This window comes from Streptomyces sp. enrichment culture, assembly GCF_964273145.1.
GTDB lineage: Bacteria > Actinomycetota > Actinomycetes > Streptomycetales > Streptomycetaceae > Streptomyces.
This window is the reverse complement of sequence record NZ_OZ186875.1, coordinates 57037-113330: the sequence shown is the minus strand read 5'-3', so window position 1 is coordinate 113330 and position 56294 is coordinate 57037. Positions and strand designations below refer to the sequence as shown.

Sequence of the window (56294 nt, the reverse complement as noted above, 5' to 3'; positions counted from 1 at the left end):
GCGGATGGACGACCGGAACTCGCTGACTTCGGTGAAGGCGCGCAGCACGTCCTCGATCATCACCGGGGTGACGGAGACTCCCCGGATCTTGCGCATGTCGTCGACGCGCCTGAGGATGCCGCCGTCGAGGAAGTCCCAGGTCCGGCCGCAGCCGCAGTCGGTGTAGGGCCGCTTGACCACGATGTCCTCGGTCCAGTGGCGGAAGAGGTGCATGCCCTCGCGGTACAGGCCGGTGGTGACGCGCACGCCCTCCTCGCCGTAGCCCACGGGTTCCTTCGTCCGCGGGTGCAGCACCTCCTCGATGACCGTCGGCTCGTTGATGTGGCAGGCGCCGCGCCGCGCGGGGCACTCGAACATGAAGACCGCGCCGAACTCGGTGGTCCCCGCGGCGTTGAACACGCGGGCGCCGAAGGCCTGCTCGATGGTGCGGGTGGTGAAGTCGGAGCGCGGCTCGGCACCGGCCAGGATGATCCGCACGCCCGCGTCACGGGCGAGGTCCACGCCCATCTCGCGCGCGGTCTCGATCAGCCGCATGGCATAGCTGGGGGTGAGGCCGAGGACCTCGATCCGGTGGTCGACGAGCAGCCGGATCACCGCCTGCGAGTCCAGGCCGCCGGCGGGGAAGACGGTGCAGCCGATGCGTTCCAGGGCGTAGTGCATGCCCCAGAAACCGGCGAACAGGCCGTACCCGAAGGCCACCAGGCCCTTGTGGTGGGCGCGCACCCCGTTGGCGTACAGGGCCGTGCAGAACGTGTCCGTGATCCACTTCCAGTCGCGTTCGGTGTCGAACGTGCGCACCGGCGGGTTGCCGCTGGTGCCGCTGGTCTGGTGGTGGCGCACGCCGCGCACCGGGTCGAGCGAGGGCCAGGTGCCGTAGGGCGGTACCGCCCGCTGGGAGGCGAGCAGGTCCGCCTTGTACAGCAAGGGCATGCGTTCGGTGTACTCGGTCATCGAGGTGATGCCCTCGGGGATCCGTTCGGCCCAGAAGGGCGAAGTGCGCCGGGCGTGGTCCAGGGCGCGCCGCAGCCGGCGCCACCGCCACTGCTCCAGCTCCTCGCGGGGCATGGTCTCCGCTGTGCCGTTCCAGTACTCCACGTCGCCTCCGGGAAATGCGTGACGCCAACGCCGAAAGCCCATCACGGGCGCGGCCGGCCGCACATCTCGTTGCGTGCCCTCTTCGCGGCCGCCCGCTACGCCGCCGTGGCGTGGCCGTGCGCGGCGGAGAACCGCCGTACCGCGTCGAGGAAGCCGGAGACGATCCGCAAGCCGTGGTCGGTGCGGAAGCTCTCCGGGTGGAACTGGACGGACTCGATGGGCAGGGTGCGGTGCCGCAGCCCCATCACATAACCGTCGTCGGCGGAGCGGGCGGTGACCTCCAGGCACGCCGGCACGGTCGTCTCGGGCACGATCAGCGAGTGGTACCGGATCGCCGAGAACGGGTCCGGCAGCCCGGTGAACAGGCCCCGTCCGTCGTGCCGGACGGGGCTGGCCTTGCCGTGCACCAGCCGCCGGGCCGGGACCACTTCAGCCCCGTAGGCCCGGCCGATGGCCTGGTGGCCGAGGCAGACGCCGAACAACGGCAGCCTCCCGGCGAAGGCCCGCACGATCTCGACGTGCCCGGAGTCGTCCGGATGCCCGGGACCGGGGCCGAGCAGGATCGCGTCGGGCAGGCACCGTTCGACGTCCGCCAGGCGCAGCGCGTTGGAGCGCACCATGACCGGTTCGGCTCCGGCGGACATCAGGTACTGGCGCAGGATGTCGACGAAGCTGTCGAAGGCGTCGACCACCAGGACGCGCGGCCGCGGGGCGCGGCGCGCTCCCGTCGCGGCGGGCGGGGGCGTCACAGCAGCTCCTTCCCGGTGACCGCCCAGTGGGCGGCACTCATCTTGGCCAGCGTCTCGCGCCACTCGCTCGCCGGTTCCGAGTCGGCGACGACGCCCGCCGAGGCGCGCGTGCGGTAGACGCCGTCGTGGTGGAAGAGGGTGCGGATGCACAGGGCGAGGTTGGTGTACCCCCCGACGTCGATCACGCCGAGCGCGCCCGCGTACAGGCCGCGGCGGCTCTTCTCCAGGGTCTCGATGATCTCCATGGCGCGGATCTTGGGCGTACCGGTCATGGTGCCGGCCGGGAACAGGGCGGCGACGGCGTCGAAGACATCCGTGCCGGTCTCCGCCCGGCCGGTCACGGTCGACACCAGGTGCAGCACGTGGGAGTAGCGCTCGACGGCGAACTCGTCGGGGACCTCCAGGGAGTCCGCCCGGGCGATCCGGCCGATGTCGTTGCGGCACAGGTCCACCAGCATGGTGTGCTCGGCGATCTCCTTGGGGTCCGAGCGCAGCCGCCGCGCGCCCGCCTCGTCGTCGCCGAGGCGCGGCACCGTCCCGGCGATCGGCCGCATGGTGACGGTGCCCCGCTCGATCCGTACGAACAGCTCCGGGCTCGCGCCGATGACGCGCTGTCCGCCGACGCTCGCCAGGTACATGTACGGGGAGGGGTTGCGGCGGCGCAGCCGCCGGTAGACGCCGACGGGGTCGGCGCCGGAGCGGAGGGCCAGTTCGTGGCCGATCTGCACCTGGTAGATGTCGCCGACCGCGATGTGCTCCAGGCACCTCTCCACGTCGCGGCGGAACGTCTCCGGGTCGGTGTCGTCGCTCACCCGCGCCTCGGGGACGACGTCCGCGACGGGCTCGGGCCAGCTGTGTTCGGCGTCCTCCAGCAGCGCGGTGAGCTCCCGGGCGTCCGGCGCCGGCCAGGCGTCGGACTCGTGCAGCAGCAGCTCGGTCCGGTCCTCGGCGGCGTCCCGGACCACCAGGCCCCGGTGGAGGACGAGCTGGACGTCGGGCAGCCCGGGGCGCTGTTCGATGAGGCGGGGCAGGTCCTCCACGTAGCGGGCGGTGTCGTAGCCGAAGTAGCCGAGGAAGCCGAACCGGAACCGGGCGTCCGATCCCGGCGCGTCGAACAGCGCGCGGGCACCGCGCAGCAGCGGCCACAGGCCGGCGGGGGCGCGCAGCCGCAGGGTGCCGTCGGTGTCCTCGGTCACCAGCGGGCGGATGCGCTCCAGCAGCGGCTCGCGCAGCGCGGGGACGCCCTCGACGCGGACGGCCCCGTCGGTGACCGCCACGGACAGCAGCGCCCCGAAGCCCAGGAACTGGTAGCGGCACTCGCGGATCGGGCCCGCCGCGGATTCGAGCAGGTACACGTCGTCGGCGCCGAAGCGCCCGGCCAGGGCCCGGTAGGCGGGCAGCATCGGCACCCGGGGCAGCGGGTGCGTCCGGGTGGTCACACGGACCGCGGCCGGTGCCGGGCGCGGATCGGTCATCAGGGGGTCCTTCGGTTCAGGTGGTGATCGCGTAGCGGTGGGCGACCTGCCGGGCGGTGACGGTCGCGTGGTCGGGGACCGCGCGCAGGTCGAGCACCCGGGCCGCCTTCCAGCTCACGAAGGAACCGGTGTGGGTCACCGGGTCCAGGGCGGTGTCGACGACGACCCGGGCCGAGGCACCGGTCAGCGCGCGCAGCCGCCGTACCACGGCGTCGGCGGTGGCGTCCGGGTCGGCGACCGCGGGCAGCAGGTCCATGCGGACGGTGATCTCGTCGCCGCCGCCGCTCGCGCGCTCGACGACCACCTGGTAGCCCAGGCATCCGCGCACTCCGTCGAGGACCGCGCTCTCCAGCTGGCCCGGGTACAGGCGGGTGCGGCCCAGCGCGATGCGGTCGGCGATCCGGCCCACGACCTCGATCTCGGGTCCCGGAAGCGGTGCGCCGGGTGGCGCGGGGGTGATGCGGACCAGGTCCCCGGTGCGGTAGCGGATCAGGGGCTTGATGCCGTCGACGAGCATGGTCAGGACGAGTTCGCCCTCGCCGGTGTCGCCGAGTGCCCTGCCGCTGTCCGGATCGATCACCTCGGCCAGGTAGTTGGGCACCGACAGGTGGAGCCGGCCGGTGTCGGCTCCCGTGGCGATGCACAGCGCCTCCTGGGAGCCGTACAGCGCGGGGCGCACGACGGCCCGGGGCCACACGGTGGAGACGTTGGCGGCGAACTGCGGCGTGCAGATCTCGCCGAGCACCAGGAACAGCTTCACCGGCAGCCGCGCGAGGTCGTAGCCGTAGTGCAGCGCGGCCTTGGCCAGGCTCAGGCACAGGGCGGGTGCGCAGACGACGACCTCGACGCCGAGCTCCTCGATCAGGCGCAGCGCCTTGCGGAAGCCCACCCGCGGGGACTCGGGCCAGATCTTGACGTGGCAGGCTCCCAGCGAAGCGGTGACGGCGGTGAACACGTCACCGAAGGCGTAGAGTTCGGACGGCCCCATCAGGCCGACGACGGGCATGCGGTCGCCGAAGTGCGCGCGGAACAGCCGCCGCCAGGACTCCTCGACGGCCGCGTTGGACGTGGCGATGTCCTTGGGGCCGCGCGGGCAGGGCGTGGCGGTGCCGGTGGTCCCGTTGGTCTCGTAGTAGACGCTCGCCTCGCTGACCGGGCCCGACAGCACGTCGTGCATCTCGCGGCGCAGGTCGTCCTTGGTGGTGAAGGGCAGCGCCGTCAGGTCCTCGGGGGTGACGCCGTCGATGTCCACACCGGCCAGGTGGCACCGGTAGAACGGGGAGCGGTCGGTCACGTGGCGCAGCACGGTGGTCAGCTGCCGCGCGCGCCAGCGGGCCAGTTCGGACTCGGTGAGTACGCCGTCGTAGAAGGAGCGGCTGACCTTGTGGTACTCGGCGAGGAAGTCGGTGAGGCTCCGGCCGGGAGCGGGGGCGCGCAGCGCGGGGGTCATGCCGGCACCTTCATCTCGTTCAGGGCGAGGCCGACGCGTTCGTTGACGTCACCGGCGGCCAGCAGGTCGTCGCGTCCGGTCAGCCGGCGGTGCTCGTCGAGGAGCTGGATCATGTCGACCATGCGGCGGATCAGACGCTCGACGTTCTTCAGTCCCTCGTCGTCCCGCAGGGCGTCCCCGCGGTGCAGCGCGTGCACCGTCGCGGGGAACCCGCTGCCCACCAGGATCATCCGGTTGAGCAGCGCGTTGGCGGTGAGCTGCGCCCACACCTCGCCGGCGCTGTAGCGGCGGGCGACGGAGATGACGCCGGCGACCTTGTTGCTCAGCGGCCGGTCGAAGCGCAGGTAGCCGACGCCGGCCCGCTCGATGAACGTCTGCATCAGGCTCGCGGTGCCGAAGCCGTGCACCGGGGCGGCGAAGACGATGCCGTCCGCCTCGATCATCTTGCGCACCACGGCGGGCACTCCGTCGGCCACCGCGCAGGGCACGGGGCGGTCGTTGCAGTCGCCGCACGGTCCGCAGCGCTCCATCCGGATGTCACGCAGGTCGACGGTCTCGAACGCGACGCCGCGCTGCTCGGCGATCGCGGCCGCGTACCGGAGGACGTCGGCCGTGTTGCCGTCGCGCTCCGATCCGTTGACGGCGAGGATCTTCAGAGGATGCGTCATGGGATGTCTCCTTCGCGCGGCCGTGGGATCCCCGAAATCGTCATGTCGCCGCCTGCGCCGACGCATCTTCGTAAGTGCTCGGCGCCACCGGCGCCCCGGAAGCGGTGGCGAGGGCCGTCCGGCGCGGGTCCCTGCGCCGCGAACTCAGCACGCAGGAAGATGCGGGCAGTGGTCCCGCCTGCGAGCCTGGGCCAAAATCACTCGCCGACGAATCAGGGAGTTCACGTGGCGAAGCCCACGACCACCGACCAGTATGCGGGGCTCGGCGAGCTCACTTTGTCCCGAGTGTTCGACGCGCCGCGCGAGTTGGTGTTCAGGGCCTTCATCGAACCGGAGCAGTTCGTGAAGTTCTGGGGCCCTGCGGGTACGACGATCGAGCCGTCCAGCGTCACCATCGAGCCCTGGGCCGGCGGACGTTTCGAAAGCACCGCCGTGGCGGACGCGGACGCCACCGAGTACCCGATGAAGTGCACCTTCCTCGCGGTGGTGGAACCGGAGTTGCTGTCCTACACCGACGCCGCGTCGGGGATCTCCTCCAGCATGGTGTTCACCGATCTCGGCGACGGCAGAACCCGGACCTCGGTCTTCCAGGCCCGGGGACGGGTGCCGTCACATCCCTGACGCCCCTCCCCCGGCGCCCTCCTGCCCGGCCCTTCGGGACCGGAGACCCGAAATCGAATGCGCAAGCGAAGAGATGCGGCCTTAGTGGCCGAAAAACGATGCTGGAGCGGCCGATCGAACACAGGAGGTAGCCGCTATGACGGCACTCGGGACCAGGTCCCCCGTGGAAGCGCGCGAGAAAAGACGGATCGCGAACCTGGACGGGGTGCGCGGGATCTGCGCGATGATCGTCGTCTTCACCCATGTCGCATTCAGCACCGGAGTGGTCCTCGGCTCCGAGTCCGGGCCGCCGCAGAAGGGCATCTGGTCCATTCTGGCGGTCGGCCTGGAGGTGGGGCTGGGGCCCTTCTTCATCCTGTCCGGCATGCTGCTGTACAAGCCTTTCGCGCGCGCCACCCTGCGCGGCACGCCCAAGCCCTCCCTGGGCCCGTTCTTCCTGCGGCGCGGTCTGCGGCTCATGCCCGGCTACTGGCTGCTGACCGCCTTCTGCCTGCTGTTCCTCAACTACACCAGCATCGACTCGGTGTGGTACGTGCTGCGTCCGCTGCTGCTGATGCAGGACTACGACTACGTGTGGTACGCGGGCATGGACCCGACTTGGACCATTCCGACCGAGGCGCAGTTCTACCTCGCCCTGCCGCTGCTCGCGCTGCTGATGAACCGGCTGGCCAAGGGTGTCGACGACCCGGCGCGCAAGGTGCGCCGGATGATGATCCCGCTGGGCGTCATGGTGGTCATCGGCTGGGTCTTCGCCGGGTACATGCACATGGAGCACCTCGGTCCCTGGCCGCCCCAGTACTGGTGGCCGTTCAGCCGCCTCGGCCTGTTCGCGGTCGGCATGGGGCTGGCGATCCTGTCGGTCAGGGCGGAGCAGTCGCCGCAGTCGCCGCCGGGCCTGTACCGCGCCGCCGCCAAGCGGCCCGGCCTGTTCTGGCTCGGCGCGCTCGCCTCCTACCTCGTGGTGTGCGCGGCCCCGCTGGGCAACCCCGGAACGTGGGACTACGGAAGCCCCCAGTTCGCGCTCGTCCAGCACCTGGCCTTCCTCGCCTTCGCCTTCCTGCTGATGGTCCCGCTGGTCGCCCCGAAGGCCAGCACGCCGCTGATGGACGCGGTGCTGTCCAACCGCCCCACCCGCTTCCTCGGACGTATCTCCTACGGCCTGTACCTGTGGCACTTCGTCGTGATGTACCTCTGGTTCCGCAGTGGCAGCATCTTCGGCGCTCCGCCCGTGCCGGCCTCCATGCTGATCGGAAGAGTCGGCTTCTGGGAGATGTTCGGCGTGGTCGTCGTCGGCACCATCGCGATCGCGACGGCGAGTTACTACTTCCTCGAGCGTCCGCTGATGCGCGCCGGCGAGAGGTGGATAGCCAAGCGGGAGGCCGCGCGCACCGCGCGCGCCGACGGCCCGGGCGGGCTGCGGCCGCAGCAGCAGGAGCGGCCCGCCTCCGTGGTCTGACCGCCCGCCGGGGCGGCGCGGCCGGTCCGCCCCCGGCCCGCGCCGCCCCCGTCGGCGCCGGGTCCGCCTGCAGGTCCCGCCGCCCCGGCCCCCTCCGCCCTACGACGCCGTGAGGCGCGCTCACCCACTGCCCCGACGGCGTGACAGGCGCCCCCGCCCGCCGCACCGGGTCCCGCCCCGGGCACCTCCAAGGACGGGGGCCGGGACCCGGCCCGCGGGGAGCCACGCACCCGACGCCGCGGGCCCGCACCACCGGCGGGGCTTCCTTCCACCGGCGTCCCCCGGCCTTGGGGACCAACGGAACAGCCGGTATCGCCCGGCCGTCCGGGTACGAGGCGCGTACGGCGTCGGCCTTGACGGCCGGGCGCCGACCTCCGCACGTCCAGCCGGGCCGACCCGGACGCCATCGCCCACGAGCTCGACCGCCGTCCACGTGGAACCCACGGCTACCGCACTCCGGCGGAGGTCTACGCCGGCCTTCCGAACAGCGGTGATGCGCTGACCGCTTGAGCTCGCCGTCGTTTGCCGGCGGGCAGTCGGTGGTCCGCCCCGATTGCGGTGGGCGGGCTCGGCGCGCGGACCAGGGTGTGTTCCGCCCACGGCGTCAGGCGCGGCCCTCCAGGCGGTGGGCGCGGGCGATGAGATGGCGGCGCTCGGGGGTGCTGGTGGTGCGGCGGGCTGCCTCGCGGTAGGCGTCCGCCGCGGTCTTGTGTTCTCCGAGCAGTTCCAGCAGGTGGGCACGGGTCGCGAGCAGCCGGTGGTGACGCGTCAGGTGCTTGTCGCCCTCCAGCTCCCTCAGCAGGCCGAGGCCGGCGGCCGGGCCGTGGACCATGGCCACAGCGACGGCGCGGTTGAGGTCGACCATCGGGTTTGGCCCGAACTGCCGCAAGAGGTCGTACAGCGCGAGGATCTGCGGCCAGTCGGTCGCGTCGGTGTCCTCGGCCTCGTCGTGCACGGCCGCGATGGCCGCCTGCAGCTGGTACGGGCCGACCTGGCCGCACGGCAGGGTCCGGCTGATCAGAGCGACTCCCTCGGCGATGAGCCGGCGGTCCCACCGGCCGCGGTCCTGTTCCGCCAGCGGCACCAGTTCCCCGGACGGGCCGGTGCGGGCGGGGCGGCGGGCGTCCGTCAGCAGCATCAGCGCGAGGAGTCCGGCGGTTTCGGTGTCGTCGGGCACCAGGCGGTGCAGCATCCGGGTGAGCCGGATCGCCTCCGCGGACAGTTCCGGCGCGGTCAGGTCAGCGCTGCTGGTGGTGGTGTAGCCCTCGTTGAAGACGAGGTAGAGCACGTGCCGCACCGCGGCCAGCCGTTCGGCGAAGTCGGCCCCTTCCGGCATGGCCAGGGAGGTGCCGGAGGCCTTGATGGTCTGCTTGGCGCGGCTGATGCGCTGGGCCATGGTCGCCTCGGGGACCAGGAAGGCCGAGGCGATCTGTGGGGTGCTCAGGCCGCCGACCGCGCGCAGGGTCAACGCGATCCGGCTGGCCGGGGACAGCGCGGGGTGGCAGCACAGGAACAACAGGGCCGGCGAGTCGTCCCGGTCCGTGGAGGGTACGGCGTCGGCGGCGTGACTGAGCAGCTCCGCCTGGGGGGTGGCCAGCGCGAGGGTTTCCTCGCGGCGCCGCCGGGCGCTGTCGCTGCGGATCTGGTCGACCAGCTTGCGGGAGGCGACGGTGACCAGCCAGCCCCGGGGACTGTCCGGCACCCCCTCGTCGGGCCACTGCAGGGCGGCGGCCAGCAGCGCCTCCTGGACCGCGTCCTCGCACGCGTCGAAGACGCCGTAGCGGCGTACGAGCGCGCCGAGGACCTGCGGAGCCAGCTCGCGCAGCAGGTCCTCGACGGCGTGGCGCACGGCGGTCACACGTCCGCCGCGGACTCGTGCAGCACCGGCCACAGCTCCACCGGCTCCACATCGGCGAACGGCATGTCCGCGGCGATCTCCTGCGCCCGCTGCAGGCTGTCGCAGTCCAGCACGTAGAAGCTGGCGATGTACTCCTTGGTCTCCAGGTACGGGCCGTCGGTGACCGCCGGGGCGCCGTCCTTGCGGCGTACGAGCTGAGCGTTGGCAGCGTCCGCCAGGCCGTAGGCACCCAGCAGTTCACCGCTTTCGCGGTACTTCTTGTTGAACGCCTCCTGCTTGGCGATCGCCTCCGGCCACTCCTCGGCCGGGAAGGAGTCCCACTTGGCCTGGTTGCCGTAGATCATCGCGACGTACTTCATCTCGGGTGTCCCCTCCATACCGCGCGCCCCGTCGGCGCGCTGTCACCCCTTGGTCGGAGCGGGAAGCGGGTCCTCGACATCCGACGACGACATTCTTCGAGATTTTTCCACGCCACCGTTGACCAGCCCGAACACTGGAGCGACACAAGCGGTCGATCCGCAATCTGGCTCCACGCCGGCGCTGACCCGGTGCCCTGGTGAAGTGCCGGGCCCAGTCGTCGCGGCCGTCGTCGTCCTCGTCCGGTTCGGGCGTGTCCGGGTCGCGCGGCGGGCGCGGCTGCTCCAGGTACGAGTACCGCTTGCCCTCCGGCGTCCTCGGCAGCGCCACCAGGTCCCCCGGCAGCGCCGGGCCCGCCCGCCGGGCCGCCTTGGCGACCGTGGTGTGCAGCCGCTCCTCCGCGATGCGGCGGACGCAACCACCTGGCCCCGGGGGCCGTGGATCTTTCACGGAGCGCCTGCCCGGTGCTGATCACTCGTGCTGCCGGATCACGACAGCCCGGCCATGACCGACCTCACCGGTACCGGCTGTTGCGTTGGTCCCCAAGGCCGTCCCCGGCGGCCGGCGGCCGTCCGACCGTGACCGGGAGCTCGTCGTGGCCCGGGACGACGAGCCGGTCGCGGAGCGTGGGAGTCCCGGCAGGAGCGAGGCCGGGGAACCGGGCGAGCAGCCTGGGCAGCGCGAGCCGTGCCTCCAGCCGGGCGAGCGGCGCCCCCAGGCAGAAGTGCGCCCCGGCACCGAAGCTGAGGGGCTGCACGTCCGGGCGGGCCGGATCGAACCTGTGCGGCTCGGGAAAGCGCCGCGGATCCCGGTTCCCGGCGGCGAGCAGGACGAGCACCTTGGTGCCCGCCGGCACGCGCGTGCCCAGCAGGTCCACCTCCGTGCCGGCGATGCGGCTGGTGGCGTGGACCGGCGGAGCGATCCGCAGCGTCTCCTCCACGTATCCGGCGGCGAGGTGCGGGTCGTGGGGCAGCCGGGCGGCCCACTCGGGGTGCGCGAACGCCAGTTGCAGGCCCTGGCCGAGGAGGTGGGTGGTCGTGTCGAAGCCGGCCGCGAGCAGCAGCACGAGGTTGCCGACGAGTTCGTCCTCGGTGAACCGCTCGCCGTCGTTGTCATGGGCCTGGACCAGCGCGCTGATCAGGTCGTCCGCGGGCCGACGGCGCCGTCGGCCGACCAGCGCGGTGAAGTAGGCGGCGAGTTCGTCCATCGCGCGGTCCGCGGGGGCCAGGTCCGAGGCCCGGCTGACCCCCTCCAGCGCGACGGTGACGTGCTCGACCGCGGTGCGGAACCAGATCCGGTCGTCGTCGGGCACTCCCAGCATCGCGCCGATCACCGCGACCGGCAGCCGGTAGGCGAACTCCGCCATGAAGTCGACCGGGGCGCCGTCACCGCCGAGGCGGGCCATGCGGTCGAGCAGCCGGTCGGTCATCCGGACGATCGCCGGTTCGAGGCCGGCCACTCTGCGGGGCGTGAACGCCGCGCTCATCAGGCGGCGCATGCGGGAGTGGTCCGGCGGGTTGGTGTAGAGGACGGAGTTGGTGAAACCACGCAGCGAGGAATGGGAACGCCAGTTCGGGTACAGCGCGTCGTGGCTCGCGGCGTCCTGGACCAGGAGCCGCGGCTCGCGCAGGGCGCGGGAGCACTCGGCGTAGCCGACGGCGGCCATCAGCCCCGGTTTGACCGGGACCAGACCTCCGTGCGCCCTGAGGGCGTCGTAGAGCGGGTAGGGGTCCCGGCGGCCCTCGGGGGACACGAGTGCCGTCATCACCTCGCGGGGTCGCGGCGGCACGGACACGGTCATCGGCATCTCCTGGCGAGCGCGTGAGCGGGCCCCCACGGCCGGTGCAGCGGCCCGCGGTTCATCGGGGTGGGAAGGTGTCGCCCTGCCGCACGGCCAGTTCGAGGATGGACAGGGCGCCGGCGGGGTGCACCGCGACGACGGCGAGCCCGCATTCCCCGGCGAGCGCGGACAGTTCGGTGACCCCGCGTTCCTTGCCGCCGTAGTAGGCGAGCATCCGCAGGTCCATCGCAGTGCCCGGCGACTCGCCGTCGGCGCCGATCCGTTCCACGACGAACACCCGGCCGCCGGGGCGCGCGGCCTGCGCGCAACGGCGCAGGATGGCCCGCGCCTCGGCGTCGGCCCAGTCGTGGACCACCGAGGAGAGCAGGTAGCCCGAGGCCCCCGCGGGCAGCGGTTCGAAGAAGCTGCCCGGTACGGCCTCCCCGCGGTCGGCGAGCCCCGCCCCGGCGAGGGCCGTGTGCGCCTGCCGGGCCGCGTGCGGGAGGTCGACGACGGTGCCACGCAGCCGCGGGTGGGCCTGGAGCAGCGCGATCAGCAGCGATCCGTCGCCGCCGCCGACGTCGACCACGTGGTCCAGCGTCCCCCAGTCGTAACCGGAGACGATGTCCGCCCTGCGGGCGGCGGCCAGGTCCGCGCTCATCCGCGTGTCGAAGGAGGCGGCGCGCTCGACGTCCTCGCCCAGGTCCTCCCAGAACGTGCGGCCGAACTGCAGCGGGAAGGCGGCCTCGCCGGTGCGGACACTGTGCAGCAGATGGACGAAGGAGAGTTCCGCGCGGCCGACGGCGCCCTCGGTGTCGAGCATGGCGCACAGACCGGCGGGGTGGTCGGATCGCAGCGGTTCGCCCAGTTCGGTCAGGGTGTAGCGGCCCGAGTCGTCCCGCTCCAGCACTCCCTTGCGAGCGAGGTGCCTGAGGACCCGGTCGAGCGCGTCCTCGTCGGCGCCGACCGCCTCGGCCAGCCGCGGCGCGGTGTGCGGTGTCCTGGCGAGGTGGTCGGCGACGCGCAGGGTGGCGGCCACGCGTATCGTCATCGGGGTCGCCAGATGGGCCATGGCCCACAGTCTCGCCCCGGCGTCGTCCCTGCCGGCCACCACGTCTCCCTCCGCATGCCACGGTGTGCGCGACCGGCCCGGCGGGCCGGTCGTGGCCTCATCGTCACGAGGCGGCGGAGGAGCCCGCATCTCCCAGCGTGCGCACTTCCACGGCGGTTCACCGACTTCGCGCGTAGCGGCCGAAGTCGCGCTTGACGCGTCCTGACCACCCTCCAATAATCAACTGACTCGTTAATCAAACAGCCAGTTAACTACCGACTGGAGGGCGGCAATCGTGACAACCGGCGGGGTAACCAAGGCCGGACGCCGGGAGTGGCTGGGGCTTGCTGTGCTCGCCCTGCCCACCTTCCTGGTCTCCTTCGACATCTTCGTGCTCCTGCTCGCCCTTCCGCAGCTGAGCGCGGACCTGGGCGCGGACGGCAACGAGCAGCTGTGGATCATGGACATCTACGGCTTCACGCTGGCGGGCTTCCTGCTCACCATGGGCACCCTCGGCGACCGGATCGGCCGCCGCAAGCTGCTGCTCATCGGCGCGACCGTGTTCGGCATCGCCTCGGTCACGGCGGCGTTCGCCACCAGCCCCGGGCTGCTGATCGCGGCCCGGGCCGTCCTCGGCATCGCCGGCGCCACCCTGGCCCCCTCGACCCTGGCGCTCATCAGCACCATGTTCCGCGACGACAAGCAGCGGGCCTCGGCCATCGGCATCTGGGGCGGCATGTTCACGCTCGGTGCCATCATCGGCCCGGTCCTGGGCGGCGTCATGCTGGAGGCCTTCTGGTGGGGCTCGGTGTTCCTGCTGGGCGTACCGGCCATGGTCCTCCTCCTCGCGGTCGGTCCGGCCGTCCTTCCCGAGTTCCGTGACACCAAGGCCGGCCGGGCCGACGCGCTCAGCGTCGTGCTGTCACTCGCCGGCATCCTGCCGCTGATCTACGGCATCAAGGAACTGGCCCGTACCGGCTGGGAGCCGCTGCCGCTCGCCTCGCTGGTGGCCGGCCTCGTCTTCGGCACGCTCTTCCTGCGCCGTCAGCGCCGGCTGAGCGACCCGCTCGTGGACCTGAAGCTGTTCTCCAACGGGGCCTTCAGCGTGACGCTGGGCAGCCTGCTGACCTACAGCCTGGTGGGCGGCGCGACCATGCTGTTCGCCTCCCAGTTCTTCCAGCTGGTCGGCGGTCTGTCCACTCTCCGGTCGGGGCTGGCGATGCTGCCCGGCATGGCCGCCGCCACGGTGGCGTTCGCCATCACCCCGGCCATCGCGGCCAAGGTCCGCCCCGCCTACCTGATCTCCGGCGGCATGGTGGGCACCGCGATCTGCATGGTCGTCTTCACCCAGGCCACCAGTGTCACGACCCTGGTCGTCGGGTTCGCCGTGTTCTCCTTCTGCGGTGCGCCGCTGGTGGCGCTCGGCACCAACCTGGTGATCGCCAACGCCCCGATGGAGAAGGCGGGTTCGGCGGGCTCGCTGGCGCAGATGTGCAACGAGTTCGGCTCCGCCCTGGGCATCGCGGTCGTGGGTACCGTCGGCAGCGCCGTCTACCGCCACCAGATCCACGACGCGATCCCGGCCGGCGTCCCGGCCGCGATCACCGAAGCGGCCCGCGACAGCCTCGCCGGCGCGGGCGCCGCCGTGGCCGGTGCGCCGGAGCGCCTGCGCACGGCGGTCCTGTCCCCGGCGCAGGAGGCGTTCACCGCTTCGCTGCACGCCGTCACCGGCATCGGTGCCGTGCTGCTGGCCGGCGTCGCCGTCCTGATCGCGGCGAAGCTGCGGCACGTGCCGCCGGTCGGCCAGGAGGAGCCCGGCCCCGCGAAGGCCCCCGTCGCGCAGGAGCCCTCCGACGCGCCCGTGCCGGAGACGGCACGCGTCTGATCCCGCCCTGCGGACACGCGGCGAGGCGGCCCCGGCATTGCCGGGACCGCCTCGCCGTCGGGTGTTCCCAGGTCCGCGCCGCACCGCGCGGGGCGCCCGCGGGGGCGGGCCCCGGCCCGCCCCCGCCGCCGGTCACCGGCTGCCGGCAAGCACCTTGCGCAGCGTCTCGGCGAACGGGGCGCTGTGCGTCAGGAAGCCCTGGTGGTCGCCGGGGAAGTCCACGACCTCCGCGCCCGCGCTCTGCGCGAGCGCGAGGCTCGCCCGGTGGATCGCCGTGTCCCGGGACGCCTCGCCCGCCGCGCAGACGACGCGGGTCGGTGCGCCCTTCAGCGCCTCGGCGTCCGGGACGTAGCGGCTGAACGGCAGCATCACGTGGCCGACGAAGAACTCGGCGTTCGCCGCCATCCGCCCCATCATCTCCATCATCTCCGGGCTCATGCCGCCCATGTCCGGACCCGGGGCGCCCTGCGGGCCGGGACCGGCCTCCGGGGCACCCTGCGGGCCGGGACCGGCCTCCGGGGCACCCTGCGGGCCGGGACCGGCCTCCGGGGCGCCCTGCGGGCCGCCGTCCCCGGCCTCCGCCCCCGCGATGAACTTCTGCATCGCGGGGCCGACGCCTGCGGCACGGTAGGTGTCGTGCACGTCCTGGAAGTGCTCGCGCCAGCGCGCGCGGTCCTCCAGCAGCTCCATCACCGGCGGCTCGTGCGCCACCAGGGTGCGCACCTGCTCGGGGTGACGGACGACCAGGTCCAGTCCGACCAGGGCTCCACCGCTGCTGGCGAACACGTGGGCCGGCTCCTGCCCGAGGGCCGCCAGCAGGCGGTGCGCGTCATCGCTGTACACCTCGACCCGCTGCTCCTCGGGGGCGCCCTCCAGGGAGCTGCGGGAGTTTCCGCGGGGGTCGAAGCGCACGACGGTGTACTCGTCGGCGAGCGCCTCGGCGATCCCGGAGTAGATGGCGGCGTCCGTGGGACCGCCGCAGATCATCAGCAGAACGGGACCCTGGCCGCTGACCTCGTAGTGCAGCGTCGCGCCCGGAACCCGCAGGCTTTCCACCTTCGTTACAGACATCGAGTCATCCTCTCGGTTTCGACCTGGTCGGCCCGGCGGCGCCGGACCGGGAGTGCCGTGTGTTGCTGAAGAGCGTGTCGTGGGAACCGGTCCGGCCGACCGGGGACCAGCCTTCCCGGACGCGCGCCGCCGCACCTGCCCGACGAGCCGTCGGGCACGTGGCCGCACGGGGCCTTCGCCACCCCGCGACGTCCCTTGACGCACGTGCGCCCGGGAAGACACAATCAACCATACAGTTAATCAATCGGTAGGTTGAATGAGAGATGGCAAATGACGAACTCAGCAACACGTTCTCAGCCCTAGCGGACCCCACCCGCCGGGCGATCCTGACGCGTCTGGCAGCCGGCGAGGCGACGGTGAACGAACTGGCCGAGCCCTTCGACATCAGCCTCCAGGCCGTCTCACGGCACCTGAAGGTGCTCGAGCGGGCGGGACTGATCACCCGGGGCCGCGACGCCCAGTGGCGTCCCTGCCGCCTCGAGGTGGCGCCGCTGGGCACCGCCGCGGAATGGATCGAACGTCAGGCGCAGGTGTGGCAGTCGCGGCTGGACCGCCTCGACCAGCACCTGCAGAGCACCCAGGACCGACGACGAAAGGCACAGCAATGACCCTGCAGGACACCGCCGACAGCGACCTCGGAGAACTCACCCTCACCCGCGTGTTCGACGCTCCCCGTGAACGGGTCTTCCGGGCGTTCGTCGAGCCTGAGCAACTGGCCCGGTTCTGGAGCCCGGCCGGGACGTCGCTCCCGGTGGAGAAGATCAGGATCGACCCGCGTCCGGGTGGTGTCTTCGAGACGGTCATGGTGTCCGACGCCGACGGTACGGAGTACCCGATGAGCGCCACCTTCATCGACGTGGTCGAGCCCGAGAAGATCGCTTTCACCGTGGCCGCCACGGGCCTGGTGTCGACCATGACCTTCACCGAGACCGACGGCAGGACCGAACTGGTCGTGCACCAGACCCGTGTCCCGGCGATGTTCCGCAGCCCCGAGGCGGTCGCCGGCCTGCACAGCAGCTTCGACCGGCTCGTCCAGCACCTGGCACAGGCCGCCTGAGCCGCGGGCCCCGCACGGGCGCACGCCCCGGCGTCCGGTGATGCCGGGGCGTGGCCCGGGAACGCGCCGCAGGGGCGGTGGGCTGGTCCCGCGGCCCACGAGGGCCGGTCCCTCACCCGCTCGATCCGGTGCCGCCGGCGGGGCTGCCGTCGTCCCGGGCCGGGGCGGGCGGCCGGGGGCCGGCGGATCCGGACCCGGCGAGGCGCTACCGGTCCGCCGTGATCACGACCTTGCCGAAGTGGCCGCCGGAGGCCAGGTGCTCATAGGCGCTCCGGGCCTCGGAGAACGGGAACACGCGGTCGATGACGGGACGGAGCCGGTGAACGGCGATGGCGCGGGCCATCTCCTCGAACGTCTCCCTGGCGCCCACCTGCATGCCCTGCACGGTCACGGCCTTGCGCAGCAGCGCGACCGGGCCGAGGCCCTCCCCCTGGCTCAGCACGCCGATCACGCTGATCCGCCCGCCCGTGCGCACGGCTCGGACCGACTGCGGCAGCGTGCCCGCGCCGCCGACCTCGACGACGTGGTCGACACCGCCGCCCGCCAGCTCGTGGACGCGGCGGCCCCACCGGGGAACACGCGCGTGGTTGACGCCGGCCACCGCCCCCATGGACAGCAGCCGCTCCAGCTTGGCGTCGCTGCCGGAGGTGACGACGGCCCGCGCACCCGCGGCCACGGCGAACTGCAACGCGAAGACGGACACGCCTCCGCTGCCCAGGGTCAGCACCGACTGACCGGCGGCCAGCCCGCCCTGCGTCACCAGGGCGTGCCAGGCGGTGACCGCGGCGCAGGGCAGCGTCGCGGCCTCCGCGTGGGACAGGTGCGCGGGCGTGGCCACCACGGCGTCCTGGTCGAACGTCACGTACTCGGCGAGCACGCCGTCGACGGTGCCCCCGAGCGCGACGGCCACCTTGGCGTCGGTCGCCGGCCCGCGGACCCACCGCGGCATGAAGACGCTCATGACACGGTCGCCCGGCTTCCAGCGCGTCACCTGGGAGCCGACCGCGACCACCTCGCCCGCCCCGTCGGACAACGGCACCACGTCCGCCTTCATGCCGCGCCCGTACCTGCCGCCGGCGATGAGCAGATCGCGGTAGTTGAGCGACCAGGCCCGCATCCGTACGAGCACCTCCCGCGCGGCCGGGCGGGGAGTCTCGCGACGGTCCAGCACCAGCGCCTCGGGGCCGGCGAAGACGGGCAGGTGGTAGTACCTCACGGCACCCTCGCGGGCGCCGCTGGGCAGCCGGGGAAGTCAGTGCTCACGTGTGGCTCCCGATCTCGATGCGGGCACTGCGGGGACGGGCCGCCGTCCGGCGCGGACGGAGCCGGTCCGCGCCATCGTCGCACCGGCCGCCGGCGCGGCACATCTCGTCGCGTGCTCTGACGCCGCACCCGCGGGACCGCACACGGCAATCCAAGAGATGCAGCGCGCGACGGCCCCGTGTGACCGTTCCCGCTGACCCGTCAGGCCGTCTGCGTACGGGCCGCGACCGGCAGGGACGAGCGATTGGACAACACGATGGTCCCCACCTCGATTCACGAACGCTTCGCCGCGCAGGTCCGCCGGACCCCCGACGCGGTGGCGGTCTCCTCGTCCGGCGGAGAGCTGACCTACCGCCGGCTCGACGAGCGGGCCAACCGCCTCGCCCACCACCTGCTGCGCTCGGGCGTGCGGCCGGAGGACCCGGTCGCCGTGCTGATGGAGCGCTCGGTGGACGTGGTGGTGGCGATCCTGGCCGTGCTCAAGGCCGGTGCCTGCTACCTGCCGCTGCACAGCGCCCACCCGCTGCCGCGCATGCAGCGGATCACGGACCTGGCCGGCTCCCCCGTGCTGCTGACCGACCGGGTGATGCGGGAGCGCGGCCTGCCGCGCACCCGCCTGGTGGTGCTCCCGGCCGAGGACGAGGCCGTGGCCGCCGCGCCGGCGACGGACCCCGCCGTGGCGGTGGACGCGGACCGGCTCGCCTACGTCATCCACACCTCCGGCTCCACCGGCGAGCCCAAGGGCGTCGCGGTCACCCACCGCGGCGTGCTCGGCCTGGTCGACGACTCGTGCTGGGACGGGGAGGCGCACCGGCGGGTCCTCGCCCTCGCGCCGTACGCCTTCGGCGTGTCCACCTACGAACTGTGGGTGCCGCTGCTACGCGGCGGGCGGCTCGTGCTGCCGCCGCCCGGCGACCTGGACGTGCGCACCGTGCGCCGGCTCATCACCCGGCACGGCATCACCGCGCTGCACGTGACCGCGGGCCTGTTCCGGCTGTTCGCCGAGGAGGCCCCGGACAGTTTCGCCACCGTGCGCGAGGTCCTCACCGGTGGTGACGTGGTCTCCCCCACGGCTGTGCGCCGGGTCCTGGACGCCTGCCCGCGTCTGGTGGTACGGGCCATGTACGGCGCGACCGAGGTGTCCTCGTTCGCCGCGTACGCCACGCTCACCGCGCCCTGCGACCTGACGGGGCCCGTCCCCGTCGGCCGCCCGATGGACACCGTGGAGGCGCGGCTGCTCGACGAGGACCTGCGGCCGGTCGCCGACGGCGAGGTCGGTGAGCTGTGCATCGCGGGTGAGCGCCTGGCCCGCGGCTACTTCGGGCGGCCGGACCTGACGGCCCAGCGGTTCGTGGAGGATCCGCTGCGGCCCGGGACCCTGCTGTACCGCACCGGCGACCTGATGCGCCGCGGCCCGCACGGGCTCGAGTTCGCCGGCCGCGTCGGCGACCAGGTCAAGATCCGCGGCTTCCGGGTGGAACCCGCCGAGGTGGAGCACGTGCTGGCCGGTCAGTCGGGCGTGGCGCACGCCGCCGTCGTCGCGCAGGAACAGGAGGGCGGCGAGCGGCGCCTGGTCGCCTACGTGGTGCCCAAGGACGCGCACACGGACCTGACGGAGCTGCGGACCGCGCTCGCCGCCGTGCTGCCCGACTACATGGTGCCCGCCGTGTTCGTGGAGCTGGCCGGGCTGCCCCTGACGGCGAACGGGAAACTGGACCGCGCGGCGCTGCCCGCCCCCGCCCCCCGGCAAACGGACCGGTCCGGCCCGGTACGGGACGAACGGCACGACGCCCTGTGCGCGCTGTTCTCCCAGGTGCTCGGCGTCCCCTCCGTGGGGCCCGACGACGACTTCTTCGCACTCGGCGGCGAGTCGCTGCAGGCGGTGCGCCTGACGTCCCGCATCGAGGCCGAACTGGGCCTGAGGATCTCCGTCGGCGACGTGCTCAACCACCCGACGGTCGCCGAACTGGACCGCAGGCTGCGGGAACTGAGCGGTGCCGAACCGGCCGGAGCGGCACGATGAGCCGCCCGGACCCCGCCCGCACCGGCACCCCGCGCAGGTACGTCGTCCTCATCAACCCCCTGGGCCGGTACTCACTGTGGCCCGCGGACCTCGACGCCCCCGTCGGCTGGCCGGCCGCCTACGGCCCGGCCCCCCGCGCCGCCTGCCTGAACTTCCTCCATCGCGCCCCGAGCCCCGGCCGTCCCGCCGCCGCGGCGTCCGCCGCCTGAACCCCCACGGCCCACCGTACGACGCACCCCGCTCCACCCGCCCCGGAGAGGATCCAGATCACCGTGAGCATCACCACCGCGCCGCCCGAGGCGCAGGCCACCGCCGCGCGCGTCCCCCTGTCGTACAACCAGGAGTTCCTGCGCGCCTTCGACAAGGGCGAGACGGACGGCGCGTTCGGCCACCGTCACACCCTGGTGTGCGGCTGGCGGGTCACCGGCGCGATCGACCTGGCCGCCCTGCAGCGGGCCCTCGACGACGTCGTGGTGCGCCACGAGGTGCTGCGCACCTCGGTGCGCGGCGACGCCGAGGGCGGTCACCAGGTGATCGAGCCGCCCTCGCCGGTCCTGCTGGAGGTGCACGAGCTGGGGTCCGGCGCGGACCGGACGCGTGACGTGCGGGCCGAGGAGTTCCTGAACGAGCAGGACGCCCGCCCCTTCGACGTGCGCGAGCTGCCGCACCTGCGGGCCGCCGTGGGCCGTTTCGACGCCGAGGACGCGGTGCTGGTGCTGGCCACCCACCACACCTCCACCGACGCCTGGTCGCTCCAGGTGATCATGCGGGACCTCGCCGACGCCTACGCCGCCCGGGTGGCGGGCGGGCCCGCCGGGACGGCCCCGCCCGTGCAGTACCGGGAGTTCGCCCGCTGGCAGCAGGAGACCGCCGGCCACCCCCGCACGGACGACGCGCGGGCCTACTGGCGCGAGCGGCTGGCGGGGGCGCGGATCACCGGGATCGCCTCCGACCGTCCGCGCGAGGAGAACCTGCCGAGCGCCTACGGCGTGCACCGGTTCGTGTTCGACGCGCCGCTGTCCTCGGCCGTCCTCGCGGCGGCCCGAAAGCGGCGCTGCACCCCGTTCATGGTGATGGCCGCCGCCTACAGCGTGCTGCTGCGCGAGCGCACCGGCACCGCCGACGTGGTCTTCCCGACCTTCTCCTCCGGCCGCTACGAGGAGCGGTTCATGGACGCGGTCGGCCCCTTCTTCAACTTCGTGCCCCTGCGGATCGACACCACCGGCTGCGCCACCCTGGGCGATGTCCTTGAGCGGGCTCGCGCCGCCTGCGTGGGCGCCTACCAGCACGAGATCCCCTTCGCCCGGATCGCCGAGGACAGCCCCGCGCTGCTCGCCCCCTTCGCCGACGGGTTCCTCGCCGTGGTCGCCTTCGAGGTGCTGCAGACGGCCTTCGCCGTGGAGGACAGCCGGCCGGGCGGGCTGCGGTTCACCGCGATCCGGGCCAGGACCCTGTCGCAGGAGGTGAGTTCGGCCATCCCGGACGGCGGGCTGTGGGCGATGGACGTGCTGCCGGACGGGCGGCTCGCGGGCAGCCTGAAGTTCGACCGCCACCGCTTCGACGAGTCCACGGCCGTGGAGCTGGTGGCCCGCTTCCGTGACCTGCTGCGCACGCTGGCCGACGCGCCCGGCACCCCACTGACCTGACCCGCCGGCAGCCGAGCCCTCCGACGAGCCGTCCGACGAGCCCTTCGACGCAAGAGGATGCGACCGATGATGACGACACCGGCCCCTTCCGCCCCCGCGGCTCCGCCGGAGCCCGGCCTCACCCCCGACGAGATCGTCGCCCGCGCCGAGGCCCTGGCCGCCACCCTGGTCGAGCGGCAGGCCGAGACCGAGCGGCGCGGCTACTACGCCGAGGACACCCACCAGGCGTTCTCCCGTGCCGGCTTCTACCGCATCCTCGTGCCGCGCCGCTACGGCGGCTACGAGTTCGGGCCCGAGACGTTCGTCAAGGTCTCCATGGCGCTGGCCCGGGGCTGCCCGTCGACCGGCTGGATGTACCTGTTCGGCGCGGCGCACGCGCTGGTGGTGGGCACGCTGTTCGACGAGGCCGCCCAGGCCGAGCTGTTCGCCGGCGGCGACTTCATCTGCCCGGCGACGGTCGCCCCGGCCGGTTCGGCCCGCCCCGACGGCGAGGGCGGCTGGGTGGTCGACGGCACGTGGGGCTACTGCTCCGGCGCCCCGTACGCGACCCACTTCATCGGGCACACCCTGGTCCCGCAGGGCGCGGACCGGCCACCGGCGCCGATGCTGTTCATCGCCCCCCGCGACCGGTTCGAGCGCCTGGACGACTGGGGTGCCCAGCTCGGCCTCAAGGGCAGCGGTTCGCACAGCATCCGCATCGACGGCGGCCGCGTCCCCGGGCACTTCACCCTGCCCGGGCACCTGAGCCAGATGCCGGTCACCGAGCGGACCCCGGGCCGCAGTCTGCACGGCCCCGAGTACGGCGGCGGTCCGCTCAGCTTCATGCTGCTGGAACTGGGCGTCCTCGCCGTCGGCATGGCCAAGGGCGCCCTGGACGCGTACGAGGAGCTGATGCGCAGCCGTACGACGACGTTCTTCCCCATCGTCCCGCGCACCGAGGATCCCGATTTCCAGTTCCGCTACGGCGAGGCGACCGGGATGATCGCCGCCGCCGAGGCGGCGGTGCTGCACGCCACGCAGCAGTGGCAGGACCTGTGCCGCAAGGAGGCGGCGGCCTTCACCCGCGAGGAGGAGCTGCGGCTGGCCACCATCGGCAGGGAGGCCGTGCGGCTGGCCTGGCGCGCGGTGGAGGGGCAGCTCTTCCCGACGGCCGGTTCCAGCTCGGTGCGGGCGGGCGAGCGCGTCGAACGGGTCTGGCGCGACCTGTCCACCCTGCACAGCCACGCCGGGTACGGCGTCTTCCTCTCCTCGCTGGCCAACCGCGAGCTCGCCCGGGCGCACTTCGGTGCGGCCGCCCGGTGAGCGCCGCCGCGCCGCCCCCGCGTACGACCTCACTTCCGACGGATCGGGATGGACCCATGGAACAAGGCTGCCCCTTCGCCCTCGACACCACCGGCCGTGACATCCACGCCGAGGCCGCCGCCCTGCGGGAGCGGGGCCCGGCGACCCGGGTGGAACTGCCGGGCGGTGTGCTCGCCTGGTCGCTGAACAGCCACGCGGCGATCAAGCAGGTGCTCGCCGACCCGCGCGTCACCAAGAGCGCCCGCACCCACTGGCCGGCCTTCGTCAACGGTGAGGTGCCGCCGGACTGGGAGCTGATCAGCTGGGTCGCGATGGACAACATGGTGACCGCCTACGGCAAGGACCACGTGCGGCTGCGCAAGCTGGTCGGCAAGGCGTTCACGCCGCGGCGCACCGAGGCGTTCCGGCCCCGCGTGGAGGAGCTCACCGACCAGCTGCTGGACGCGCTGGAGCAGGTGGAGCCGGGCGAGACGGTGGATCTGCGCGAGCGGTTCGCCTACCCGCTGCCGGCCCGTCTGGTGGCCGACCTGATCGGCATGCCGGAGGAGGCCCGCGTCAAGACCGCGAAGGTCATCGACGCGATGGTGGACACCACCCTCACCCCCGAGCAGGCCCAGGCCGTGCTGGCGGGCTGGCGGGGCGCGATGGCCGACCTGATCGCCGACAAGCGGCGCGAGCCGGGAGAGGACATCACCAGCGACCTGGTGGCCGCCCGGGACGAGGACGGCTCGCGGCTGTCGGAGGACGAGCTCACCGACACGATCTTCGCGATCCTCGGCGCCGGCTCGGAGACCACGATCAACTTCTTCGACAACGCCATCACCGCGCTGCTGAGCGACCGCGGCCAGCTGGAGCTGGTCCTCTCCGGGCGCGCCACCTGGGACGACGTGATCGACGAGACGCTGCGCGTGGAGTCGCCGCTGGCGCAGCTGCCGCTGCGGTACGCGGCGGAGGAGATCGAACTGGAGGGGGTGACGATCCCGAAGGGCGATCCGATCCTGGTCAACTACGCCGCCGTGGGCCGTGACCCCGGGCTCCACGCCGACGCCCCCGGCACCTTCGACCTCACGCGGAGCGACAAGACGCACCTGTCGTTCGGGTTCGGCCCGCACTACTGCCTGGGCGCGGGCATCGCACGTCTGGTGGCGACCACCGGCCTGTCCCGGCTCTTCGCGCGCTTCCCCGACATCGAACTGGCCGTGGAGCGGCAGGAGTTGCAGCCGCTGCCGACGTTCATCATGAACGGCCACCGCAGCCTGCCGGTGCGGCTGACCGCCCGGGTGCCGGCGGGGGCGGGCACCCGCTGATCCGCGCCTCGCCCAAGGGCCGCCGGGGACGCCGCCGTCCCCGGCGGCCCTTCGGTCCGCCCCGGCCCGCGGACGGCGATCGGCCCCGCCCCGCCGGCGCGTTGCCGGCGGGGCGGGGCCGATGGGGGCGAGCGCGCCGGTGCCGTCAGGCGGCGAGGGGCTCGCGGGCGCGGCGGGAGCCGTTCTCGACCCGCCGCACCATCTCCGGGGTCATGAGCGCGTCCGGGGTGTCGACCAGGCCCGCGACCCGCATGAACGCGGCCGTGACCTCGCCGTCGACCACCGCCGCGGCCTGGAGCGCGGCCATGTAGGCGCCGGACGCCTCCCACTCGACGGTGCGTTCGCCCTCGACCTCCGGATAGCCGAGGTCGGAACCGGCCGAGAACTGCCAGGGCACCTCGATGACCCGGGCGATGTCCGCGAGGAACGCCTTCGGGTCCACCTCGCCCCGGCTCAGGTGCTCGCGCAGCACCAGTGCCTCCAGCGCGGCGACGGTCATGCCCTGCCCGTAGACCGGGTTGAAGCTGCACGCCGCGTCGCCGAGGACCAGCAGGCGGCCCGGGAAGCGGGACAACCGCTCGTAGCGCCGGCGCCGGCTGGCCGGGTAGCGGAAGACCGCGCCGTCGTCGACCGGTTCGGCGTCGTGGACGGCGTCGTGGATGTCGGGCACCGGGAGCGTGCGGGCCCACCGCAGAAAGCCGTCCAGGTCCGCGGGGGCGCTGTCGCCCAGCACGCCGGTGAGGGACACCACGACCAGGCCGTCCTCGATCCGGGACAGGAACGCGCCGCGCCGGTGGCTCGGCGAGGAGACGGGGTTGATCGACAGGTCGCCGTTCAGCACCGCCTCGTCGCGCAGCCGGAACCTGCGCGTGGTGTAGCTGAGGTCGATGCGGATGCGCTCCTCCTCGGGGCGCTCGTAGCCCAGTTCCTCCAGCCACAGCGGGGTGCGCGACGCGCGCCCGGTGGCGTCGACCACCAGGTCGGCCGGGATCGCGCGTTCCCCGGCCCCCGGTTCCAGGGACTGCACGCGGACCCCGGTGACCGCCTCCCGGGCGTCGTCGGCGACCAGGCCGACGATGTCGTGCCGCTCCAGCAGGCGCACCCCCGCCAGCGCGGCGACCCGCTCGCGCACCCGGCTCTCCAGCACCGGCCGCGTGGCGGAGACGCAGGTCAGCCCAGTCGTACCGGGGCTGAGCCGGCGGCCGTTGAAGAACCAGCGCAGCTCTCCGAGGTCTCCCGTCGGGATGCCGGCCGCGACGGCCTCCCGGGTGAAACCGGGGAAGAGCTCGTCGAGGATCTGCTGCCCGCGCGCGAGCAGTCCGTGCACGTGGCGCCCCTGCCCCACGCCCTTGCGGGCGGTTGTCCTGCCGCTGATCGCGTCGCGCTCGACGACGAGCACCTCGCGGTAGGCGCCGGCGAGCACGCGCGCGGCCAGGAGCCCCGCCATGCTGCCGCCGAGCACCACCGCGCGCTCGCCCACCCTGCCGGTCATGCGCCTCACCTCTCTCGCGGATGCGCGGGCCGTCAGGCGGCGTGACGGGGGCTGTTCTGGTACGCGGCCAGGAACCACCGCCCGTCGCGCTTGACGACGACCCAGGAGGCGTGGACGGCGCGTTCGGCGCTCGGCTCGCTCTCGCCGGGGGCGAGGATGCCGCCCCGGGTGATCAGGATCCCCGACTCGCCGTTGGCGAAGCGCAGGTCGACGGGGGTGCCGATGACGCGGGTGCCCTTGAAGGGGCCCTGGAACGCCTCGGCCATGAAGGCCCGGATGCTGTCGCGGCCCCGCTGGAGGACCCCCGGGATGATCATGGATCCGTCGGGGGTGAAGACCTCGGCGAAGGCGTCCGCGTCGTGCGCGGCCCAGGCCTCGACGATGCGCTGCGGCAGCGCGGCGACGGCGGCCTTGTCCTCGTCGGTCACGGCGGCGGTGGTCTGGACGGTCTGCGCGCTCATGTGCTGCTCCTGGAGTGGTCGGTCGGCAAGGGGACTCAGATGTAGAGGGTGTTGGGCTCGAGACCGCACAGGACCCGGCCGTACAGCTCGTTGTTGGTGTCCGGGTTCATCAGCGCGTGCAGGCTGACGGCCTGGATGTCGCGGCTGATGCGCTGCATGGGGACGTCGCGGTAGATCGAGGAGCCGCCGGAGGCCGCGGCGAGGATGCCGACGGCCTCCTTGGCGAGGCGGACCACGGCGCCCATGTCGGCGCGGGCGCGCGCCCGCTCCTCGAGGGTGAACTCCTCGCCGGCCAGGCCCTTGGCGTCGACGAGGCCGGCCAGGCGGTGGGCGTGGAACTCGGCCTGGTCGGTCTTCAAGGTGGCCTCGGCCACCTGGTGGTGGGTCAGCGGGGCCTCGGCCTGGCTCCGGTAGGCGGTGTAGGTCAGGGTGCGGCCGGGCAGCCGCTCGAAGAAGACGTCGCGCGCGGCACGGGCGAGACCGAGGGCGGTGCCGACCGAGGAGACGGCGGCGACCGGCAGCAGCGGGACCCGGTAGACCGGGCTCTGGGCGTTCCGTTCGGAGGCGTACCGGCCCTGCAGGATCGCCGGGAGCGGGATCACCCGCTCCTGCGGGACGAAGACGTCCCGGGCGACGGTGCTGACGCTGCCCGTGCCGCACAGGCCGGAGGTGTCCCAGTCGTCGACGATCTCCAGGTCGGACATCGGGACGAGCGCCATCACCGGCAGGTGCTGCCCGTCGGGCAGCTCCCGGACGGCGATGATCTCCTGCCAGTGGGCGTGCCGGGCCCCGCTGACGAAGCCCCACGTGCCGTTGACGACGATGCCCCCCTCGGCCGCGACGGCCCGCGCCGACGGGCTGAGGGTGCCGCAGATGCGCACGTCGGGGGTGGCGAACACCTCGTCCTGGACGCTGTCGGGGAACAGGCACGCCATGAAGGTGGGGATCCAGTAGACCGACGTCGTCCAGGCGGCTGCCCCGTCGGCGCGGCCGAGTTCGGCGCCGACCTCGACCAGGGTGCGGGTGTCCGCCTCGTAGCCGCCGTAGCGCTTGGGCACGCGCAGCCGGAACAGGCCCGCCCCGGCCAGCGCCTCGACCGTCTCGTCCTGCAGCCGCCGGTCCTGCTCCGCCTGCGCGGCGTTCTTCTTCAGGAGCGGGGCCAGTGCGGCGGCGCGCTGCACCAGGTCCGCTCGCGTGGGGACGTCGGCGGTGAGCATCGTGGGTCCTCCCAAAGGGTCACGCGGGTGTCGGTCGTCGAAGCGGACCGTTTCGCATCCCCGACGCTCACACCGCGGCGGTGCGCGGGGCACCTTCCTTCTTGCGCAGTCGCGGTGGTCGCCGCGACTTCGGCACGTCGGGGCCTTGGGCCGGCCGCTCGCGCACGCAGCAAGAAGCCCCGGGCACCCGGCGGCTGCCACGATGAGGCGCATGACCGATCAGCAGCACGGCCGAACGGGCGACCCCCAGGCGCGGGGGACGCGTCCGTTGACGGGCGAGGAGTACGTGGAGAGCCTGCGCGACGACCGCGAGGTCTACCTGTACGGGGAACGCGTCGAGGACGTCACCGCGCACCCCGCCTTCCGCAACCCGGTGCGGATGACCGCCCGGCTGTACGACGCGCTGCACGACCCGGCCCACCGCGGCGTGCTCACCACCGCGACCGACACCGGCAGCGGCGGCTACACCCACCGCTTCTTCACCACCCCCCGCAGCGCCGAGGACCTGGTCGCCGACCAGGGGGCCATCGCGGCCTGGTCCCGGATGAGCTACGGCTGGATGGGGCGCAGCCCCGACTACAAGGCCGCCTTCCTCGGCACGCTCGGCGCCAACGCCGACTTCTACGCCCCCTTCTCCGACAACGCGCGCCGCTGGTACCGCGAGTCGCAGGAGAAGGTCCTGTACTGGAACCACGCGATCGTGCACCCGCCGGTCGACCGCGGCCGTCCGGCCGACGAGGTGGCGGACGTCTTCGTCCACGTGGAGAAGGAGACCGACGCGGGCCTGGTGGTCAGCGGCGCGAAGGTGGTCGCCACCGGTTCGGCGCTCACCCACCACAACTTCATCGCGCACTACGGCCTTCCGGTCAGGAGGAAGGAGTTCGCGCTGGTCGCCACGGTGCCCACCGGCGCGCCCGGGGTGAAGCTGATCTGCCGTCCGTCGTACACGGCGATGTCCGCCGTGATGGGCAGTCCCTTCGACTATCCGCTCTCCTCGCGGCTGGACGAGAACGACACGATCCTCGTCCTGGACAAGGTGCTGATCCCGTGGGAGGACGTCTTCGTCTACGGCGACACGGCGAAGATACAGATGTTCTCGGGGCAGTCGGGTTTCCTGGAGCGCTTCACCTTCCACGGCTGCGTGCGCCTGGCCGTGAAGCTGGAGTTCCTCGCCGGCGCGCTGGCCAAGGCGCTGGAGATCACCGGGGCACAGGACTTCCGGGGCGTGCAGACGCGCCTGGGTGAGGTGCTCGCCTGGCGGAACCTGTTCTGGGGGCTGTCGGACGCCGCGGCGCGCAACCCGGTCCGGTGGCGGGGCGGGGCGGTGCTGCCCAACCCGCAGTACGGCATGGCCTACCGCTGGTTCATGCAGATCGGGTACCCCCGCATCAGGGAGATCGTCCAGCAGGACGTCGCCAGCGGTCTGATCTACCTCAACTCCAGCGCCGAGGACTTCAGGAACCCGCGGATCCGCCCGTACCTCGACAAGTACGTGCGCGGTTCGAACGGCGTCGACGCCGTCGAACGCGTCAAGGTCCTGAAACTGCTGTGGGACGCGGTGGGCACCGAGTTCGGCGGGCGGCACGAGCTGTACGAGCGCAACTACTCGGGCAATCACGAGAACGTCCGCACCGAGCTGCTGTTCGCCCAGACGGCGAGCGGGCAGATCGACGACTACAAGGCGTTCGTCGAGCAGTGCCTGTCCGAGTACGACCTGGACGGCTGGACGGTTCCCGACCTCGACTCCTTCCCCGGGCTGCGCGACGCCCGGACCGGCCTGCTGGGCGGCTGAGCCGCGGCGCCGGAACGGGGGCGCGGCCCAGCCGCTCAGGAGCGGCCCAGCATGTCGGCCAGGAACGGCGCGACCACGCCGGGCACCACCTTGCAGTCCAGGACCAGGGTGCCCGGGCAGCCGCGCTCCCGCCACGCGCGCACCGCGCCGAGGTCGCCGGTGCCCCGCACGGTGACTGCCGTGGCGCCCAGGGCGCGGGCCACCGCGGCGAAGTCGGTGTCGGCGAAGGACATCGTCGCCGGGTCGGCGCCGCGCGGCGCGTACATGTGCGCCTCGAAGCCGTACGCCGCGTCGTCGTAGACCACCACGAGCGCCGGCCGGCCCGACCGCACCAGCGTGTCCAGCTCGGGCAGCCCCATCAGCGCGCCGCCGTCGCCCACCGCCGCCACGGTCAGGCGGTCGGGCCGCCCCACCGCCGCGCCGACCGCGCCGGCCAGGCCCAGGCCGATGCTCTGGAAGGCGGCGCCCGTGAAGACCAGGCCCGCCGGGTCGGGCACCGGCCAGTACATCGCGGGCCAGGCGATGAAGTGCCCGCCGTCCAGTACCACGGTGCGCTCCTTCGGCAGCAGCGCGGCCAGTTCCCGCGTCAGGGTGCGCGGGTCGATCCGGTCGGCGGTGGACGCGTCCCGGTGAGCGGTGTCCGCCCATCCGGCCCGCGCCCGCTCCACGGCCGCGGCGCGCCGCGTTCGCCAGTCCGATGCGGGAAGTGCCCGCCGCCCGGCCTCGTCGAGCAGCCGTACGGCGACGGCGTGGGCGTCGCCGCGCACGACGAGGTCGGCCCGCCGGGCCCCGGCCCGTCCGTCCAGGTCGACCTGGACGACGGTGGCCGCCGGGTCGAGGATCCGCCCGCCGTGCAGGGTGAAGGTGTCCAGGCTCGCGCCGAAGGCGACGACCACGTCGGCCTCGCCCATCAGCGCGGCCGCGGCCGGCGCGGCGAAGCCGCCGCAGACCCCCAGCGACCAGGGGCTGTCGTGGAACATCCCGCTCGCCATGACGGTCGTCGCGAACAGGGCGCCGAGGCGGTCGCCGAGCTCCCGGAGGATCTTGCCGGCGCCGCAGTGCCAGGCTCCGAGCCCGGCGAGCAGCAGGGGGCGGCGGGCCCCGGCCAGGGCGGCGAGGGCCTCGTGCAGCGCCCGGCCGTCCACGGCCGGTGGCGTGCCCGTCCCGGCCCGGGCCGGGGCGCTCGGGGCGTTCCCGCCGAGCGAACGGTCGATCAGGTCGCCCGGCAGGAAGAGGGCGACGGGGCGGCGTCCGGACCGGGCCAGGCGCACGGCCTCGGCGGTGTCCGCGCGGGCCGTCGCCGTCTCGGTGAGCCGGACGACCCGGACGCCGAGCGCGGCCATGAGCGCGCTCTGGTCGATGTCGTGCGGCCTCGGCCCGCTCACCGGCGCGTCGCCGCACAGCAGGACCACCCCGCTGCGGTTCTTGGCCGCGTCCGCCAGCGCGGTGACGGTGTTGGCGATGCCGGGCCCGTGCGTCGTGGTGCAGAGCGCGACCTCGCCGGTCGCCCGGAAGTAGGCGTCGGCCATGGCCATGGCCCCGCCCTCGTGCCGGGCCGCCGTGTAGTGCACGCCTGCCGCCGTGAGGGCGGCGGTGGCCAGGATGTTCCCGCCGCCCACCACCCCGAACGCGTGGCGGATGCCACCGGCGGCAAGGGTCTGCCCGACGGCCTGCGCGAGTGTGGTCATGCGTGGCTCCATGGGTTGCGTGGAACAACTTGCCGAGGGGGGAGGGGGCGCCGCGCGAGGGCGGCGCCCGGCCGCCCGCCGGTCAGGCGAGTTCGAAGACGACCTCGCCGACGGTCATCTCGATGCGGTTGGTGCGCACCAGTTCCCAGCCGCCCTCGGCGAAGACCGACTCCCAGTCCTCCACGGTGGGCAGGAAGGTGCCCATCAGGTCGTGGCCGAGCTCGAAGCCGAGTGTGAAGACGGGCAGTTCGGTGTCGGGCAGCGCGGTACGGGTGGCGTCGCCAATCAGCAGGCGCCGGGCCGCGGGGAAGACCTCCCGCAGCCGGCGCAGCGTGGCCACGCAGTTCTCCCGGGGCCAGAAGTCGTGGCCCATCATGAAACAGGTGAGCAGCTCGACGTCGGCGTACTCGGGGCGGGGATCGAGACGGAGCACGTCGCCCCGGACGAACTCGGCGCGGTCGGCGAACCCGGCCTCGGCCGCCTCCTTCCTGGCCACCTCCAGGGAGGGCTGCGCGATGTCGATGCCGACGCCCGTCGTACCCGGGTGGCGGTCGAGGATCTGCATCAGGCGCGCGCCGCTGCCGCACCCGAGATCCGCGACGCGGGAGAGGGGAAAGTCCACCCGGTCCATGGCGGCCCAGAAGGTGGGCGCGTAGGTGACCTGGTCGATCTCCCGGCAGGCGTAGGCGATGGCGGCGGCGTCCCGCTGGTAGTAGTCGCCCGTGCGGTTCTCGGTGCGCAGCACGGAGGGCATCTGCCGGAACAGCTCGGCGCTGCCCCGGGTGAGCCAGTGGAAGAACGCCTTGCTGCGGTACATCTCGTCGAAGCCGTCGAGGGTGCGGACCTCGGTGCCCTCGCGCCGTACCAGTCCGACCGCCGCGAGGGCGCGGAAGAGACCGGTGGTCGACTGGGGGTCGAGGCCGGTGCGCGCGGCGAAGTCCGCCGTGTCCAGGGTCCTGGTGCGGTGCAGCTCCTCCAGCGCGCCGATCTCCCAGGCCGCGGCGATCGCCCAGGCCGCCACCGCGGAGTTGTAGAGGGAGGCGATGCCGCGCGCTTCGCCCTGTGCGATGTCAACAGTCACTGCTCTGCACCTCGTCATCCGGACGGTCCAGGGGTCGGTCACCTGCGCTCCATGCTTCAAGCGGGGCGAGCGGGGGGCATCTTTGACGTTGCTCTGCCCGCCCGCGCCCCGCGCGGGCAACCGGCAGCGGTCAACGCGTCAGCTGCCGTTCCGGGGCGCGCTCCAGCGGGCTCAGGGGCAGGCCGCTCAGGGGCAGGCCGCTCAGGTGCTCCGGACGGCCGGGCGAAGGCTCGTCCGCCACCGCGGTGCCGAGCGCGTGCGGCGACGCGCCGATCCACAGCCAGCCGAAGCCGGACAGGCACTCGTAGGCGGACCGTGCCAGCCGCCTGGCCAGGTACGGCGCGGGGACGGCTGGCCGGCTGCCGGCGGCGGGCGGCGGGTTCGCGGGGGTCACGGACCGACCGTCACATCCGGCCGCCGGCCGGCGCATCTCGCAGCGTGCGCCGTTCACCGGACCGCTGCAGCGCGCGCTGTCCGCGCCGGCCCTGCTGGAGGGTCGGTGCGAGTTCCAGGGGCGCGCAGGCGTCGCCCTCGCGCAGGATGGCGGCAGCCCGGGCGAGCTGGCCGGCGACCCGGTCCAGGACGTCGGCCACCGGGCCCGCGTTGTGGGCCAGGACGTCGCTCCACAGCCACGGGTCGCCGCCGGCGCCGCGCAGCGCGTCGCGCAGTCCGTCGTCGGCCAGGTCCAGGAACGCCTCGGAGCTGTCGGCGAACCGGGTGGCGAGGGCGGCGGCGACCAGGTGCGGGGCGTGGGACAGTTCGGCGACGACGCGGTCGTGGGCGGGGGGTGTCAGGTCCACCCGGTGCGCCCCGCACGCCGCGATCAGCGCGTCCACCGTCTCCAGCGCCCAGCCGGGCGTGGTCTCGTACGGGCACACCGCCCAGGGCCGGCCCGTGAAGCGGCCGGCGTCCGCGGCGCCCCGGCCCGGGGCGTCGGGGCCGGCCAGGGGGTGTCCGGGCACGTACCCCTTGAGATCGCAGCCGCGCAGCTCCGCCTCCGCGCACACGGTGTCCTTCGCGGCGGCCGTGTCGGTGTAGACGTGCCCCAGTCCCCTGCTCTGCGCGCTGTGCAGGGTGTCGACGACGGCCGACGGCGCGGTGGCGACGACGACGAGGTCGGCGGGCGCCAGCGCGGGGTTCCAGGCGGTCCCGGCGCCCAGGGCCACGGCTTCGGCCAGCGGCTGCGGATCGTCGTCGCTCAGGGCGACCCGCACGCCGGCGGTGGTCAGGGCGAGGGCGACCGAGGTGCCGGTGGTGCCGCAGCCGATGACGACGGCGGTGCGCAGGGTGGTGGTCATGGAGGGCTCCTCGCGGCGAACGGCCGGGCGGCCTCGGTGGGTGGGTCGCGGTCCGCGGGCGGGCGGCGGGTCCGGGTCCGGCCGCCCGTGCGGTGGGGGGGGCCGCCCGCGCGGTGGGGGCGGCCGGCTGCTCAGTGGTCGCGGCCCCGGTGGGCGAACTGGCCGGGCCGGCGGCCCTCGCCGGCGGGGCCGCGGTAGGCCTGGGCGATGTCCAGCCAGCGGTCGGCCTCGGTGCCGGTGGCGACGAGGGCGAGGTCGTCGCGGTGGCGGCGGCGGGTGACCAGGAGGCAGAAGTCCTCGGCAGGCCCGGTGATCTTGTTCCCGGCGTCTTCGGGGCCGTACGCCCACACCTCGCCGTTCGGTGCCGTCACCTCGATGCGGAACGGGTCGGCCGGCGGGGTCAGGCCCCGGGAGAGGTAGCCGAAGTCCCGGGTGAGGGAGGCGAAGAAGACCAGGTGGCGCAGGCGCCCGGTGGGCTCGCGGCGGACACCGAGCGCGTCGGCGATGTCCTGTCCGTGGCCGAAGACCTCCATGATCCCGGCGGAGGCGAGGACGGCCGGCGGCAGCGGGTTGACCAGCCACGGCACGACCTGGTCCGCGGGGACGGCGGCGAGCGCGCCGACGGACCTCTCGCCCAGGGCGCGGAAGCGGGCGAGGAGTTCGGCGGGCGGGAAGGCGTTGAACTGCTTGAGGGCGGCGTCGACGGCGGCGTCGAAGTCGCCGGCGGCGCCGGCGGCGAGTCCGGCGAAGGCCTCGGGGTCGGAGGCGGCGGTGCCGGCCAGGTGGAAGATGAAGGTCAGGTGGGCGATCTGGTCGGCGATGCTCCAGCCCGGGGCGGGGGTGGGGGTGTGCCAGGCCCGCTCGTCCAGGTTCTCGACCAGGCGGGCGGTCTCCTCGATGTCGGTGGCGAGGTCCTTCACGACGTCGTTCAGCGTGCTCATGGTCTCTCCTTCGGCGGGATGCGCGGTCGGGGCCGCCGGTCAGCGGGCGGCGGGTGTCGTGGGGCGGGCGGGTTTGCCGAGGCGGGTGCCGATGCGGACGGCGGCGGTGAGCGCCGCCCAGGAGGCGAGCTCCACCAGTTCCCGGTCGCCGGGGTGCAGGGCGCGGAACGCCGCGATGTCCGCGTCGGTGGTCTGGGAGGGGTTGAGGGCGACGAGGAGGGCCAGCCGGGCGGTGGGCAGGTGGCCGGCGGCGAGGGGGGCGGTGGCGGTGTCCAGCCAGGCGCGGCTCGGGCCGGGTACGGTGCCCTCGCGCAGGGCGAGTTCGGCGTGCAGCAGCGCGCGGACGGCCTCGGGGACCCAGCGCCCGGCGGCGGCGTCGACGGAGGCGACGGCGCGGGCGAGGGCACCGGCGACGGCCGGGCTGTCCTTCGCCCAGCCGAGTCCGGCCGGCAGCGGCGCGGCCGGCAGCAGGCCCAGCGAGGCGCCGGGTGTCACGGTCGTGGCGGTGTCGGGGCGCATGGCGCGGGCGACCATCCGCATCACCGGGGCGCGGCCCGCGGACGGTGCCGCGCCGGGGACGGGCGAGTCGGGCAGGAAGAGCCGCACCATCCGGTTGAGGTAGTGGAAGGTGACGGCGGTGCCGAGGATCTCGGGGGCCTGGGCCGCGTCGAAGGGCGGCTCCCCGCCGCTCGCGCCGGGGAGCCCGCCGCCGCGGTACGCCCACCGGGCGAGCGGGGCGTGGCCGCCGGCGCCGGGCAGGGTGGTGAGCTTGGCTTCGTGGACCTCGACGCAGTACGGGCAGTCGTTGGCCCGGGAGACCGCGGTGGCGACCGCCTCCTTGGCGGCCCGGCTCACCCGGCCCTCGGCGAGGAGGGTCTCGCGCAGCAGCAGCCATGAGGCGGCGAGCGCCTCGGGCGCCGGCGAGTGCAGGGCCAGGGGCGGGGCGACGACGCCGAACTCGCGCCGGGCCTGGGCGTAGACCTCGGCCACCAGGCCGCGGGCCTCGGTCTGGTGGACGGCCGCGATGTGCCGGATCTGCTTCAGGGAGCCCTTCAGCAGGGTTCTTACGAGCGGTCGCACCGCCGCCTCCTGGTTCGGATACGAGTTGTGTGAAGCAACTCAGAGGTCACGTGCAAGGTTTCGTGAAGCAACTCAACAGCGCCCAAAACCGTGCCGGGGCGTCAGACGCCGGCGAGCTGGTCGCGCCTGAGCAGGGGCAGCACCCCCTTGCGTCCGCCGGTGTGGCCGGCGGGGGCCGGGGCGCCGTAGGTGACCTCCACTCCCCTGGCCCGGGCGGCGGCCACGATGTGCGGCACGGCCCGCTCGGCGACGGCGGCGATGGTCATGGCCGGGTTGACGGTCAGGGCGCAGGGGACGGCGGAGCCGTCGGTGACGAAGATGCCGGCGTGGCCGCGCAGTTCGTTGGTGTCGTCCAGCGCCGAGGTGCGCGGGTCGTCGCCCATGCGGCAGGAGGCCAGCGGGTGGACGGTGTAGGCGCCGACCAGGTCGTTGGTCCACGGCATCACCTTCGCCAGGCCGTCCTTCTCCAGGATCTCCTTCACGTCGGCGTCGGCCTGGTTCCAGCCGTGCCAGGTGTTCTCCGTCGGCTTGTACGACAGGTTGCCGCGGCCGAGCATCTGCTGGGAGATCCGGTGGGAGTTGCCGGTGGCCGGCGGCGGCCCGAAGACGCCCTCGTTGTCGTCCTCGGTCATGCAGAAGATCGTCAGCCAGGACTTCCAGTTCCTCAGGATCTCCTTCTTCTCCCTGCCGAACCAGGTGGGCCCCGTGGCGTCGGGCGCCTGCGCGAGGATGGTGCCCAGGCCCGGCGGGAAGTAGAGCTGTTCCAGGGAGTAGCGGGAGTACTCCGGCAGGGAGCCGTCGAGCTTGTCCCAGCTGGCCACGGTCGGGCCCCTGCCGATGGCGTTGGCGCCGTAGGGCGGGTTGCCGTCGCCGCGGCTCAGGCCGAGGACCTCGGCGACCTTGTCCTCGTCGAGGACGGCCGTGTTGAGGCGCTCGCCGTTGCCGGAGAAGTAGCGGCCGACGGCGTGCGGCATCGTGCCGAGGTGGGCCTCGCTGCGCTGCAGGATGACGGGGGTGGCGCCGGCGCCCGCCGCCAGTACGACGATCTTGGCCTCGATGACGCCGGAGCCGGTGTGCAGGCGGTAGTCCTCGTCGTCGACGACGTCGTAGTGGACCCGGTAGCCGCCGTCGGCGGTCCGCGTCAGGTACTGCACCTCGTGCAGCGGGCGGATCTCGGCGCCGTGGGCGACGGCGGCCGGGAGGTAGTTGGTGGTGAGCGACCGCTTCGCCTCGAACCGGCAGCCGGCCATCATGAAGTTGCAGTTGACGCACCTGGAGTTGTCGACCGCGGCGGCGAGCGGGTTGGCGGTGCGCCCGGCGTGGTCGCAGGCCGCGGCCCACAGGCCGCCCGCGTAGGAGGCCTCGCCCCAGTCGGGCCTGCCGACCGACAGGGACTCCTCGATGCGGTCGTACCAGGGGTCGAGGGTGTCGCGGCTGATCGCCCCGGGCCACATCCGGCGGCCGATGCTGCCGCGCCGTTCGAAGACGAACCGGGGGGCGCGCGGCATGGCCGCGAAGTAGACGACGCTGCCGCCGCCGACGCAGTTGCCGCCCAGCACGCTCATGCCGTCGCCGACGACGAAGTCGAAGATGCGCGTGTAGGAGGAGCCGAGCTTGTAGTCGTGCTCGAACTCGTCGTTCTCCAGCCAGGGCCCGCGCTCCAGGACGGTGACCTTGGCGCCGCCGGCGGCCAGGTGGTAGGCGGCGATCGCACCGCCGAAGCCGCTGCCGACGACCAGGACGTCGGTCTTTTCCGTGGCGTTGCTCATGCGGGACTCCCGGTGGGGGTCGTGTCGGGGTGGGGTCGGGCGAGCCGGCGTCCGTAGCCGGAGTTCTCGAAGCGCCACAGTCCGTCGGCGTCCGGCCGGGTGATGCCCATGTCCGTCAGGCCCGGGTGGCCGGCCGCGAGCGCGTCGGCGGTGTGCAGGTGGGCGGCGGAGTCGTAGGCCATGTTGCAGAACAGGGAGAGCAGGACCCAGAAGTCCTTCTCCGGGTGGCCGGGCGTGGTCAGTTCCTGGATGAGGCGGGCGCGCTCGTCGTAGGACAGGGAGACGAACGGCGGCACCGTCGGGTCGAGGGCGAGGCCGGCCTTCTCGGCGTGGGCCCTGGCGTGGCCGTTGACCCGGTCCGCCAGGTCCTCCAGGCCGTCGTGGATCCCGGTGGCGTCCCAGCGGAGCAGGTCCAGGGCCCCGGAGGCGACCGCGCCGCCGCCGGTGCTGACCCCGGCGATCGCCCGGTCCCCGGGCCAGCGCTTCTCCCCCGGGACGATGGTGTCGGCGTAGGCCTCGAGCGTGAGGGTGGCCTCGGGCCCGATGTCGACCTTCCGCTCGGGAATTCTTCTCACTGCGGGCAACGGAGCCTCCGGTCTGGTTCTCGGCTGTTCCTGATGGCGTGAGAAGAAGCTAGGAGCGGTAAGTCTTTTCAAACAACCAACTTCCGGGCGTTTGCCCGAACATGTGCGCGCCCATCGATTCGCCAAAGTCGCCGCAACGGATCCCGCCCGCCCCAGAAAAAAACAGGACGTTCACTATTCTCTCGGCGGAGGCATTCCCCCGTAACCGCCGGACCCCTTCCGCGACGGCGACGGGGGCATTCCGGCACGCCTCCGTCTCGACCGTGGGGGGAAGGGGAGAGGTGAACAGCGACGACAGATCTCTGGCACTGCCGGCCCACTTCACGCACCGGGTGCGCATCGAGGCACTGCGGCCCGCCGACTCACCGCGCCTGAACGGCGTCGACGAGGCCCACGTACGACGCCTCGCCGACATCTACGCCACACTGCCGCCGGTCCTCGTCCACCGCGCGACCATGCGCGTGATCGACGGGATGCACCGCGTCGCCGCGGCCGCCGCCAAGGGCCTCACCTCCGTGGAGGTGCAGTACTTCGACGGCGCGGAGGAGGACGCGTTCCTCCGGTCGGTGACGGCCAACGTCGCCCACGGCCTGCCGCTGTCCACGGCCGACCGCAAGGCGGCCGCCGAACGCATCCTGCGCTTCAGCCCCGACCTCTCCGACCGGGCCGTCGCCGCCTACACCGGACTGGACGCCAAGACGGTGGCCTCGGTCCGCCCCGGTTCAACCGCGGAATCCCCGCGGCCGAACATCCGGATCGGGGCCGACGGCCGCGCCCACCCCCTCGACCGCACGGCCGAGCGGATCCGGGCCGCCGAGCTGATGACCCGCCGCCCCGACCTGCCCCTGCGGGCCATCGTGAAGGAGACCGGCCTGTCCCTGGGGACGGCCCACGACGTGCGCCGGCGGCTGCTGCGCGGTGAAGCCCCCGTCCCCGCCGGCCGCCGGCGCACACCGGCACCCGGGCCCGCCCGCCAGGAGCAGGCCGGCCCACCGGAGCCGCCCGGTGCGGCCGGTGCCCCCCCGGGCGCCGGCCGCACCCGCGGCCCGCTGGAGACCCTGCGGCGCCTGGCCGGCGACCCGTCGCTGCGGCACTCCGAGTCCGGACGGCGCTTCCTGCGCTGGCTGCACACCCACTTCGTGCTCGACGAGGCATGGCGGCAGCAGGCCGGCGCGGTGCCCCCGCACTGCACCGACACCGTCGCGGAACTGGCACTGCAGTGCGCGGGCGCCTGGAAGCGGTTCGCCGAGGAGCTCGCCAGACGGCGGCTGTCCGACGCCGCCCCCACCCGGACCCGTCCGCCGGGCCCCGGCGGGGCGCATCTCAACGACAGGGAGAAACGGTGACCACCGCCATCGAAGCCGCCGTTCTGCGGGTGATCGATGAAATGCGCGCGAACCTCGGACAGGAACTGACCATCGACGACATGGCCCGCACGGCCATGTTCAGCAAATTCCATTTCACCCGGGTGTTCCGCGAGGTGACAGGCACCTCCCCCGGGCGTTTCCTCTCCGCGCTCAGGCTCCAGGAGGCCAAACGCCTCCTCCTCGAAACGGATTACAGCGTCGCCGACATCAGCAGCCAGGTCGGGTACAGCAGCGTGGGCACGTTCAGCTCGCGCTTCAAGTTCTGCGTCGGCGTCTCCCCGAGCATGTTCCGGGAACTGGAGGGATTCACCCGCGCCATCGGACAGGGCGAGCAGGAGCCGGCCGGCGGCACCTCCGGCGCGACGCTGCGCGGACGGGCGCAACTGCTCGACGGACGGGCGCCCGGCCGCTGCTTCGTCGGGCTGTTCCCCGCGCCCGTCCCCCAGGGACAGCCGGTGTGCTGCGCGGTCCTGGACGGGCCCGGCCCGTTCGAGCTGTGCGACGTCCCGGCCGGCACCTGGCACATCCTGGCGCACTCCGTCCCGTACGGCCACGAGCACCTGCCCTCCGGCGCCGGCGCCGAGGACGTGGTCTCCGTCGGCAGTTACGGGCCGGTGACCGTGCGGGAGGACACGCTGCTGATGCCCGCGGAGATCGTGCTGCGCCCCCTGGACGCCCTGGACCCGCCGGTGCTGATGGCACTGCTCGACCTGCGCGGCAGCACGCTGGAGCGCATCGCCGGCTGACCGGGCACCGGCGGGGCGGGCACGGTGACCGTGCCCGCCCCGCCGGGGCCCGCGGGCCGCGCCGCCGGCCGCGGCTCAGTCCACCGGGCGGACCGTCATCGGCAGTCCGCCCCGCATCCGCAGCGACATCATCGGCTCGGCGACGCCCCGGTGCCCGGGCACCACGGACAGGTCCAGGTCCCGGCTGACGAGCGCGGTGACGAACACCGCCTCCATCATCCCCAGGTTGCTTCCGATGCAGAACCGCGGCCCCGCGCCGAAGGGGATGTACGCGTAGCGGTGCCGGTGCGCCACGCGCGAGGCGTCGAAGCGGTCCGGGTCGAACCGCTCCGGTTCGTCCCACAGGTCCGGGTGGCGGTGCAGGGTGTACGGGCACACCAGCACGTCGGCGCCGGCCGGCACGTCGAAACCGCCGACCTCGTCGGGCCCCCGGGCGATGCGCGGCAGGATCCACACCGGCGGGTACAGCCGCATCGCCTCCTGCACGGCCTGCGTGGTGTACGTCAGCTTGTGCAGGTCCCCGGCCTCCGGCAGGCGGCCGCCGGCCAGCACCGCACGCGCCTCCTCGCGCACCAGGTCCCGCACGTGCGGGTGGCGGGCGAGCAGCAGCAGGGTCCAGCCGAGCGTGCTGGCCGTCGTCTCGTGACCGGCCAGCAGCAGGGTGACCAGTTCCTCCCGCAGGAGCCGGCGGGCCGACGCCGGGTCCCCGCGCCCGCGGGCGGCGAGGATCATCCGGGCGAACGCGTCCTCGGCGCCGTCCCCGTCCGCAAGGCGCGCGCTGCGGTCGGCGACCAGCTCGTCCACGGTGCGGGCCAGCTCCCGGCGGGCCCGGCGGAAGCGCCGCTGCGTGGCGAACGGCACCCACGTCGGCACCAGGCCCTGGGTGACCATGTCGAACATGGCCTGGTCCTGGACGGCCTCGAAGGCGTGGGCGATGCCGCCGCGCCCGTCCAGACGGGTGTCCATGAGGGTGCGCCCGAGCACTCCGAGGGTGAGCCCGGTGACCTCCCGCAGGACGTCGACGGGGGTGTCCCCGGCACGCCGGCGCAGCAGCTCCACCAGCCGGGCGGCCTCCTCGGCCACGGCCCCGGCCTGGGCGGTGATCCGGCCCGGTCGGAACGCGGGCTGCACCGTGCGGCGCTGGGCGCGCCACAGCTCGCCCTCGCTGGTGAGCAGGCCGTCGCCGAGCGCCTTGCGGGACTCCACCAGGCCGATGCCCTTGTGGTAGTTGGCGGCGTTGTCGGCCAGGACGTGCTTGGCGTAGTCCGGGCGGTTGAAGACGTACAGCTTCTTCGGCCCCATGCGGACGCGGACGGCGTCGGACAGCGCGGCCGCCTCCCGCATCATGCCGAGCCGGTCGGCCGCCAGCTTGCGCAGCAGGCCGGGCAGCGCCCGCACGGGCGGCCCGGGCGGATGGACGCTCATGCGCGCTCCCCTTCCCCGGGTGCGGCGAGCCGCCGGAAGCGGCCGCCGTGGAAGACCAGTGGTTCGCGGCCCGGCAGGTCGTCCAGGGCGAGCACCCGGCCGACGTGGACGGTGTGGTCGCCGCCGTCGTACGCCCGCCACCTGGCGCATTCGAAGTGGGCGGCGGCCCCCGCGATCAGCGGGGCGCCGGCCATCTCGCCGGGCAGCCAGTCCACGGCGTCGAACTGCGCGGATCCCGGGGGGCGGGAGCGGTCGGCGAAGTGCCGGGCCACGTCCTCCTGCCCGGCGCCGAGGACCGACACCGCGAAGGTGTCGGCCTCGGCGAGGACCCGGTTCATCTGGGCGTCGTTGCCGACGCACAGCAGCACCAGGGCGGGGTCCAGCGACACCGAGGTGAAGGAGTTGGCGGTCATCCCCCGCGGGTGTGCCCCGCCGACCGTCACGACGGTCACACCGGTGGCGAAGGACCCGAGGGCCCGCCGCAGCCGCGCGGGATCGCCGGCGGCGGCGTCCCGCGGCGGCGCGGCGGCCAGGGTTCTCATGCCGCCCGCCCCGTCAGCACGCGGCCGTGGACGGTGTACGGCTCCAGGGCGCGGGCCAGGGCCTCGGGGATGCGCGCGGGCACGGTGTCGGTGTTCGGCCCGCGCATGCACGCGATCCGCTGGCGCCCGCGGGCCACGAGCACCTCCGCCCCGCCGGTCACCTTGACGTAGTCGAAGGTGAACTCCAGTTGCGTCTGCCCCAGTTCGGACAGCCGCATCCGGATGGACAGCTCGTCGAAGGCGGTGATCTCGGCGAAGAACTCGCAGTCCACCTTCAGCGTGAACAGCTTCAGGTCGGCCTGCACCTCGGCCAGCACCTCCGGTGCCCTCCGGTGCAGGAACAGCTCCCGGCACCGGCCCTGCCAGCGCAGGTAGTTCACGTAGTAGACGTTGCCGACCAGGTTGGTCTCCTCGAAACCGACCGTGTGCCGGTACTCGAAGTAGTCCTCCGCCATGTCCTAGCCCCTCCCCTGTGCGGTGTGCGGTGCGTGCGTGAGGAACGCGAAGACGGCGGGCTCCAGGGCGTCGCGCAGCGCGGTGACGAAGGTCGCGATCCGCAGGTCGCCCGCGGCGAAGACCACCCAGGCGTCCTTGCGGCGCGGCAGCACCGTCAGGGGCGCGCCGGCCATGACGCCGGCCTTGCGCAGGCACTCCACCGCCCCCCACACCCGCGTGGCGGCGGTGTCCGGCGCCTCGCCCGTCTCTTGGGCGACCAGCTCGGCGACGGCCGCGTGGTCCCCGAGCAGCCCGCGCCACTCGTGGGCCGAGCGCATGCTGACCGCCTCGACGTCGCAGGCCACCTCGGTGTCGCAGACGGCGCTGAGGGTGATCCCCAGGCCGTGCGCCGCCGACACCGACAGGTGCCGGTCCGGTTCCAGCTCGGGCCGCCCGTCCGGGCGGTGCCGGACCGTCACCGGGCCGCCCAGCGCCCGCGCCGCCGCGTCCGCGGTGAAACCGCGGCGCTGGGCGACGGAACCGGCCGGGGCGTCCCCGTGCGGCTCGACGGCGACGGCGATGCGGCTGCCGACGACGTCCTCCAGCGCGCGCTCCAGGTACGGGCCGAGCAGCGGGGCGACCCACGGGCCGGAGCCGTCGGTCTTGCGCACGGCGTGCAGGGTCAGGCCGTCCCAGCGTTCGACGACGGTGCCGCTGTCGTCGCGCACCGCGATGTCGTACACGTAGGTGTCGCCGTCGCGGCTGCGCTCGACGGCGGTGTACCGCAGCCGGCCGGGGACGTGGTCGCCCGAGCCGAGCGCGTGGATGCGCTCCACGCCGGACGGCAGCAGGGTCGCGTCGGGGACGCACACCTGGTTGCCGTGCATGAGCGCGTCGCGCATGCCCGGGTCGGCGAGCAGCAGCCGGCCGGGCAGGAAGCCGGCGAACCAGCCCTCGGGCCTCTGCTCGACGGCGACCTCGGCGTCCACGTGCCGGGCGGCGGCCCGGTGGAAGCGGCGCAGCCGCTGGAAGCGGGCGCCCTGGAACAGGACGCCGCCGTACAGGTCGGTGGCCGGGTCCAGCGGCACGGCCGGGGTGCCGTCGGGCACCTGCAGCGGCGGGCCGTCGGGCGCGGCGGCCCCGGTGAACACCAGACGGGCCCGGAAGTGCTCGGCGGCGAACCCGGTGTCCTCGGCGTGGATGGCGGCGTCGACGGTGTCGGCGCCGGTGACGGTCGCCGCGATCCTGATGCGGGTGCTGCCGTTGGGCGGCACCACGATGGGCCGCAGGAACCTGGCGTCCTCGATGACCGGGACGCCGGTGCGGCCGGTGACCGCGGTGGCGACCTGGGTCATGGCCTCCATGCCGATGACGGCGGGCAGCAGCAGGTTGCCGTCGAGCAGGTGGTCGGACAGGTACGGGTCGGTCCCGGCGTTCAGCTCCGCCTCGGTGACCAGCTCGACGCCGTGGTAGCGCACCAGCGGGTTGCCGGTGAAGCGCAGCATCGGCAGGTCCGGCAGGTCGCGGCGGACGGTGTCGATGCCCTCGGTGCGGCCGCTGACGACCGTCACCACGGGCGCGTCCGGGTCCTCGATCAGGCGCAGCAGGATCTCCACGCCCTGGTCCGGGGAGACCGGTGTGATGCCCTCGCGGGACAGGGACTCCACGACGGAGAGCTTCTCGCCCATGCCGACACCGGACCACACCGACCACTCCACACAGCGGGCCCGCAGGCCGGGATGGGCGCGGGCGGTCTCCTCGGTGAGGTCGGCCAGCCACTCGTTGGCGGTGGCGTAGTGGGCCTCGCCGCGCAGGCCGGCCCGGCCGATGATGCTGCCGAAGGTCACCAGCAGTTTGAGGTTGCCGGCACCCACCGCGTCCAGGACCGTGCGCAGCCCGTCGACCTTCGGGGCGAAGGTCCGCTCGAAGTCGCCCGGGGCCAGCCGCGCCAGCGCGTTCGGCTCGTTGCGGCCGGCACCGTGCAGCAGGCCGGTGACCGTCCCGAGCTCCCCGGTCAGTTCGGCGACGGCCGCGGCGACCTGCCCGGGGACGGTGACGTCGGCCCGCGCGTAGTGCACGCGCACGCCACCGGCGCGCATCCGCTCGAGGTTGTCGGCGAGTTCCCGGTCCCCGGCCGGGTCCGAGCGGCCCAGGACGGCCAGCGCGGCACCGGTCCTGCGGGCCACGGCCAGCGCGCACTCCGCGGAAATGCCCTTGCCGCCGCCCGTCACCAGCAGGACGTCCGAGGCGTCCAGCGGTGACCCGGTGCGCTCGGGCGCCACCGGCAGGGCCCGCAGGGTCGGCACGCGGCGCACGCCGGCGTCGTCGTAGTGGACCTCGGTGAAGCGGGTGGTGGCCGCCACCTCGGCCACCACCCGTTCCACCGCGTCCGGTGCGGCCGGGGTGTGGACGACGGTGGTGCGCAGGTGCGGGGCCTCCAGGTACAGGGTCTTGGCCAGGCCCGCGGCGCCGCGCCCGTCCTGGACGAGGACGAAGCGGCGTTCGCGGTCGCCGGCGAGCGCGCTGTGCGCGGCGGCCAGCACCCGGTCCACCTCCTGCCGCGCGCAGCCCTCGGACAGCACGGCCAGCACGCCCGCGCCGACACCGGCACCCGCCAGTTCCCGGCGCAGCCGTTCGGCGTACGGATGTCCCTGGGGGGCGAACAGCTCCCAGTCCCCGTCGGTGCCGCCGGGGGCGGCGGGCGGCCGGGCGACCTCGTCGAGGTCGACGGCGAAGGGGCGGGCCCAGGGGGCCGCGCCCGCGACGACGGGGGCGGCGGGCGCCTCGGCGCCGCCGGTGCCGGCGAGGGTCTCCAGGGCCTCGGCCAGTTCGGCCAGGGTGGCGGTGGCGAAGTTGGTCGGCACCTGCGCCGCGGCGATCCCCAGGCGGGACGCCGCCTGGTTGACGATCTGGCCGACGGTGATCGAGCTCATGTGGAGGTCGTCCAGGAGCCGGCTGGCGGGGTCGACGAGTTCGGCGGGCAGCTCGGCGCGCTCGGCGACCAGGCCGCGCAGCACCTCCAGCGCGCCGGCGCCGTCCCCGGCCGTCTCCCCGGCGGCCGGTCCGTCACCGGCCACCGGTGTCCCGCCGGCGGCCCGGGTGTCCGCGGGAGCCGGTGCCGGGCGCTCGTCGTGCGCCGCCCCGGCCGCCGGGGCGGCGGGCCGCCGGCGGCGCTCGGACAGCGCCTCCTGGCGCGGTACCTGCTCACAGGGGCTGGTGAGGAAGGAGAACTCCTGGCCGATGACGAGCGGCCGGATGAGCCGGTCCTCGAAGAGCCGCTCCAGGGCGACGGGCGCTCCGGCGACGAACGCGGCGCCGGCGACCGCGAGGGCGCTGCGCAGCGACTCGTCGTCGGTGTTCAGGGCGACGGCCGGGACACCGGTGGTGGCCCGGGCGAGAGCGCTGAGCACGCGTCCGGGGCCGACCTCGACGAACAGGTCGACGTGGCGGGCCGCCTCGCTCACCGCCCGCGTGAAGCGGACGGGCCCGGTGATCTGCTCGGTGAGCAGCGCGGCCAGGTCCGTCCCGGCCGCCAGTTCCTCGCCGGTGACGGTGGAGACGACGCGGCCGGAGGGGGAGCCGAGGCGGGCCGTGGCCAGCCAGGCGCCGAAGGCCGCGGCGCAGTCGGCGACGAGCGGCGAGTGGAAGGCGTGCGAGACGTTCAGGCGGGTGCAGGCGACCCCGGCCCGCTGGGCGCGGCGCTGGAGTTCGTCGATGTCCGCCGGCGAACCGGCGATCACCGTCTGCTCCGGGCCGTTGTACCCGGCGATGACGGCGTCGAGGCCGGCGAGGAGCTCCCCGGCCCGCTCGGGCGTGGTGCCCAGGGAGGCCATCGTGCCCGCGGCGCCGTGCTCGGCCATGGCCCGGCCGCGTACCCGCGCCGCCCGCAGGAGCGTTTCCTCGTCGAGGGCCCCGGCCCAGTGCAGGGCGGACAGCTCGCCGAGGCTGTGCCCGACGGCGACCGACGCCTCCAGGCGCAGCGCGTCGAGGACGCGCAGGCCCGCGGCGGAGCCGGTGACGATGCGCGGCTGCGCCACGTCCGTGGCGACCATGTCGCCGGTGGCGGGCAGCGCGGCCCGGTCGAAGACCTCGGCGGCCTCGGGGAAGCGGCGGGCCAGCGCGCCTCCGCCGGTGCCGTGGCCGGAGCCCTGGCCCGGGAAGAGGAAGCCGATCCGTGCGCGCCGGGTGGCCCGGCCCAGGAAGCCGCGGCCGTCGGCGGCGGTGTACGAGGTCTGCCCCGACTCCAGCAGGCCGGCCAGGTGGGTCAGGCGGCGCTCGGCGTCCTGCGGGGAGGCGGCGACGACGGCCGCGCGGTGGGGCAGGCCGCGCAGTTCGCGCTGGAGTGTGGCGGCGAGGTCGGCGACCTGGCCGTAGGAGACCCGGGCGGCGAAGGCGGCGACCTCGGTGAGCCGGGCGCGCAGCGCCTGGGGGGACTCGCCGTCCAGGACGAGCAGTTCGCAGTCCTGCGGCGCGTGGGCGAGGGCGGCGGTGCGCCGGCTGGGGGCCGTGCGGCGCCGGCCGGCGGGCTCGTCGAGGACGACGTGGGTGTTGATGCCGCCGAAGCCCATGGCGGTGACGCCGGCCCGGCGCGGTGCTCCCTCGGGCCAGGGCTCGGCCTTGCGCAGGGCCTTGAGGGCGGCCTCGTCGCCGGTGAGCAGTTCGTGCGGGTCGACGGTGCCGATGGCCGGCGGGAGGGTCCGGTGCTCGACGGCCATGGCCGCCTTGATCAGGCCGGCGACGCCGGCGGCCGCCTTGGTGTGGCCGATCATGCCCTTGATGGAGGTGATGGCCGCGGCCGGCGCGCCGGGGTCGGCCCGGCGGCGCGCGTCGGACAGGGCGGTGAGCTCGGTGGTGTCGCCCACGGCGGTGCCGGTGCCGTGCCCCTCGAAGAGCCGGACGGTCTCGATGCCGAACCCGGCCCGCCGGTAGGCCCGTTCGAGTGCCAGCTGGTATCCGCTCACCTCGGGGCGGGTGATGCCGCCCTGGCCGTCGGAGGACACGCCCCAGCCCGCGACGGTGGCGTAGATGCGGTGGCCCGCGGCGAGGGCGTCCTCCTCCCGCATCAGGACGACCATGCCGCAGCCCTCACCCGGCCAGAAGCCGTTGGAGCCGCGGTCGTAGAGCCTCATCTCGTCCTTGGCGAGCGCGCCGGTCTTGGCGAAGCCGATGATCTCGAACGGGTCGATCGACAGGTCCACCCCGCCGGCGACGGCGACGTCGATCTCCCCGCCGGCCAGCGCGGTCCCCGCGGTGGTGACCGACAGCAGCGAGGAGGAGCAGGCGCCGTCGACGGTGTATCCGCCGCCGTTGAGGTCGAAGTGGTTGCAGATCCGGCCGGCGATGGTGTTGGCGAGTCCCCCGGCGAGGGTGTCCTCGTCGACGGCGGGGAACGGCTCCTTGTACGCGGTCTCGACCTCGTCGAGGAAGCGCGCGATGCGGTCCTCGTCCCAGTCCTGTTCGCCCTTGAGGGCCGCGGCCATCACCCGCCGTACGTACGGCCAGCGCAGCCGCATCACGTTGGCGCGGGAGAACTCGCCGGTGAGGGTGTTGCCGACGATGACGCCGGTGCGTTCGCGGGGCAGGCCCTCGCCGCCGGGGAACCCGGCGTCGGCGAGCGCGCGCCCGGCGGTGTCCAGGGCGAGCCAGTGCGTCAGGTCGGTCGACCGGAAGGTGCTGCCCGCGATCTTGTGGGCGACCCGGTCGAACTCGTAGCCCTCCAGGACCGCGGCGTTGCGGGCGTAGAAGGTGTCGGGGGTGGCCGGGTCCGCGTCCCAGTAGTCGTCCAGGTTCATCCGGACGTCGGGCAGGCGGCGGAACGCGCGCCGTCCGGCGACGGCGTTGTCCCACAGTTGCTTGGGGTCCGTGGCGTCGGGATAGCGGCAGGCCATGCCGACGATGGCGATTCTGGTCATGCTGCCACCGGTGTCTTGAGGGTCTCGGCCCCGGCGTTCGCCGGGGCGGGGCAGGCGCAGGCGCCGGCCGGGCAGGCGCACGCGGCGGACGTCCCGGCCGCCTCGGGAGCGGTGCCGGACGGGGTGCCGGACTGGGTGCCGGACGGGGTGCCGGACGGGGTGCCGGACTGGGTGACGGCGGCGAGGGCGAGGGCCTCCTCGGCCCGCCTCCTGGCCACGATGTCGGCGGTCCACAGGAAGGCGCCGCGGACGGCGCAGACCAGGGCGGTGGCGAAGAACAGGCCGTAGGCGACGCTCATCGCGGTCAGCACGCCGTACAGGGCGGCGACACCGCCGCCGAAGGCGATCTGGCCCCACTTCGACGACGGCGTCGTACCCGGGTCCGTGATCATGTAGTTCGTGAAGAGCACGAACGCCACGCCGGTCATCATCGCCAGGGCCGCGGGGATGGAGGTGCCGAACAGCAGGCCGCGGACGATCGCCTGGAGGGCGAAGCCGCCGACCCAGGCGAGGATCAGCCACATGCGCTCGGTGAGCTTGGCGTTGAGCATCGTGCCGAGGGTGATGATGATCGCCGGCACGAGCCAGTCGAAGCCGCCGTCGAGGTACTCGGTGAAGTGGTACGGCGGGGCGATGGACGCCCAGGGGAAGAGCACCAGGATGACGGCGATGCCGAAGTTCGAGGGGTTCATGAAGTGCCGCATGCGTCCCTTGACCGGGGCGCGCAGCACCCACTTGGTGCCGACGGCGACGATGACGCCGAACACCATGACCCACATCCGGTCGTTGACGTACGACAGCATGTTCACGGCGAGCGAGGTGATGTGGGCCGGGAAGAGGAACTCCACCAGGCCCTTGAAGCCGCCGCCGGTGAAGCGCGGCGCGCGGCCCTCGGCGCGGGCGCCGAGGAGCTCCAGGACGATCTCGACGGTGTAGCCGGTCGCCAGGGCGACGAACGGCCAGAGCCAGGGCTGTTCGAAGCCGAGGACGGTGTAACCGAAGATGTTCAGCACGGAGATGGAGATCGCGAACCGGCGCAACGCGGTGGTGACCTTCGGGTTGTGCCGTGCGGCGGGACTGGGTGCGGACATCGTCACTTCTCCTTGGCCTCGGTGCCCAACTGGAGGCTGTGCCAGCCCGGGGCAAGCTTCAGCTTCTGCGTGTGGACCTCGCCGGTCCGGTCGCGCCAGGTGATCTCGGTGGGTACGGGGGTGCGGACGTCCTTGCCCAGCCCGAGGTGGACGTCGGTGCTGCGCTTGCCGGAGTGGCCGCCGCCGCCGTCCAGGCGGGTGATGCGCTTGGTGCCGTCGGGCAGTTCGACGCAGACCTCCGCGCCGACCACGGGGGCGCCGTCCGGGTGGGTGAGCTTCAGCCCCAGGTGGGCGCCGGGGTTCTCGCTGACGTTGTGGAGGAAGACGGGCTCGCCCCACTGGCGGGCCACCGCCATGTCGAGGCGGCCGTCGCCGTCGACGTCACCGGTGGCGATGCCGCGGGTGGGGACGGGCTCGCCGATGCCGAGGGCGACGGAGAGGTTGTGGTAGCGGCCGGTGTCGGGGTCCTTGGCGAAGAAGCGCATGCGCTGGTTGCCGGCGAGGTCGTCGCCGTGCTCGACGTTCGGCCACCACTGGGGGTTGGGGACCAGGGCGTCGTTGGCGGTGGCGAGCTCCTGCAGCTGCGGCCAGCGGTTGTTCTTGCCCTTGACGAAGCCGAGGGCCTGGGTGATCTCCAGGTCGCCGTCGTTGTCGAAGTCGCCCGTCTTCACGTCCCAGCCCCAGCCGGACCAGGCGAGCCCCAGGCCGGTGGACTCGTCCTTGTAGGGGGCCTCGCCCTCGGCGAAGCGGCCCCGCAGCTCCGCTCGGCTGCCGGCGTCGCTGATGAAGGCGAAGTTGGACTCCTGGATGCCGAACGAGGTGGTGATGTTGCTGACGAACATGTCGTACAGCCCGTCGTGGTCCAGGTCGCCGAAGTCGACGCCCATGCCCTTGAACGAGCTGCGGCCCAGTTCCTTGGACTTGGGCACGGTCGCGGTGTGCTCGGCCTTGACCTCGGAGAAGCGGATCCTGCCCGGGGTGGAGGTGTTGTGCAGCAGCGCCGAGGTGCCGAAGTCGTGGGCGAGGAACATCTCGGGCAGCCGGTCGCCGTCGAGGTCGGCGGCGGAGGCGCCGAGCGTCCAGCCCTTGTTCAGGTTCTGCGGGATGGCGTCGTCGACCTTCTCGTAGCCGTCCTTCGTCCAGCGGAAGAAGTGGCCGCCGCCGCCGTTCTGGGCGTGCGAGAGCGAGGCGTTCATGGTGACGTCGCCGTCCTTGGACGGGTCCAGGACCGGGCTGTCGGGGAAGTAGTTGCCGATGTAGATGTCGTCGTGGCCGTCGCCGTCGAAGTCGGCCACCGCCGCCGCGTTGGAGTTCCACAACGGGCCGGTGTAGGTCCGGCCGGGTTTGCCCGGCAGCAGCTCGGTGGGGGTGAAGGAGGCGGCGGTCAGCGGCTCGTCCTTCCGCCCCTTGTTCATGAACAGGACGGGCGTGCGGCCCCAGTAGTAGACGAGGAGGTCCATGCTGCCGTCCTCGTCGTAGTCGCCGGGCATGCAGCCCATCGGCGCCATCGTCGCGCTGGTGCCCAGGGGGGCCGGGTCCAGCGCGAACGGCTCGTACTTGTCCTTGCGGGTGGGCGCGGGGGTGACCACGGCCTGGTCGATGCGTACGTCGTTCACGCACAGGTCGTTGGCCAGGCCGTCGCCGTCCAGGTCGTTGACGGCGACTCCGGCGCCGACCGAGGAGATCCACGCCTCGATGTGCCGGTAGGCCTTGTTGACCTTCCGGACCTCCTGCTTCTCGAATCCGGCGGGCAGGGCGATGGACATCGGCTCGAAGGAGAAATCCTTCGCCAGCTTTTCGATCTCGGCGGCCGAGGACTCGGGCAGCCGTACGCCGTAGAAGGTGCCCACCATCAGGGCCAGGGCCACAATTCCCGGCGAATTCCTGCGAAGCCATTTCTTTGCGACCGTCACTGATCGGCCCCTTTCAAGACGAGCGAAGAGGAAGCGAGTTGCCCGGCGATGTCGCGCCGCCATTTCTCGTAGGCCGGAAACGCTCCGTGGGAGCCGGTCTCCCGGGGCCTGGTGTCCCGGCACACCTGCGAGGCGCGTTCGGCCGTCGTGCCGCACACGACGCGGGCGGCGAGATGGGTGTGGTCGATGACCGTGCCCGCCTTGATGCGCGCCTCGGTCGCGAAGGCGGACCCCTGGGCGAGCGCCCAGCGGTGTTCGCCGGCGCCCTCGGCGAAGTGCGCGAGTTCGTCCTCGCCGGCGCCGCCCGCGTAGGCGCAGGCGAGCCCGGCGCCCGCGTACAGGTCGCCGTGGCGGTGTTCGGGGTAGGCGCGGATCAGGCCGGTGACGACGTCGGGGTCGGTGCCGCCGACGAACCACAGGGCGCGGCCGATGCCCTGGTCGATGGCGTTGGCCGTGTAGTGGTTGTGGCCGCCGCGCCAGCGGAAGGGGTGCTGGACGTGGGGGGTGCGCACGTACGCGTCGGTCCTGAAGTACGCCTGGTGGAAGCCGTACCCGTCCAGCGCCAGCCAGCGCAGCAGCGGGTCGGTGGCGGGGATGTCGGGCCACAGCGGCTTCGGCAGGCGGGCCATCGCCCAGCCCATGCCGACGTAGATCATGTAGTCGTGGTGGCGGCCCCGGCCGGCGAGCAGCCCCTGGAGCCTGCCGCCGTGTCCGGGCAGCGCGTCGTGCACGACGGCGCCCATGCCGGCGCCTTCGTAGGCGAAGCCGCGCACGTCCCGCGGGACGCTCTCCAGCAGTTCCTCCGCCTCGGCGGGCGAGCCCGCCTCCACCGCGTGGGCGTATCCCCTCAGGAATACTTCCCCGATGTATTCGAGCCGCTCTTTTGCCTCCGCGTTCTTCACATGGAATCCGCGCACCTCCATGGTCGTCTCGGAAACAGGAGGCGTGAGCAATCGACGCCGGAGTGCGCCAAATACACTGGACACAGCAGTAAACCGCCCCTCTCGAATCCCGGGAATCCCCGAGCGAATCGAATGTAGCCAGGCGCCCCGGAGCGGCGTCTACTTCAGATGTGCTCAAACAACGGCGGTGCTCAATTGCGCCCGCACATTGCGCCGCCAGACCTCGTAGGCCGGCGTGGCCCCGTCCCCGGGCGCGGTGGCCGCGCAGTCGTCGGCCAGTCGCGCGACGGCCTCGACGGTGCGTCCGGTGAACGCGTGCACGGCGGCGCTGCTGTGCTCGGGGACGAACCCGGCGTGGTGGCGGGCCTTGGCCGCGAACACCGCGCCCTGCGCCAGGTGGCCGGCGAAGTCCCCCGCCCGCGCGCGCAGCGCGGCCAGGCCGGCGGCCGTGGTGCCGCCCGCGAAGGTGGCGGCGAGACCGACGCCGCTCCACAGATCCGCCCGCCGCCCGTCCGCGAACGCCCCCACGGCCGCGGACACGTTGCCGACGTGCCCGCCGTGGATGAACCACAGGGCGCGGCCGACCCCCTGGTCGAAGGCGCGCTGCCAGTAGGAGGGGGCGCCGTCCCAGTCGTAGGGGGTGTCCAGGCGCTGTCCGTCCACCCAGGTGCCGGTGTCGAAGTAGGCGCGGTCGAAGCCGTAGCCGTCGACGCACAGCCAGCTCATCGCCGGGTACAGGTCCGGTTCGGTCAGGTCGGGCAGGAACTTCCTCCACAGCGGCCGGGGCAGCTTCGCCATGGCGAAGCCGATGCCGATGTAGTTGAGGAAGATGTGCGGCCTGCCGCCGCCGCGCAGCAGGTCCCGGGTGCGGTGGCCGCCGCGGCTCATCGCGTCGCGGATCGCGCACGCCATGGTGGCGCCCTCGTAGGCGAAGCCCCGGTGGAGCGGGTCGACCAGCGCGAGCCGGCGCTCGGTGGTGGCCAGGTCCCGGTCCTCGATGCCCCACTCGAAGCCGGTGACCACGGCCTGGGGCACGGCTTCCAGCCGGCGGGTGCGCTCGTCGGGCCTGATGTCGAAACCTCGTCCGGCGAAGCCGACGTCCTGCAGGGACGGAGCCATGACCAGCCTGCGCAGCGCTCCCAGTGCGGGCACGGACGCCTCCTCGTACGCGCCGCCTCCTCTTCGGCGGCGGGGGCTGTCATCGTGGGCGGACCGGCCCCGGGGCGGCATCTTCGTCCGTGCGCTCCCCCGCGCTGTTCAGCGGATGCGGCGGACGTCCACCTCCTCGTCGTGCACGGCGCGTCCGCAGTCCGTGCAGCGCAGCTCGGCCCGGACGGTTCCCGTGCAGCCGATGTGGTCGGCCCGGCGCGGCGGGCCCAGCTCCTGCGGCAGGTTGCGGTCCCCCCACTGCATCAGGGCGACGACCGCCCCGGTCAGGTCCCGGCCGGCCGCGGTGAGCCGGTACTCGTGGCGCACCGGCTTGTCCTGGTAGGGCACCCGCTCCATGATGCCGTGCTCGACCAGCCGGTTGAGCCGCGAGGACAGCACGTTGCGCGCGATGTCCAGGTGGGAGAGGAACCCGTCGAAGCGGGTGGTGCCGAGCAGCGCCGAGCGGATGATCAGCAGGGTCCAGCGCTCGCCGATGACCTCCAGGGTCCGGGCGAGGTTGCAGTCCTGTCCCTCGTACGTGTGTCTCAGCATGGGCTCACTTTAGGGCCGGGCGAGTTGCGTGAAGGTACCCGAGTTGGCGAAGACGCGCCGGGTTCACGCGCCGCGGTCCGCTCAGGCGGCGGCGAGCGTCCGCTCCCCCTCGCCCGTGGGGCGCCGTTCGAGGCGGTGGTAGGCGTACGCGGCCGACACCAGCGTCATGTGGTGGTGCCAGCCGGGGTAGGAGCGGCCCTCGAAGTCGGACAGGCCGAAGCCGTCCGCCATCGCGCGCACGGACTGCTCGGCCTGCGCGAGCGTCTGCGTCAGGGCGAGCACCGTCTCCATGCGGGTGTGCGTGAGGCTGGTCAGCCACAGCTGGGCGGGGCTCCGTCCCCCCTCGGGGCGGACGGCGAAGAGCCGGTGGGTGCGGTCGGTGCGCTCACCGGCCCGTCCCGAACCGGGCAGGCGCACGAAGCCGGACATGACCGTGGTGTGCCGGCCGCGCCCGTCCCAGGGGGCCACGCTCTCCAGCCGGGTCAAGGTGCCGGCGTCGGACTCGAACAGGCGGCGCGCCGCGAGCACCAGGTCCTGCCCGTCCCGCCCGCGGGAGGACTGCGGCCGCAGGCGCCAGCCCACGGCCACCTGGAGCCTGCCGGGTACGGCGACCACGAAGTCCCGCCCGCGCAGGGAGAGGCCCTGCAGCAGGGTCGCCGCGCTGGTCCCGCCGACGGCCTCCAGATCGGCGACGACCGGCAGGGGCGCGGTCCGGCTGTTGGCGGCGAGCGTGTCGACGAGGTCGAGGACGTGCTGCTCGGCGGAGCGGGGACCCACCTCGGCGGGGATGCGGGTCCGGGCACGGCGCTCGGGGTCCTTCGCCCAGGAACCGGGGAGCAGCAGGCGCCAGTCGACCGGCACGGCCCGGCCGGGGGAGGACAGGAACATGCCGATGCCCACCTGGCAGGTGACCGAGCGGCCCGTGGAGGCCAGGAAGCGGCGGTGCACGCCGCAGGAGTGCTCACCCCGCTTGCGCAGCACCGCCTGCCCGACCACGCAGGCGCGCGGGGGCGTGCCGCGCTGCTCGGCCCACCGAGTGAGCTCCGCCCGGACGGGCCCCCAGTCCCAGGGACTGGCGTTGACGAACTGGTGCAGCGACTGCGACGCGGCCGGTGAGGACGAGACCGCCGCGGCGAGCCGGCGTACCGACTTCTTGCCCGGGGTGGTGAGCAGGCCCTGCAGGTAGGCACGGGCCCAGCGCCGCTGGTCGACCCGCGGCAGACACTCGAAAATCCTTTCGGAGAAAGCGGATATCGAGACGTGATCGGCCGTCAGAGCATGCGCGCCCATGGCGAGTTCCCTCCCTGATCTCGGTGTGCGGCCGCCGACCGGCAGTAAAATAATAGCGAACGCCCTCTTTTTTTTGCGACTCAGGAGAGTTGCCGCATGCACTTCGCCAAGTCGGTCCCCGCCGCGCCCGGCCGAGGGGATGGCTCCAGCGCTCCGCGGGAGCGGTCCGCCACCCCCCGGGCCGCCCCGCCGCCCGCCCCGGTCCCCCCTGTGAGCTGCAGAGGTCCGGGACACCTTGGGCAACTCCGCCTTGTCCCGAGCCGGAGGGGAGCGCCAGCCTTGGAGCGGAAGGTGAACGTCTGTTCTCTGCGGGACGCCCGGGCGGTGCGCGGACCGGCCGCGGCCGGGTCCCTGGACTCCCCGGCCGCTCGGAGCCCTCTTCGGGAGACGGTGTGGTGAAACAAGAGAGGGCCCTGCGCACGCGTCAGGCCCTGATCAAGGCGGCGGCCGAGGAATTCGACCGCCACGGGTACGACGCGACGTCGCTGTCACGGATCAGCGCGGCGGCGGGCCTGTCGATCGGGGCGGTGACCTTCCACTTTCCCTCCAAGGCGCATCTGGCGGACGCGGTGCAGGAGGAGGGGCGGTCGGTGACCCTGGCCGCGCTGAAGGACCTTCCCGCCTCCTCGGCGCCGCCGCTGCGTCTGGTCGTCGACCTCACGCTGGAGCTGGTGAGGCTGATGGAGCGGGAGCCTTCGGTGCGGTCCGCCATCCGTCTGACCCGCGAACGCCCGAACGCCGAGGCCTGGTCGGACTCCTGGCTGCCGATGGTCCGCGGCCTGCTCGACCGGGCGTACGAGAACGGCCAGCTCCACACCGACGCCCTGCCCGCCGACGTCACGATGCTCGTGGAGCACCTGACCAGCGGGGCGGAGGCATACCTGCGCACACGGATGGGCTCGAACCCCGCGTTCGACAGCGCCGTCGCCCAGCTCAAGCGGATCTGGCACCTGGCGCTCGTGGGCCTGTCCGCCGACGAGCCGTCCGCGGCCGGCCGGCCGCGGCCCGTGTCCTCGCCGTCGTGTCCGGCCGGTGCCCGGCCGGACACGACGGCGACGGGGGAGCCGGCCGACTGACTGCGTGCCGGGCGGACCCGCGCCGGTCCGTCCGGCACCCCGTCGAGGCGGTCGTCTCAGATGGCGGTCCGACCGCCGTCCACGGCCATCGCCGTCCCCGTGACGAAGGAGGCGTGCGGGCCGGCGAGCCAGAGCGCGGCATGCGCCACTTCGTACGGGTCCGCCATGCGTTTTTGGATCTGGCGGGTGGCGAACACTTCCTCCAGGTGCGGCCGTTCCTTCACCGCTCCCTCGATCAGTTCGGTCCGCGTGCAGCCCACCACCAGGGAATTGACCCGGATCCCCCGTTCGCCGTACTCGGCCGCGGCGGCCTTCGACAGCCCGATCACCGCGTGCTTGGCGGCGATGTAGGGCGCTCCCGCACTCGTCGCCAGGAC

General features: G+C 73.6%; 47 protein-coding genes and 1 pseudogene (2 of these 48 only partly in view). 15 read left to right on the top strand and 33 right to left on the bottom strand.

Annotated elements, in window-relative coordinates:
* The 5 genes from ACSU6Z_RS29720 to ACSU6Z_RS29700 form a co-directional block, all read right to left on the bottom strand.
* Nucleotides 1-1095, bottom strand: the 5' portion of a protein-coding gene (locus tag ACSU6Z_RS29720) for a phenylacetate--CoA ligase family protein (RefSeq protein ID WP_437050741.1). It extends 213 nt beyond the left edge of the window; 1095 of the gene's 1308 nt are visible here — the first part of the coding sequence; it begins with the start codon at nucleotides 1093-1095; its stop codon lies beyond the left edge, outside the window.
* A 95-nt stretch (nucleotides 1096-1190) separates the two neighbouring features.
* A complete protein-coding gene (locus ACSU6Z_RS29715) occupies nucleotides 1191-1844 on the bottom strand; it encodes an anthranilate synthase component II (RefSeq protein WP_437050739.1) in 654 nt (217 codons plus the stop codon).
* On the bottom strand, nucleotides 1841-3319 hold the full coding sequence (locus tag ACSU6Z_RS29710) for an anthranilate synthase component I family protein (protein ID WP_437050737.1): 1479 nt from the start codon (nucleotides 3317-3319) through the stop codon (nucleotides 1841-1843). The genes ACSU6Z_RS29715 and ACSU6Z_RS29710 overlap by 4 nt, the downstream gene beginning before the upstream one ends.
* A gap of 16 nt (nucleotides 3320-3335) precedes the next feature.
* Entirely contained in the window at nucleotides 3336-4769 is a 1434-nt protein-coding gene (locus ACSU6Z_RS29705; RefSeq protein WP_437050736.1) for a phenylacetate--CoA ligase family protein, read from the bottom strand.
* Complete coding sequence (locus tag ACSU6Z_RS29700) at nucleotides 4766-5437, bottom strand: flavodoxin family protein (protein WP_437050734.1); 672 nt, start codon at nucleotides 5435-5437, stop codon at nucleotides 4766-4768. Before ACSU6Z_RS29700 ends, ACSU6Z_RS29705 begins: the two co-directional genes overlap by 4 nt.
* A 225-nt stretch (nucleotides 5438-5662) precedes the next feature.
* On the opposite strand from ACSU6Z_RS29700, the gene ACSU6Z_RS29695 reads away from it, so the two are divergent.
* The 3 genes and pseudogenes from ACSU6Z_RS29695 to ACSU6Z_RS29685 form a co-directional block, all read left to right on the top strand.
* Nucleotides 5663-6058, top strand: a complete 396-nt coding sequence (locus tag ACSU6Z_RS29695) for an SRPBCC family protein (RefSeq protein WP_437050732.1) — start codon at nucleotides 5663-5665, stop codon at nucleotides 6056-6058.
* Nucleotides 6059-6194: 136 nt separating this feature from the next.
* A complete protein-coding gene (locus ACSU6Z_RS29690; protein WP_437050731.1) occupies nucleotides 6195-7514 on the top strand; it encodes an acyltransferase family protein in 1320 nt (439 codons plus the stop codon).
* Nucleotides 7515-7880: 366 nt separating this feature from the next.
* Nucleotides 7881-8024, top strand: a pseudogene (locus tag ACSU6Z_RS29685) (IS30 family transposase); the annotation flags it as partial.
* A gap of 94 nt (nucleotides 8025-8118) precedes the next feature.
* Here ACSU6Z_RS29685 and ACSU6Z_RS29680 read toward each other — a convergent pair.
* The 4 genes from ACSU6Z_RS29680 to ACSU6Z_RS29665 all read right to left on the bottom strand — a co-directional run bounded on the left by ACSU6Z_RS29680 (nucleotide 8119) and on the right by ACSU6Z_RS29665 (nucleotide 12620).
* Nucleotides 8119-9372, bottom strand: coding sequence for an RNA polymerase sigma factor (locus tag ACSU6Z_RS29680; protein WP_437050729.1), 1254 nt, complete (start codon nucleotides 9370-9372; stop codon nucleotides 8119-8121).
* Nucleotides 9369-9731 carry a YciI family protein gene (locus ACSU6Z_RS29675; RefSeq protein WP_437050727.1) on the bottom strand — a complete coding sequence of 121 codons (363 nt, stop codon included), beginning with the start codon at nucleotides 9729-9731 and terminating at the stop codon, nucleotides 9369-9371. The genes ACSU6Z_RS29680 and ACSU6Z_RS29675 overlap by 4 nt, the downstream gene beginning before the upstream one ends.
* 512 nt (nucleotides 9732-10243) lie before the next feature.
* Nucleotides 10244-11530 (bottom strand): cytochrome P450, encoded by a 1287-nt coding sequence (locus tag ACSU6Z_RS29670; protein WP_437050726.1) that lies wholly within the window; start codon nucleotides 11528-11530, stop codon nucleotides 10244-10246.
* Nucleotides 11531-11588: 58 nt separating this feature from the next.
* On the bottom strand, nucleotides 11589-12620 hold the full coding sequence (locus ACSU6Z_RS29665; protein ID WP_437050724.1) for a methyltransferase: 1032 nt from the start codon (nucleotides 12618-12620) through the stop codon (nucleotides 11589-11591).
* A gap of 235 nt (nucleotides 12621-12855) precedes the next feature.
* On the opposite strand from ACSU6Z_RS29665, the gene ACSU6Z_RS29660 reads away from it, so the two are divergent.
* Entirely contained in the window at nucleotides 12856-14445 is a 1590-nt protein-coding gene (locus ACSU6Z_RS29660; protein ID WP_437050723.1) for an MFS transporter, read from the top strand.
* Nucleotides 14446-14577: 132 nt separating this feature from the next.
* On the opposite strand, the gene ACSU6Z_RS29655 is transcribed toward ACSU6Z_RS29660, so the two are convergent.
* Nucleotides 14578-15516 carry an alpha/beta fold hydrolase gene (locus ACSU6Z_RS29655; RefSeq protein ID WP_437050721.1) on the bottom strand — a complete coding sequence of 313 codons (939 nt, stop codon included), beginning with the start codon at nucleotides 15514-15516 and terminating at the stop codon, nucleotides 14578-14580.
* Between the two features lie 263 nt (nucleotides 15517-15779).
* On the opposite strand from ACSU6Z_RS29655, the gene ACSU6Z_RS29650 reads away from it, so the two are divergent.
* Together ACSU6Z_RS29650 and ACSU6Z_RS29645 are read left to right on the top strand one after the other, a co-directional pair.
* Nucleotides 15780-16124: an ArsR/SmtB family transcription factor gene (locus ACSU6Z_RS29650; protein WP_437050720.1), complete on the top strand. Its 345-nt coding sequence runs from the start codon at nucleotides 15780-15782 to the stop codon at nucleotides 16122-16124.
* Complete coding sequence (locus tag ACSU6Z_RS29645; protein ID WP_437050718.1) at nucleotides 16121-16573, top strand: SRPBCC family protein; 453 nt, start codon at nucleotides 16121-16123, stop codon at nucleotides 16571-16573. Before ACSU6Z_RS29650 ends, ACSU6Z_RS29645 begins: the two co-directional genes overlap by 4 nt.
* Nucleotides 16574-16778: 205 nt before the next feature.
* Here ACSU6Z_RS29645 and ACSU6Z_RS29640 read toward each other — a convergent pair whose 3' ends face one another.
* On the bottom strand, nucleotides 16779-17789 hold the full coding sequence (locus ACSU6Z_RS29640; protein ID WP_437050717.1) for a zinc-dependent alcohol dehydrogenase family protein: 1011 nt from the start codon (nucleotides 17787-17789) through the stop codon (nucleotides 16779-16781).
* 303 nt (nucleotides 17790-18092) lie between these two features.
* On the opposite strand from ACSU6Z_RS29640, the gene ACSU6Z_RS29635 reads away from it, so the two are divergent.
* The 5 genes from ACSU6Z_RS29635 to ACSU6Z_RS29615 all read left to right on the top strand — a co-directional run bounded on the left by ACSU6Z_RS29635 (nucleotide 18093) and on the right by ACSU6Z_RS29615 (nucleotide 24114).
* Nucleotides 18093-19859: a non-ribosomal peptide synthetase gene (locus tag ACSU6Z_RS29635; protein ID WP_437050802.1), complete on the top strand. Its 1767-nt coding sequence runs from the start codon at nucleotides 18093-18095 to the stop codon at nucleotides 19857-19859.
* Nucleotides 19856-20068 carry an MbtH family NRPS accessory protein gene (locus ACSU6Z_RS29630; protein WP_437050715.1) on the top strand — a complete coding sequence of 71 codons (213 nt, stop codon included), beginning with the start codon at nucleotides 19856-19858 and terminating at the stop codon, nucleotides 20066-20068. The genes ACSU6Z_RS29635 and ACSU6Z_RS29630 overlap by 4 nt, the downstream gene beginning before the upstream one ends.
* A gap of 63 nt (nucleotides 20069-20131) precedes the next feature.
* On the top strand, nucleotides 20132-21505 hold the full coding sequence (locus ACSU6Z_RS29625; RefSeq protein ID WP_437050714.1) for a condensation domain-containing protein: 1374 nt from the start codon (nucleotides 20132-20134) through the stop codon (nucleotides 21503-21505).
* A 69-nt stretch (nucleotides 21506-21574) separates the two neighbouring features.
* The gene (locus tag ACSU6Z_RS29620; RefSeq protein WP_437050801.1) at nucleotides 21575-22807 is read left to right on the top strand and encodes an acyl-CoA dehydrogenase family protein; all 1233 of its coding nucleotides are present in this window, start codon (nucleotides 21575-21577) and stop codon (nucleotides 22805-22807) included.
* A gap of 56 nt (nucleotides 22808-22863) precedes the next feature.
* Nucleotides 22864-24114: a cytochrome P450 family protein gene (locus tag ACSU6Z_RS29615; protein WP_437050712.1), complete on the top strand. Its 1251-nt coding sequence runs from the start codon at nucleotides 22864-22866 to the stop codon at nucleotides 24112-24114.
* A 145-nt stretch (nucleotides 24115-24259) separates the two neighbouring features.
* On the opposite strand, the gene ACSU6Z_RS29610 is transcribed toward ACSU6Z_RS29615, so the two are convergent.
* From ACSU6Z_RS29610 to ACSU6Z_RS29600, 3 genes are read right to left on the bottom strand one after another with little or no spacing between them, the layout of a single operon-like run.
* A complete protein-coding gene (locus ACSU6Z_RS29610; protein ID WP_437050710.1) occupies nucleotides 24260-25606 on the bottom strand; it encodes an FAD-dependent oxidoreductase in 1347 nt (448 codons plus the stop codon).
* A gap of 32 nt (nucleotides 25607-25638) precedes the next feature.
* The gene (locus ACSU6Z_RS29605) at nucleotides 25639-26067 is read right to left on the bottom strand and encodes an SgcJ/EcaC family oxidoreductase (protein ID WP_437050709.1); all 429 of its coding nucleotides are present in this window, start codon (nucleotides 26065-26067) and stop codon (nucleotides 25639-25641) included.
* Between the two features lie 35 nt (nucleotides 26068-26102).
* The gene (locus tag ACSU6Z_RS29600; RefSeq protein ID WP_437050707.1) at nucleotides 26103-27284 is read right to left on the bottom strand and encodes an acyl-CoA dehydrogenase family protein; all 1182 of its coding nucleotides are present in this window, start codon (nucleotides 27282-27284) and stop codon (nucleotides 26103-26105) included.
* Between the two features lie 211 nt (nucleotides 27285-27495).
* Here ACSU6Z_RS29600 and ACSU6Z_RS29595 point away from each other — a divergent pair, with 211 nt between their 5' ends.
* Nucleotides 27496-29076 carry a 4-hydroxyphenylacetate 3-hydroxylase family protein gene (locus ACSU6Z_RS29595; protein WP_437050706.1) on the top strand — a complete coding sequence of 527 codons (1581 nt, stop codon included), beginning with the start codon at nucleotides 27496-27498 and terminating at the stop codon, nucleotides 29074-29076.
* Nucleotides 29077-29111: 35 nt separating this feature from the next.
* Here ACSU6Z_RS29595 and ACSU6Z_RS29590 read toward each other — a convergent pair whose 3' ends face one another.
* The 8 genes from ACSU6Z_RS29590 to ACSU6Z_RS29555 all read right to left on the bottom strand — a co-directional run bounded on the left by ACSU6Z_RS29590 (nucleotide 29112) and on the right by ACSU6Z_RS29555 (nucleotide 37508).
* A complete protein-coding gene (locus ACSU6Z_RS29590) occupies nucleotides 29112-30764 on the bottom strand; it encodes a thiamine pyrophosphate-binding protein (protein WP_437050704.1) in 1653 nt (550 codons plus the stop codon).
* Between the two features lie 82 nt (nucleotides 30765-30846).
* The gene (locus ACSU6Z_RS29585; protein WP_437050703.1) at nucleotides 30847-31845 is read right to left on the bottom strand and encodes a class I SAM-dependent methyltransferase; all 999 of its coding nucleotides are present in this window, start codon (nucleotides 31843-31845) and stop codon (nucleotides 30847-30849) included.
* Between the two features lie 130 nt (nucleotides 31846-31975).
* Nucleotides 31976-32239 (bottom strand): DUF6059 family protein, encoded by a 264-nt coding sequence (locus tag ACSU6Z_RS29580; protein WP_437050702.1) that lies wholly within the window; start codon nucleotides 32237-32239, stop codon nucleotides 31976-31978.
* 10 nt (nucleotides 32240-32249) lie between these two features.
* Nucleotides 32250-33143: a prephenate dehydrogenase/arogenate dehydrogenase family protein gene (locus ACSU6Z_RS29575; protein WP_437050700.1), complete on the bottom strand. Its 894-nt coding sequence runs from the start codon at nucleotides 33141-33143 to the stop codon at nucleotides 32250-32252.
* A 131-nt stretch (nucleotides 33144-33274) separates the two neighbouring features.
* Entirely contained in the window at nucleotides 33275-34084 is an 810-nt protein-coding gene (locus tag ACSU6Z_RS29570; RefSeq protein WP_437050699.1) for a TIGR03084 family metal-binding protein, read from the bottom strand.
* Nucleotides 34085-34123: 39 nt separating this feature from the next.
* The gene (locus ACSU6Z_RS29565) at nucleotides 34124-35164 is read right to left on the bottom strand and encodes a carboxymuconolactone decarboxylase family protein (protein ID WP_437050697.1); all 1041 of its coding nucleotides are present in this window, start codon (nucleotides 35162-35164) and stop codon (nucleotides 34124-34126) included.
* Nucleotides 35165-35265: 101 nt separating this feature from the next.
* Entirely contained in the window at nucleotides 35266-36933 is a 1668-nt protein-coding gene (locus tag ACSU6Z_RS29560) for an FAD-dependent oxidoreductase (protein WP_437050696.1), read from the bottom strand.
* Nucleotides 36930-37508, bottom strand: coding sequence for a DUF5987 family protein (locus tag ACSU6Z_RS29555; protein WP_437050694.1), 579 nt, complete (start codon nucleotides 37506-37508; stop codon nucleotides 36930-36932). Before ACSU6Z_RS29555 ends, ACSU6Z_RS29560 begins: the two co-directional genes overlap by 4 nt.
* A gap of 290 nt (nucleotides 37509-37798) precedes the next feature.
* Between ACSU6Z_RS29555 and ACSU6Z_RS29550 the strand changes: the two genes are divergently transcribed.
* Complete coding sequence (locus tag ACSU6Z_RS29550) at nucleotides 37799-38863, top strand: ParB/RepB/Spo0J family partition protein (protein WP_437050693.1); 1065 nt, start codon at nucleotides 37799-37801, stop codon at nucleotides 38861-38863.
* A 41-nt stretch (nucleotides 38864-38904) separates the two neighbouring features.
* Nucleotides 38905-39630 carry a helix-turn-helix transcriptional regulator gene (locus ACSU6Z_RS29545; protein ID WP_437050799.1) on the top strand — a complete coding sequence of 242 codons (726 nt, stop codon included), beginning with the start codon at nucleotides 38905-38907 and terminating at the stop codon, nucleotides 39628-39630.
* A 75-nt stretch (nucleotides 39631-39705) separates the two neighbouring features.
* Here ACSU6Z_RS29545 and ACSU6Z_RS29540 read toward each other — a convergent pair whose 3' ends face one another.
* From ACSU6Z_RS29540 to ACSU6Z_RS29495, 10 genes are all read right to left on the bottom strand, one after another.
* Entirely contained in the window at nucleotides 39706-41055 is a 1350-nt protein-coding gene (locus ACSU6Z_RS29540) for a cytochrome P450 (protein ID WP_437050691.1), read from the bottom strand.
* Nucleotides 41052-41597, bottom strand: a complete 546-nt coding sequence (locus ACSU6Z_RS29535; protein ID WP_437050690.1) for a flavin reductase family protein — start codon at nucleotides 41595-41597, stop codon at nucleotides 41052-41054. Before ACSU6Z_RS29535 ends, ACSU6Z_RS29540 begins: the two co-directional genes overlap by 4 nt.
* A complete protein-coding gene (locus ACSU6Z_RS29530; RefSeq protein WP_437050688.1) occupies nucleotides 41594-42052 on the bottom strand; it encodes an acyl-CoA thioesterase in 459 nt (152 codons plus the stop codon). The genes ACSU6Z_RS29535 and ACSU6Z_RS29530 overlap by 4 nt, the downstream gene beginning before the upstream one ends.
* Nucleotides 42053-42055: 3 nt before the next feature.
* Nucleotides 42056-47944 (bottom strand): type I polyketide synthase, encoded by a 5889-nt coding sequence (locus ACSU6Z_RS29525; RefSeq protein ID WP_437050686.1) that lies wholly within the window; start codon nucleotides 47942-47944, stop codon nucleotides 42056-42058.
* Nucleotides 47941-49035, bottom strand: a complete 1095-nt coding sequence (locus ACSU6Z_RS29520; RefSeq protein WP_437050684.1) for an enediyne biosynthesis protein — start codon at nucleotides 49033-49035, stop codon at nucleotides 47941-47943. The genes ACSU6Z_RS29525 and ACSU6Z_RS29520 overlap by 4 nt, the downstream gene beginning before the upstream one ends.
* Before the next feature lie 2 nt (nucleotides 49036-49037).
* Entirely contained in the window at nucleotides 49038-50888 is a 1851-nt protein-coding gene (locus tag ACSU6Z_RS29515; RefSeq protein WP_437050797.1) for a CRTAC1 family protein, read from the bottom strand.
* A gap of 56 nt (nucleotides 50889-50944) precedes the next feature.
* Nucleotides 50945-51934 carry a DUF1702 family protein gene (locus tag ACSU6Z_RS29510; protein WP_437050683.1) on the bottom strand — a complete coding sequence of 330 codons (990 nt, stop codon included), beginning with the start codon at nucleotides 51932-51934 and terminating at the stop codon, nucleotides 50945-50947.
* Nucleotides 51935-52024: 90 nt separating this feature from the next.
* Nucleotides 52025-53002, bottom strand: coding sequence for a DUF1702 family protein (locus tag ACSU6Z_RS29505; RefSeq protein WP_437050682.1), 978 nt, complete (start codon nucleotides 53000-53002; stop codon nucleotides 52025-52027).
* Nucleotides 53003-53107: 105 nt separating this feature from the next.
* Nucleotides 53108-53551 (bottom strand): winged helix-turn-helix transcriptional regulator, encoded by a 444-nt coding sequence (locus ACSU6Z_RS29500; RefSeq protein WP_437050680.1) that lies wholly within the window; start codon nucleotides 53549-53551, stop codon nucleotides 53108-53110.
* A gap of 81 nt (nucleotides 53552-53632) precedes the next feature.
* Nucleotides 53633-54841 carry an IS701 family transposase gene (locus ACSU6Z_RS29495; RefSeq protein WP_437050678.1) on the bottom strand — a complete coding sequence of 403 codons (1209 nt, stop codon included), beginning with the start codon at nucleotides 54839-54841 and terminating at the stop codon, nucleotides 53633-53635.
* A 395-nt stretch (nucleotides 54842-55236) separates the two neighbouring features.
* On the opposite strand from ACSU6Z_RS29495, the gene ACSU6Z_RS29490 reads away from it, so the two are divergent.
* The gene (locus ACSU6Z_RS29490) at nucleotides 55237-55917 is read left to right on the top strand and encodes a TetR family transcriptional regulator (protein WP_437050676.1); all 681 of its coding nucleotides are present in this window, start codon (nucleotides 55237-55239) and stop codon (nucleotides 55915-55917) included.
* Between the two features lie 56 nt (nucleotides 55918-55973).
* Here the strand turns inward: ACSU6Z_RS29490 and ACSU6Z_RS29485 are convergent, their stop codons facing one another.
* Nucleotides 55974-56294: the 3' end of a glucose 1-dehydrogenase gene (locus ACSU6Z_RS29485; protein ID WP_437050674.1), read on the bottom strand. It continues 471 nt past the right edge of the window; only the last 321 of its 792 coding nucleotides appear in the window; its start codon lies off the right edge, out of view; the stop codon is at nucleotides 55974-55976.

What these genes read in the sequence shown, in the direction of transcription:
- ACSU6Z_RS29590 (WP_437050704.1), bottom strand. Translation starts at nt 30,764, where the DNA reads ATGACCACACTCGCGCAGGCCGTCGGGCAGACCCTTGCCGCCGGTGGC.
- ACSU6Z_RS29645 (WP_437050718.1), top strand. Translation starts at nt 16,121, where the DNA reads ATGACCCTGCAGGACACCGCCGACAGCGACCTCGGAGAACTCACCCTC.
- ACSU6Z_RS29670 (WP_437050726.1), bottom strand. Translation starts at nt 11,530, where the DNA reads ATGACCGTGTCCGTGCCGCCGCGACCCCGCGAGGTGATGACGGCACTC.
- ACSU6Z_RS29700 (WP_437050734.1), bottom strand. Translation starts at nt 5,437, where the DNA reads ATGACGCATCCTCTGAAGATCCTCGCCGTCAACGGATCGGAGCGCGAC.
- ACSU6Z_RS29710 (WP_437050737.1), bottom strand. Translation starts at nt 3,319, where the DNA reads ATGACCGATCCGCGCCCGGCACCGGCCGCGGTCCGTGTGACCACCCGG.
- ACSU6Z_RS29675 (WP_437050727.1), bottom strand. Translation starts at nt 9,731, where the DNA reads ATGAAGTACGTCGCGATGATCTACGGCAACCAGGCCAAGTGGGACTCC.
- ACSU6Z_RS29630 (WP_437050715.1), top strand. Translation starts at nt 19,856, where the DNA reads ATGAGCCGCCCGGACCCCGCCCGCACCGGCACCCCGCGCAGGTACGTC.
- ACSU6Z_RS29655 (WP_437050721.1), bottom strand. Translation starts at nt 15,516, where the DNA reads ATGTCTGTAACGAAGGTGGAAAGCCTGCGGGTTCCGGGCGCGACGCTG.
- ACSU6Z_RS29520 (WP_437050684.1), bottom strand. Translation starts at nt 49,035, where the DNA reads ATGTCCGCACCCAGTCCCGCCGCACGGCACAACCCGAAGGTCACCACC.
- ACSU6Z_RS29600 (WP_437050707.1), bottom strand. Translation starts at nt 27,284, where the DNA reads ATGCTCACCGCCGACGTCCCCACGCGAGCGGACCTGGTGCAGCGCGCC.
- ACSU6Z_RS29615 (WP_437050712.1), top strand. Translation starts at nt 22,864, where the DNA reads ATGGAACAAGGCTGCCCCTTCGCCCTCGACACCACCGGCCGTGACATC.
- ACSU6Z_RS29525 (WP_437050686.1), bottom strand. Translation starts at nt 47,944, where the DNA reads ATGACCAGAATCGCCATCGTCGGCATGGCCTGCCGCTATCCCGACGCC.
- ACSU6Z_RS29690 (WP_437050731.1), top strand. Translation starts at nt 6,195, where the DNA reads ATGACGGCACTCGGGACCAGGTCCCCCGTGGAAGCGCGCGAGAAAAGA.
- ACSU6Z_RS29560 (WP_437050696.1), bottom strand. Translation starts at nt 36,933, where the DNA reads ATGAGCAACGCCACGGAAAAGACCGACGTCCTGGTCGTCGGCAGCGGC.
- ACSU6Z_RS29515 (WP_437050797.1), bottom strand. Translation starts at nt 50,888, where the DNA reads ATGGTGGGCACCTTCTACGGCGTACGGCTGCCCGAGTCCTCGGCCGCC.
- ACSU6Z_RS29575 (WP_437050700.1), bottom strand. Translation starts at nt 33,143, where the DNA reads ATGACCACCACCCTGCGCACCGCCGTCGTCATCGGCTGCGGCACCACC.
- ACSU6Z_RS29595 (WP_437050706.1), top strand. Translation starts at nt 27,496, where the DNA reads ATGACCGATCAGCAGCACGGCCGAACGGGCGACCCCCAGGCGCGGGGG.
- ACSU6Z_RS29530 (WP_437050688.1), bottom strand. Translation starts at nt 42,052, where the DNA reads ATGGCGGAGGACTACTTCGAGTACCGGCACACGGTCGGTTTCGAGGAG.
- ACSU6Z_RS29635 (WP_437050802.1), top strand. Translation starts at nt 18,093, where the DNA reads ATGGTCCCCACCTCGATTCACGAACGCTTCGCCGCGCAGGTCCGCCGG.
- ACSU6Z_RS29705 (WP_437050736.1), bottom strand. Translation starts at nt 4,769, where the DNA reads ATGACCCCCGCGCTGCGCGCCCCCGCTCCCGGCCGGAGCCTCACCGAC.
- ACSU6Z_RS29495 (WP_437050678.1), bottom strand. Translation starts at nt 54,841, where the DNA reads ATGGGCGCGCATGCTCTGACGGCCGATCACGTCTCGATATCCGCTTTC.
- ACSU6Z_RS29500 (WP_437050680.1), bottom strand. Translation starts at nt 53,551, where the DNA reads ATGCTGAGACACACGTACGAGGGACAGGACTGCAACCTCGCCCGGACC.
- ACSU6Z_RS29535 (WP_437050690.1), bottom strand. Translation starts at nt 41,597, where the DNA reads ATGAGAACCCTGGCCGCCGCGCCGCCGCGGGACGCCGCCGCCGGCGAT.
- ACSU6Z_RS29545 (WP_437050799.1), top strand. Translation starts at nt 38,905, where the DNA reads ATGCGCGCGAACCTCGGACAGGAACTGACCATCGACGACATGGCCCGC.
- ACSU6Z_RS29570 (WP_437050699.1), bottom strand. Translation starts at nt 34,084, where the DNA reads ATGAGCACGCTGAACGACGTCGTGAAGGACCTCGCCACCGACATCGAG.
- ACSU6Z_RS29620 (WP_437050801.1), top strand. Translation starts at nt 21,575, where the DNA reads ATGACGACACCGGCCCCTTCCGCCCCCGCGGCTCCGCCGGAGCCCGGC.
- ACSU6Z_RS29650 (WP_437050720.1), top strand. Translation starts at nt 15,780, where the DNA reads ATGGCAAATGACGAACTCAGCAACACGTTCTCAGCCCTAGCGGACCCC.
- ACSU6Z_RS29540 (WP_437050691.1), bottom strand. Translation starts at nt 41,055, where the DNA reads ATGAGCGTCCATCCGCCCGGGCCGCCCGTGCGGGCGCTGCCCGGCCTG.
- ACSU6Z_RS29610 (WP_437050710.1), bottom strand. Translation starts at nt 25,606, where the DNA reads ATGACCGGCAGGGTGGGCGAGCGCGCGGTGGTGCTCGGCGGCAGCATG.
- ACSU6Z_RS29605 (WP_437050709.1), bottom strand. Translation starts at nt 26,067, where the DNA reads ATGAGCGCGCAGACCGTCCAGACCACCGCCGCCGTGACCGACGAGGAC.